The 57,171-nt window shown below is 42.6% G+C and carries 60 protein-coding genes, 4 tRNA genes and 4 pseudogenes (2 of these 68 only partly in view); 22 read left to right on the top strand and 46 right to left on the bottom strand.

Translation table 11 applies throughout. The annotated features are described in order from the left end of the window. Window positions 1–363 carry the 5' portion of a PTS glucose transporter subunit IIA gene (locus NYE20_RS21775; RefSeq protein WP_161621094.1) on the bottom strand. The gene continues 48 nt to the left of window position 1, outside the view, so the window shows 363 of its 411 coding nt (coding positions 1–363); it begins with the start codon at window positions 361–363; its stop codon lies beyond the left edge, outside the window. Between the two features lie 156 nt (window positions 364–519). Between NYE20_RS21775 and NYE20_RS21780 the strand changes: the two genes are divergently transcribed. Together NYE20_RS21780 and NYE20_RS21785 are read left to right on the top strand one after the other, a co-directional pair. Continuing rightward, a complete protein-coding gene (locus tag NYE20_RS21780; protein WP_161621093.1) occupies window positions 520–1,230 on the top strand; it encodes a GntR family transcriptional regulator in 711 nt (236 codons plus the stop codon). A 27-nt stretch (window positions 1,231–1,257) separates the two neighbouring features. Continuing rightward, window positions 1,258–1,416 (top strand): hypothetical protein, encoded by a 159-nt coding sequence (locus NYE20_RS21785; RefSeq protein ID WP_009968424.1) that lies wholly within the window; start codon window positions 1,258–1,260, stop codon window positions 1,414–1,416. Window positions 1,417–1,546: 130 nt separating this feature from the next. On the opposite strand, the gene NYE20_RS21790 is transcribed toward NYE20_RS21785, so the two are convergent. Then, complete coding sequence (locus NYE20_RS21790; RefSeq protein WP_014478516.1) at window positions 1,547–2,269, bottom strand: peptide ABC transporter permease; 723 nt, start codon at window positions 2,267–2,269, stop codon at window positions 1,547–1,549. Between the two features lie 20 nt (window positions 2,270–2,289). Continuing rightward, window positions 2,290–2,919 carry an ATP-binding cassette domain-containing protein gene (locus NYE20_RS21795; RefSeq protein WP_072173744.1) on the bottom strand — a complete coding sequence of 210 codons (630 nt, stop codon included), beginning with the start codon at window positions 2,917–2,919 and terminating at the stop codon, window positions 2,290–2,292. A 481-nt stretch (window positions 2,920–3,400) separates the two neighbouring features. On the opposite strand from NYE20_RS21795, the gene fbp reads away from it, so the two are divergent. Next, window positions 3,401–5,326 (top strand): fructose-1,6-bisphosphatase, encoded by a 1,926-nt coding sequence (fbp, locus tag NYE20_RS21800; RefSeq protein ID WP_161621092.1) that lies wholly within the window; start codon window positions 3,401–3,403, stop codon window positions 5,324–5,326. A 413-nt stretch (window positions 5,327–5,739) separates the two neighbouring features. Here fbp and NYE20_RS21805 read toward each other — a convergent pair whose 3' ends face one another. The 4 genes from NYE20_RS21805 to NYE20_RS21820 form a co-directional block, all read right to left on the bottom strand. Then, window positions 5,740–8,295 (bottom strand): Spaf_1101 family AAA-like ATPase, encoded by a 2,556-nt coding sequence (locus NYE20_RS21805; protein ID WP_032725000.1) that lies wholly within the window; start codon window positions 8,293–8,295, stop codon window positions 5,740–5,742. A 200-nt stretch (window positions 8,296–8,495) separates the two neighbouring features. Continuing rightward, on the bottom strand, window positions 8,496–10,310 hold the full coding sequence (locus tag NYE20_RS21810) for an AIPR family protein (RefSeq protein ID WP_032724998.1): 1,815 nt from the start codon (window positions 10,308–10,310) through the stop codon (window positions 8,496–8,498). A 75-nt stretch (window positions 10,311–10,385) separates the two neighbouring features. Then, window positions 10,386–10,865, bottom strand: coding sequence for a 23S rRNA (pseudouridine(1915)-N(3))-methyltransferase RlmH (rlmH, locus tag NYE20_RS21815; RefSeq protein WP_100739607.1), 480 nt, complete (start codon window positions 10,863–10,865; stop codon window positions 10,386–10,388). An 80-nt stretch (window positions 10,866–10,945) separates the two neighbouring features. After that, window positions 10,946–11,116, bottom strand: a complete 171-nt coding sequence (locus NYE20_RS21820) for a CxxH/CxxC protein (protein WP_003236479.1) — start codon at window positions 11,114–11,116, stop codon at window positions 10,946–10,948. Between the two features lie 183 nt (window positions 11,117–11,299). On the opposite strand from NYE20_RS21820, the pseudogene NYE20_RS21825 reads away from it, so the two are divergent. Continuing rightward, window positions 11,300–11,714, top strand: a pseudogene (locus NYE20_RS21825) (hypothetical protein). 33 nt (window positions 11,715–11,747) lie between these two features. On the opposite strand, the gene fdhA reads toward NYE20_RS21825, so the two are convergent. The 6 genes from fdhA to NYE20_RS21855 all read right to left on the bottom strand — a co-directional run bounded on the left by fdhA (window position 11,748) and on the right by NYE20_RS21855 (window position 16,097). After that, window positions 11,748–12,974 (bottom strand): formaldehyde dehydrogenase, glutathione-independent, encoded by a 1,227-nt coding sequence (gene fdhA / locus NYE20_RS21830; RefSeq protein WP_080287639.1) that lies wholly within the window; start codon window positions 12,972–12,974, stop codon window positions 11,748–11,750. Window positions 12,975–13,036: 62 nt separating this feature from the next. Next, window positions 13,037–13,207: a hypothetical protein gene (locus NYE20_RS21835; RefSeq protein WP_041850289.1), complete on the bottom strand. Its 171-nt coding sequence runs from the start codon at window positions 13,205–13,207 to the stop codon at window positions 13,037–13,039. 103 nt (window positions 13,208–13,310) lie between these two features. Next, complete coding sequence (locus tag NYE20_RS21840; RefSeq protein ID WP_041850288.1) at window positions 13,311–13,559, bottom strand: DUF2651 family protein; 249 nt, start codon at window positions 13,557–13,559, stop codon at window positions 13,311–13,313. Window positions 13,560–13,574: 15 nt separating this feature from the next. Continuing rightward, window positions 13,575–14,738: a hypothetical protein gene (locus NYE20_RS21845; protein WP_161621091.1), complete on the bottom strand. Its 1,164-nt coding sequence runs from the start codon at window positions 14,736–14,738 to the stop codon at window positions 13,575–13,577. A gap of 10 nt (window positions 14,739–14,748) precedes the next feature. Further along, complete coding sequence (locus NYE20_RS21850) at window positions 14,749–15,486, bottom strand: YiiX/YebB-like N1pC/P60 family cysteine hydrolase (RefSeq protein WP_003243470.1); 738 nt, start codon at window positions 15,484–15,486, stop codon at window positions 14,749–14,751. A gap of 140 nt (window positions 15,487–15,626) precedes the next feature. Next, window positions 15,627–16,097, bottom strand: coding sequence for a GNAT family N-acetyltransferase (locus tag NYE20_RS21855; RefSeq protein ID WP_038828994.1), 471 nt, complete (start codon window positions 16,095–16,097; stop codon window positions 15,627–15,629). 110 nt (window positions 16,098–16,207) lie between these two features. On the opposite strand from NYE20_RS21855, the gene rapG reads away from it, so the two are divergent. After that, a complete protein-coding gene (gene rapG / locus NYE20_RS21860; RefSeq protein WP_017695778.1) occupies window positions 16,208–17,305 on the top strand; it encodes a response regulator aspartate phosphatase RapG in 1,098 nt (365 codons plus the stop codon). Continuing rightward, window positions 17,306–17,422, top strand: a complete 117-nt coding sequence (locus NYE20_RS21865; RefSeq protein WP_003226961.1) for a Phr family secreted Rap phosphatase inhibitor — start codon at window positions 17,306–17,308, stop codon at window positions 17,420–17,422. Between the two features lie 34 nt (window positions 17,423–17,456). On the opposite strand, the gene rocF is transcribed toward NYE20_RS21865, so the two are convergent. From rocF to rocD, 3 genes are all read right to left on the bottom strand, one after another. Then, window positions 17,457–18,347 carry an arginase gene (gene rocF / locus NYE20_RS21870; protein ID WP_161621090.1) on the bottom strand — a complete coding sequence of 297 codons (891 nt, stop codon included), beginning with the start codon at window positions 18,345–18,347 and terminating at the stop codon, window positions 17,457–17,459. A gap of 72 nt (window positions 18,348–18,419) precedes the next feature. After that, the gene (locus NYE20_RS21875) at window positions 18,420–19,823 is read right to left on the bottom strand and encodes an amino acid permease (protein WP_032730280.1); all 1,404 of its coding nucleotides are present in this window, start codon (window positions 19,821–19,823) and stop codon (window positions 18,420–18,422) included. A gap of 222 nt (window positions 19,824–20,045) precedes the next feature. Further along, window positions 20,046–21,251 carry an ornithine aminotransferase gene (rocD, locus tag NYE20_RS21880; RefSeq protein ID WP_033882758.1) on the bottom strand — a complete coding sequence of 402 codons (1,206 nt, stop codon included), beginning with the start codon at window positions 21,249–21,251 and terminating at the stop codon, window positions 20,046–20,048. Between the two features lie 240 nt (window positions 21,252–21,491). Here rocD and rocR point away from each other — a divergent pair, with 240 nt between their 5' ends. Then, complete coding sequence (gene rocR, locus NYE20_RS21885) at window positions 21,492–22,877, top strand: arginine utilization regulatory protein RocR (protein WP_072173758.1); 1,386 nt, start codon at window positions 21,492–21,494, stop codon at window positions 22,875–22,877. Here the strand turns inward: rocR and NYE20_RS21890 are convergent. The 15 genes and pseudogenes from NYE20_RS21890 to dnaB all read right to left on the bottom strand — a co-directional run. Further along, window positions 22,859–23,020: pseudogene (locus NYE20_RS21890) on the bottom strand (ATP-binding protein); the annotation flags it as partial. The gene rocR and the pseudogene NYE20_RS21890 overlap by 19 nt on opposite strands. 18 nt (window positions 23,021–23,038) lie before the next feature. After that, window positions 23,039–23,167, bottom strand: a pseudogene (locus NYE20_RS21895) (hypothetical protein). Window positions 23,168–23,186: 19 nt separating this feature from the next. Beyond that, a complete protein-coding gene (htrC, locus tag NYE20_RS21900) occupies window positions 23,187–24,389 on the bottom strand; it encodes a serine protease HtrC (RefSeq protein ID WP_041850281.1) in 1,203 nt (400 codons plus the stop codon). 81 nt (window positions 24,390–24,470) lie between these two features. Further along, entirely contained in the window at window positions 24,471–25,265 is a 795-nt protein-coding gene (locus tag NYE20_RS21905) for an MBL fold metallo-hydrolase (RefSeq protein ID WP_003226939.1), read from the bottom strand. A gap of 21 nt (window positions 25,266–25,286) precedes the next feature. Next, window positions 25,287–26,129 (bottom strand): WalRK two-component regulatory system regulator WalI, encoded by an 843-nt coding sequence (gene walI, locus NYE20_RS21910; RefSeq protein ID WP_003244037.1) that lies wholly within the window; start codon window positions 26,127–26,129, stop codon window positions 25,287–25,289. After that, entirely contained in the window at window positions 26,116–27,483 is a 1,368-nt protein-coding gene (gene walH / locus NYE20_RS21915; RefSeq protein WP_072175742.1) for a WalRK two-component regulatory system regulator WalH, read from the bottom strand. Before walH ends, walI begins: the two co-directional genes overlap by 14 nt. Further along, entirely contained in the window at window positions 27,473–29,308 is a 1,836-nt protein-coding gene (gene walK, locus NYE20_RS21920; protein ID WP_009968432.1) for a cell wall metabolism sensor histidine kinase WalK, read from the bottom strand. The genes walH and walK overlap by 11 nt, the downstream gene beginning before the upstream one ends. Window positions 29,309–29,315: 7 nt before the next feature. Further along, complete coding sequence (gene walR / locus NYE20_RS21925; RefSeq protein WP_003244363.1) at window positions 29,316–30,023, bottom strand: cell wall metabolism DNA-binding response regulator WalR; 708 nt, start codon at window positions 30,021–30,023, stop codon at window positions 29,316–29,318. 383 nt (window positions 30,024–30,406) lie between these two features. Beyond that, window positions 30,407–30,479: transfer RNA gene (locus NYE20_RS21930), tRNA-Phe, on the bottom strand. Between the two features lie 35 nt (window positions 30,480–30,514). Next, window positions 30,515–30,591: transfer RNA gene (locus NYE20_RS21935), tRNA-Asp, on the bottom strand. Window positions 30,592–30,672: 81 nt separating this feature from the next. Then, a tRNA-Glu gene (locus tag NYE20_RS21940) sits at window positions 30,673–30,744 on the bottom strand. 9 nt (window positions 30,745–30,753) lie between these two features. Beyond that, window positions 30,754–30,829, bottom strand: a tRNA-Lys gene (locus tag NYE20_RS21945). Between the two features lie 224 nt (window positions 30,830–31,053). Continuing rightward, complete coding sequence (gene purA, locus NYE20_RS21950; protein WP_003226929.1) at window positions 31,054–32,346, bottom strand: adenylosuccinate synthase; 1,293 nt, start codon at window positions 32,344–32,346, stop codon at window positions 31,054–31,056. Between the two features lie 205 nt (window positions 32,347–32,551). Then, window positions 32,552–32,971 (bottom strand): VOC family protein, encoded by a 420-nt coding sequence (locus NYE20_RS21955; protein ID WP_021481080.1) that lies wholly within the window; start codon window positions 32,969–32,971, stop codon window positions 32,552–32,554. A 120-nt stretch (window positions 32,972–33,091) separates the two neighbouring features. Further along, on the bottom strand, window positions 33,092–34,456 hold the full coding sequence (dnaB, locus tag NYE20_RS21960) for a replicative DNA helicase (RefSeq protein WP_003226923.1): 1,365 nt from the start codon (window positions 34,454–34,456) through the stop codon (window positions 33,092–33,094). Window positions 34,457–34,625: 169 nt separating this feature from the next. Here dnaB and NYE20_RS21965 point away from each other — a divergent pair, with 169 nt between their 5' ends. Further along, window positions 34,626–34,826 (top strand): DUF2188 domain-containing protein, encoded by a 201-nt coding sequence (locus NYE20_RS21965; protein ID WP_003226922.1) that lies wholly within the window; start codon window positions 34,626–34,628, stop codon window positions 34,824–34,826. Window positions 34,827–34,873: 47 nt separating this feature from the next. Here NYE20_RS21965 and NYE20_RS21970 read toward each other — a convergent pair whose 3' ends face one another. Continuing rightward, window positions 34,874–35,077, bottom strand: coding sequence for a hypothetical protein (locus NYE20_RS21970; protein WP_003244312.1), 204 nt, complete (start codon window positions 35,075–35,077; stop codon window positions 34,874–34,876). Window positions 35,078–35,197: 120 nt separating this feature from the next. Here NYE20_RS21970 and NYE20_RS21975 point away from each other — a divergent pair, with 120 nt between their 5' ends. The 3 genes from NYE20_RS21975 (at window position 35,198) to NYE20_RS21985 (ending at window position 38,782) form a co-directional block, all read left to right on the top strand. After that, a complete protein-coding gene (locus NYE20_RS21975) occupies window positions 35,198–35,338 on the top strand; it encodes a YycC family protein (RefSeq protein ID WP_003242786.1) in 141 nt (46 codons plus the stop codon). 72 nt (window positions 35,339–35,410) lie between these two features. Further along, window positions 35,411–36,619, top strand: coding sequence for a CynX/NimT family MFS transporter (locus tag NYE20_RS21980; protein WP_003226917.1), 1,209 nt, complete (start codon window positions 35,411–35,413; stop codon window positions 36,617–36,619). 105 nt (window positions 36,620–36,724) lie between these two features. Continuing rightward, complete coding sequence (locus NYE20_RS21985) at window positions 36,725–38,782, top strand: glycosyltransferase family 39 protein (protein ID WP_339184123.1); 2,058 nt, start codon at window positions 36,725–36,727, stop codon at window positions 38,780–38,782. Between the two features lie 36 nt (window positions 38,783–38,818). On the opposite strand, the gene rplI is transcribed toward NYE20_RS21985, so the two are convergent. The 4 genes from rplI to NYE20_RS22005 all read right to left on the bottom strand — a co-directional run bounded on the left by rplI (window position 38,819) and on the right by NYE20_RS22005 (window position 42,586). Continuing rightward, window positions 38,819–39,268, bottom strand: coding sequence for a 50S ribosomal protein L9 (gene rplI / locus NYE20_RS21990; RefSeq protein WP_003226915.1), 450 nt, complete (start codon window positions 39,266–39,268; stop codon window positions 38,819–38,821). Further along, window positions 39,265–41,244 (bottom strand): cyclic-di-AMP phosphodiesterase GdpP, encoded by a 1,980-nt coding sequence (gene gdpP / locus NYE20_RS21995; RefSeq protein ID WP_003242517.1) that lies wholly within the window; start codon window positions 41,242–41,244, stop codon window positions 39,265–39,267. The genes rplI and gdpP overlap by 4 nt, the downstream gene beginning before the upstream one ends. 36 nt (window positions 41,245–41,280) lie before the next feature. After that, entirely contained in the window at window positions 41,281–42,210 is a 930-nt protein-coding gene (locus tag NYE20_RS22000; RefSeq protein WP_003243969.1) for a YybS family protein, read from the bottom strand. A gap of 226 nt (window positions 42,211–42,436) precedes the next feature. Then, window positions 42,437–42,586, bottom strand: coding sequence for a hypothetical protein (locus NYE20_RS22005; protein WP_003226909.1), 150 nt, complete (start codon window positions 42,584–42,586; stop codon window positions 42,437–42,439). A gap of 145 nt (window positions 42,587–42,731) precedes the next feature. On the opposite strand from NYE20_RS22005, the gene cotF reads away from it, so the two are divergent. After that, entirely contained in the window at window positions 42,732–43,214 is a 483-nt protein-coding gene (cotF, locus tag NYE20_RS22010) for a spore coat protein CotF (RefSeq protein ID WP_003243364.1), read from the top strand. Window positions 43,215–43,243: 29 nt separating this feature from the next. On the opposite strand, the gene hypR is transcribed toward cotF, so the two are convergent. Beyond that, window positions 43,244–43,621 (bottom strand): transcriptional regulator HypR, encoded by a 378-nt coding sequence (hypR, locus tag NYE20_RS22015; protein WP_003242487.1) that lies wholly within the window; start codon window positions 43,619–43,621, stop codon window positions 43,244–43,246. 204 nt (window positions 43,622–43,825) lie between these two features. Between hypR and NYE20_RS22020 the strand changes: the two genes are divergently transcribed. Beyond that, window positions 43,826–44,755, top strand: a complete 930-nt coding sequence (locus NYE20_RS22020; RefSeq protein ID WP_014481484.1) for a manganese-dependent inorganic pyrophosphatase — start codon at window positions 43,826–43,828, stop codon at window positions 44,753–44,755. 32 nt (window positions 44,756–44,787) lie between these two features. On the opposite strand, the gene NYE20_RS22025 is transcribed toward NYE20_RS22020, so the two are convergent. After that, window positions 44,788–45,234 (bottom strand): DUF6376 family protein, encoded by a 447-nt coding sequence (locus NYE20_RS22025; RefSeq protein ID WP_003226901.1) that lies wholly within the window; start codon window positions 45,232–45,234, stop codon window positions 44,788–44,790. Window positions 45,235–45,245: 11 nt separating this feature from the next. After that, window positions 45,246–45,566, bottom strand: coding sequence for a hypothetical protein (locus tag NYE20_RS22030; protein WP_003226899.1), 321 nt, complete (start codon window positions 45,564–45,566; stop codon window positions 45,246–45,248). A 100-nt stretch (window positions 45,567–45,666) separates the two neighbouring features. On the opposite strand from NYE20_RS22030, the gene NYE20_RS22035 reads away from it, so the two are divergent. Next, complete coding sequence (locus NYE20_RS22035; RefSeq protein WP_014478548.1) at window positions 45,667–46,977, top strand: MFS transporter; 1,311 nt, start codon at window positions 45,667–45,669, stop codon at window positions 46,975–46,977. A gap of 160 nt (window positions 46,978–47,137) precedes the next feature. Then, window positions 47,138–47,875 carry a MerR family transcriptional regulator gene (locus tag NYE20_RS22040; RefSeq protein ID WP_032676932.1) on the top strand — a complete coding sequence of 246 codons (738 nt, stop codon included), beginning with the start codon at window positions 47,138–47,140 and terminating at the stop codon, window positions 47,873–47,875. Window positions 47,876–47,912: 37 nt separating this feature from the next. Here the strand turns inward: NYE20_RS22040 and NYE20_RS22045 are convergent, their stop codons facing one another. Both NYE20_RS22045 and NYE20_RS22050 read right to left on the bottom strand, forming a co-directional pair. Continuing rightward, a complete protein-coding gene (locus NYE20_RS22045; RefSeq protein ID WP_212082642.1) occupies window positions 47,913–48,701 on the bottom strand; it encodes a hypothetical protein in 789 nt (262 codons plus the stop codon). A gap of 67 nt (window positions 48,702–48,768) precedes the next feature. After that, entirely contained in the window at window positions 48,769–49,158 is a 390-nt protein-coding gene (locus NYE20_RS22050) for a nuclear transport factor 2 family protein (RefSeq protein WP_003243451.1), read from the bottom strand. 145 nt (window positions 49,159–49,303) lie between these two features. Between NYE20_RS22050 and NYE20_RS22055 the strand changes: the two genes are divergently transcribed. Next, window positions 49,304–50,143: a pentapeptide repeat-containing protein gene (locus tag NYE20_RS22055; protein ID WP_038429955.1), complete on the top strand. Its 840-nt coding sequence runs from the start codon at window positions 49,304–49,306 to the stop codon at window positions 50,141–50,143. Between the two features lie 31 nt (window positions 50,144–50,174). Here the strand turns inward: NYE20_RS22055 and NYE20_RS22060 are convergent, their stop codons facing one another. Beyond that, window positions 50,175–51,389 carry an MFS transporter gene (locus NYE20_RS22060; protein ID WP_212082643.1) on the bottom strand — a complete coding sequence of 405 codons (1,215 nt, stop codon included), beginning with the start codon at window positions 51,387–51,389 and terminating at the stop codon, window positions 50,175–50,177. Between the two features lie 187 nt (window positions 51,390–51,576). Here NYE20_RS22060 and NYE20_RS22065 point away from each other — a divergent pair, with 187 nt between their 5' ends. The 3 genes from NYE20_RS22065 (at window position 51,577) to NYE20_RS22075 (ending at window position 53,474) form a co-directional block, all read left to right on the top strand. Continuing rightward, window positions 51,577–52,455 (top strand): LysR family transcriptional regulator, encoded by an 879-nt coding sequence (locus tag NYE20_RS22065; RefSeq protein ID WP_015715067.1) that lies wholly within the window; start codon window positions 51,577–51,579, stop codon window positions 52,453–52,455. 13 nt (window positions 52,456–52,468) lie between these two features. Next, the gene (locus tag NYE20_RS22070; RefSeq protein WP_049140526.1) at window positions 52,469–52,912 is read left to right on the top strand and encodes a GNAT family N-acetyltransferase; all 444 of its coding nucleotides are present in this window, start codon (window positions 52,469–52,471) and stop codon (window positions 52,910–52,912) included. Window positions 52,913–52,994: 82 nt separating this feature from the next. Then, on the top strand, window positions 52,995–53,474 hold the full coding sequence (locus NYE20_RS22075; protein WP_049140527.1) for a DUF2798 domain-containing protein: 480 nt from the start codon (window positions 52,995–52,997) through the stop codon (window positions 53,472–53,474). A gap of 24 nt (window positions 53,475–53,498) precedes the next feature. On the opposite strand, the pseudogene NYE20_RS22080 reads toward NYE20_RS22075, so the two are convergent. From NYE20_RS22080 to NYE20_RS22090, 3 genes and pseudogenes are all read right to left on the bottom strand, one after another. Continuing rightward, window positions 53,499–53,632, bottom strand: a pseudogene (locus tag NYE20_RS22080) (LysR family transcriptional regulator); the annotation flags it as partial. A 16-nt stretch (window positions 53,633–53,648) separates the two neighbouring features. After that, window positions 53,649–54,311, bottom strand: a complete 663-nt coding sequence (locus tag NYE20_RS22085) for an MBL fold metallo-hydrolase (RefSeq protein ID WP_015715070.1) — start codon at window positions 54,309–54,311, stop codon at window positions 53,649–53,651. 169 nt (window positions 54,312–54,480) lie between these two features. Next, the gene (locus NYE20_RS22090; protein ID WP_003226875.1) at window positions 54,481–54,933 is read right to left on the bottom strand and encodes a MarR family transcriptional regulator; all 453 of its coding nucleotides are present in this window, start codon (window positions 54,931–54,933) and stop codon (window positions 54,481–54,483) included. Window positions 54,934–55,052: 119 nt separating this feature from the next. Here NYE20_RS22090 and NYE20_RS22095 point away from each other — a divergent pair, with 119 nt between their 5' ends. Next, complete coding sequence (locus NYE20_RS22095) at window positions 55,053–55,499, top strand: GNAT family N-acetyltransferase (RefSeq protein WP_161621083.1); 447 nt, start codon at window positions 55,053–55,055, stop codon at window positions 55,497–55,499. Next, entirely contained in the window at window positions 55,496–56,098 is a 603-nt protein-coding gene (locus NYE20_RS22100; RefSeq protein WP_072173947.1) for a YitT family protein, read from the top strand. Before NYE20_RS22095 ends, NYE20_RS22100 begins: the two co-directional genes overlap by 4 nt. Before the next feature lie 67 nt (window positions 56,099–56,165). Here NYE20_RS22100 and satA read toward each other — a convergent pair whose 3' ends face one another. Next, window positions 56,166–56,687: a streptothricin N-acetyltransferase SatA gene (satA, locus tag NYE20_RS22105; RefSeq protein WP_077670822.1), complete on the bottom strand. Its 522-nt coding sequence runs from the start codon at window positions 56,685–56,687 to the stop codon at window positions 56,166–56,168. Window positions 56,688–57,083: 396 nt separating this feature from the next. On the opposite strand from satA, the gene NYE20_RS22110 reads away from it, so the two are divergent. Then, on the top strand, window positions 57,084–57,171 hold the beginning of the coding sequence (locus NYE20_RS22110) for an MmcQ/YjbR family DNA-binding protein (protein ID WP_021481096.1). Its footprint extends 269 nt past the window's final position; the window shows 88 of its 357 coding nt (coding positions 1–88); it begins with the start codon at window positions 57,084–57,086; its stop codon lies beyond the right edge, outside the window.

The raw sequence follows: 57,171 nt of genomic DNA on the forward strand, positions 1-57,171 counted from the left end.
CTCTTCAATGAAAGCTTTATCAAACTCAACAAGCACTTCGCCTTTTTTGACGGTATCGCCTTCTTTTACCTTCAAGGAAAAAGGCGTGCCGTCAAATGTCACCGTATCCAGCCCGATGTGCGCAAGCAATTCGACGCCAGACGCTGAACGCAGGCCAATCGCATGCTTTGTAGGCGCGACCATGACCATCGTAATGACGCCGGGCATCGATTTCACGATATCCTTCGCTTTAGGGGTAGACCGCTTCAGCACCAATCGAAGTCTGGTAGCGCAGCGAGAAGCCCCTATCACATTCTCTTCCCCGCCTACGGCCTCTAAAATGTCTTTTGCTAGTCTCGTATAATCTCTCACTTTCCCCGACATTTTCACCCACCCCTTTGTTTGGTTACGCTTTCATTATAATTGTACCGATATAATTCATCAATGCCGAAACAAAATATTTACGCACTAACTATAATTGTAAGCGGTTTATGCTATAATTTTGACAAGTGAAACTAAACGAATAAATGAGGAATGCGTATGTTAAAATACCAGCAAATCGCAGCGGAAATTGAAACATATATAGAAGAACACCAGCTTCAGCAGGGAGACAAACTGCCAGTCCTAGAAACCCTCATGGCCCAGTTTGAAGTCAGCAAAAGCACCATCACAAAGTCCCTCGAGCTATTAGAGCAAAAAGGCGCGATCTTTCAGGTCAGAGGAAGCGGCATTTTCGTCAGAAAACATAAACGAAAAGGCTATATCAGCCTTCTGTCGAATCAGGGATTTAAAAAAGACCTCGAGGATTTTAACGTCACCTCAAAAGTCATCGAACTGGACGTGAGAAAGCCAACGCCGGAAGCGGCGGAAAACCTGAACATCGAAATAAACGAGGACATCTACTATGTCAAAAGGGTCCGCTACATCAACGGCCACACCCTTTGCTACGAAGAGTCTTACTACAACAAATCGATCGTGACGTATTTAAACAACGAAATCGTCTCCCACTCCATCTTCCATTACATCCGCGAAGGACTGGGGTTGAAAATTGGTTTTTCTGATTTGTTTCTGCACGTGGGCCAGCTTAATGAGGAAGAAGCGGAATATTTGGGATTAGAGGCTGGACTGCCGAAGCTGTATATAGAAAGTATTTTTCACCTGACAAATGGGCAGCCGTTTGATTACTCGAAGATTTCGTATAATTATAAGCAGTCGCAGTTTGTGGTGCAGGCTAATAGTTTTTTATTATAGGGCTCTTCACTACGGAAGGTGGTCGACATGTACAAAATCATCATCCCTGCCATACTAGCCATCTTTGCGCTCTGGATACTCTTACAAATTTCACTAGAGATGAGTATCGTTAAGAATCCAATGAACTACTTTATCGTATTCATTATCTTTTTCCTCTTTGTAAAGATGGTGAAAGAAAAACAATAATAGTTTGGCCGATGCAAACAGAAAAACATCCTTCCATTAACAAACTCAGCCAGTCACATGCATTAATATTGATGTTAATGATATATAGTCGCACATAAAAAGCTACTTCACTGTGAAGTAGCTTCTTTTATTATATGCCCATTTTGATCCATCTAGTTTTTGAAAAGCGAAGGATAATCGCATTTATGATAATAATTGAAACTAAATACAAAATAATAAATAAAACATCATTACTCCCAAGTGTCATGTTATCAGATTGCAGCACTCTTTCTATTCGGGGATACATAGTGTTACCTGCCTCAAAAGGAGCAATGAAACCAAACGTTTTATTGCTTATAGCTACTAAGATAACAGAAGTCATCCAATAAACGATACTGACACCTATACTAATTAATATATTAGGACATAACATGCTTATAGTTCCAATAATTAGAATATACTGCAGTATAACTGCAGAAAATAAAAAAAGTAATAATGCAAAATGCGAAAAATCATGGTACATCAACGATATGATTAGCAGGCCTAGCGTTATAAATGCAAAACATTCTAAAAATAAAACAGCTATCTTTTTATAAAAGAAAGTATAGATGTTCTCTCCAATTAATTTGTAAAAGAGAATATTTTTGTTTGAATACTCTCTATTAATAAAGAAAGCTATAACAAATGAAAATAACATCAAACCAAACTGGGTCGCAACAGTATAGGAGCTAAAGAAAAACATTTCAGGTGTAACATTGCTGACTTTATCAATTCCAACAAGTAAAAAATAACCCAGCAAGAATAAAAATACAAACATTGCTCCTAAAATAATGATAACTTTGTTGCTAATACTCTTTTTAAACTCTAATTTCATCTCAAGCCCCCACTGTTTTATTACTCGTTTATATACACTTCAATTAATTTATCCACTGAATGATATTGTTGAATTTCTTGGTGATTAAATATATAATAATCCCCTTCTATCGCCTTTAAATCAGACAAATCATGTGTAATGTTGATGATAATCTTCTCGGGGTTCTCCTGAATATACTTGTTTAAGAAGCCATGAATCTCTATAACCGTTTTTTTGTCTAATGAATTCGTTATTTCATCTAAAACAATAATATTTTTATCCTCTAATAAGAAACTGAGCAATTTTAATTTTTGCTTTTGTCCATCACTCAAATTTTTGATCAGAACTTTTCCATCAATATTATCCAGATTAAGTAAATGTGCGATTTTATCTATCATTTCTGCATCAAATTTTTTACTCAAAAAGTGTAATAAAAAGTCCTTAGAAACATCATTAGGTATATTCGAAGAGCTGGATATTAAAGAAACATTTTGACGAATATCTCTGCCGATTCTTTTGCTATTATTCAACAAAAAGTCTTTAGCAAGCTGTGATTTACCGACTCCATTTTTTCCGACAACGTGATTAATTTTCCCGCTCGAAAAATGCAAGTCGGTGTCCTGAAGTAACGTTTTGCCATTCACTTTTAAAGTGTAATTCGCTATATTCATATACATACTCCTAGGAAATATTTGTATTTTCGCGGTACCTCTTTCGTTTCCGGTTTGGAACTGTAAGAAATGTTTTTTGATGATCAATCTGGATATCTTTTACTCTAGTTTACAATATATAACACTCAATGTACAACAACGGCAGTTTCCTCAAGGCAATTCCTTACAAGATAACTGACAAACAAGCTAAATAAATGGATCGTCAATACCATATCAATGCATATTGATAATAACAATAAGGAGGATACTGAACCTTTTAGCCTAAGCCCTTGACTAAATAACCTTCTCTGTAGGTTCTGCTGAAAGTTTTTTCAGCTCTAGCTGCCTTAATCTTTCACTCGTTTCAATTGTCTATAAAAGCAGTTATGCGGTACTATCGTATAAAGGTCCAATGATGAAAAACAATGACATACTTTTAAATTCACCTTATCATGCACATGCTCATAAATAGGGGTTTATTCTAAAAAGGGGATGGACGATTTTGGAAAGCAAGTACCTAGATCTACTCGCGCAAAAATACGATTGTGAAGAAAAAGTGGTAACAGAAATCATTAATTTGAAAGCGATATTGAACCTGCCGAAGGGCACTGAGCATTTTGTCAGTGATTTGCACGGGGAGTATCAGGCATTCCAGCACGTGCTGCGCAATGGTTCAGGACGAGTCAAAGAGAAGATACGCGACATCTTCAGCGGTGTCATTTACGATAGAGAAATCGATGAATTAGCAGCATTGGTCTATTATCCAGAAGACAAACTGAAGTTGATCAAACATGACTTTGATGCGAAAGCAGCATTAAACGAGTGGTATAAAGAAACCATTAACCGAATGATTAAGCTCGTTTCTTATTGCTCCTCCAAGTATACCCGCTCCAAACTGCGCAAAGCACTGCCTGCCCAGTTTGCTTATATTACGGAGGAGCTGTTATACAAAACAGAACAAGCTGGCAACAAGGAGCAATATTACTCCGAAATCATTGATCAGATCATTGAGCTTGGCCAAGCCGATAAGCTGATCACCGGCCTTGCATACAGCGTTCAGCGATTGGTGGTCGACCATCTGCATGTGGTCGGCGATATTTACGACCGCGGACCGCAGCCGGATAGGATTATGGAAGAACTGATCAACTATCATTCTGTCGATATTCAGTGGGGAAATCACGATGTCCTTTGGATCGGCGCCTATTCCGGTTCCAAAGTGTGCCTGGCCAATATTATCCGCATCTGTGCCCGCTACGACAACCTGGATATTATTGAAGACGTGTACGGCATCAACCTGAGACCGCTGCTGAACCTGGCCGAAAAATATTATGATGATAATCCAGCGTTCCGTCCAAAAGCAGACGACAACAGACCAGAGGATGAGATTAAGCAAATCACAAAAATCCATCAAGCGATTGCCATGATCCAATTCAAGCTTGAGAGCCCGATTATCAAGAGACGGCCGAACTTTAATATGGAAGAGCGGCTGTTATTAGAGAAAATAGATTATGACAAAAATGAAATCACGCTGAACGGTAAAACATATCAACTGGAAAACACCTGCTTTGCGACGATTAATCCGGAGCAGCCAGATCAGCTTTTAGAAGAAGAAGCAGAAGTCATAGACAAGCTGCTATTCTCTGTCCAGCATTCCGAAAAGCTGGGCCGCCATATGAATTTTATGATGAAAAAAGGCAGCCTTTATTTAAAATATAACGGCAACCTGCTAATTCACGGCTGTATTCCTGTCGATGAAAACGGCAATATGGAAACGATGATGATTGAGGATAAACCGTATGCGGGCCGTGAGCTGCTCGATGTATTTGAACGATTCTTGCGGGGAGCGTTTGCCCACCCGGAAGAAACCGATGACCTGGCGACAGATATGGCTTGGTATTTATGGACAGGAGAGTATTCCTCCCTCTTCGGAAAACGTGCCATGACGACATTTGAGCGGTATTTCATCAAAGAGAAGGAAACGCATAAAGAAAAGAAAAATCCGTATTATTATTTACGCGAAGACGAGGCAACCTGCCGAAACATCCTGGCAGAATTCGGCCTCAATCCAGATCACGGCCATATCATCAACGGCCATACACCCGTAAAAGAGATCGAAGGAGAAGACCCAATCAAAGCAAACGGAAAAATGATCGTCATCGACGGCGGCTTCTCCAAAGCTTACCAATCCACAACAGGCATCGCCGGCTACACGTTGCTATACAACTCCTACGGCATGCAGCTCGTCGCCCATAAACACTTCAACTCCAAGGCAGAAGTCCTAAGCACCGGAACCGACGTCTTGACGGTGAAGCGATTAGTGGACAAAGAGCTTGAGCGGAAGAAAGTAAAGGAAACGAATGTCGGTGAGGAATTGTTGCAGGAAGTTGCGATTTTGGAGAGTTTGCGGGAGTATCGGTATATGAAGTGAGGAATATTTAGGGTTCAGAGATGATGATATGCTTCCCTTAAAAGTAGACAGATGGAATAAAAAATCTGTTTGCCTTAGGGGAGTTTTTTCAAGGCTGGAAAATGGTACTCAAAGTAAGAATGTGATCTTGGGAATATTTCAATGAAAGAGGTTGCGAAAAAATATGACATTCGTACCGAATCAATTTGTGAATGGAGAGCGTTGCACGACATAGTCGGCGCTGAGAGCGAAACGTTAAAAACACCATACTAACTCCGGCTCTATCAACGCAACAATCGTCTGACAATGATGCATCTAAGTCTAGCACTTATCAATATTAGCTGAAAAAATGATGGTTATGATGGTATTAACCTTATGTTTGAAAAGACCAAGAATTTTTTCTTGGTCTTCTAAAAAATTATATTGTTTATAGTTCAAATATCAAGCACAGTCATATATGTTTCCTTTTTGTGAATAAATGATTCTCTCCCTCCTTCTAGAATAGAAACGATATGTTTTAAAACAACTTCGTCATCCGGGTATCCTTTTTTTGATAACCAACCTCTTTTATTGTCTGATTCTAATATTATAACTTGCTCGGCGTCTGCATTAGTTACTATCGTAGCAGAATGTGTAGCTATTATTACTTGTCTTTTATTTTTGATTTTTCTCAAGCTTTTTACTAGATTTTGATAAATATATAGGTTGTCTAAGTTATCTTCTGGTTGATCGATTACCAATGGTGTACTATCGACACTATGTTCTCCATAATTAAATATCAAAGTAAGTATGGCCACAACCTTTTGACCAAGAGATAGCTCATCAATATCTTTCATAACTACTTTTTCTGTACGTATCGTTTCTTTAGAATTAATATTAAATTTTAATGAGAATTCATCTATTATTTCAAATAGTAACTTAAAACTATTTGTCACTTTTTCAATGTTCCTAAAAATACGCTCCTCAATTTTATTATAAACACGAACCATATTCTTTATAGAAACATTTTCATACTCGCCTGTAATAGTTCCTGAAATGAAATTATTTAAAGACAACTCATTTTCAATTTGTTTGTGCTCTTTATTTAGAATAAGTTCTAAAAATTCTAAATAACCGAACTTTTTAGTTGCCTCATAAACAAATTCATCTATATCGTCCCAAGTCAAATACGTGTTTAAAACTCTTTTTCCTTTTTCTCTATCAAAAATTGGATCATATCTTAGTTCAAGTTCTTTTAGATAAAAGGTAGGATCTTTTAATTTCGGTGAATAAACTATTTGGATTAATTTATTATTCAAACGATTAAATTCCTCAATAGCCATTTTAACATTTTCTTCTCGTTTTTTTATATTAACCAGAACGCTTTGAATATTCTCTCGAAGATATTTTCTATAGTTATTTTTATGGAGCTTATTTAATTTACTTAATACTATTTTAGATCCATTAAGTCTTTCTCCATTTAAAACTATGTCTCTAATAAATTCGCTAATCCTTCCTGTATTACTTAATTCAACAATATTATTAATTGAATAGCTTTTTTTATAAACACTTTCTATTATCGTAGTTGTTTCATTATAATTTAACTCTTGAAATTTATAACCATTTGAAGATTCTACTTGACTAACACGATACAAATTAATCCAGTTTTGAGACAATCTCCTAGTGCCACTTTCTGTCTCAGTTGTTTCTGAAAATGCTTTTCTTAAAAAATAGTTATTGCCTGAATAACCCGATTCGGTGATTTGTGGTATAAAGTTTAAAATGTAATCCATGTTTTTATAATTAAAAACAATATATATAAGATTATGACGTGATATGTATTCAAGTTGATTAATATTCGTGACCTCTAAAGTGAACGCTGTCTCTAAAATACTTAAAATTGTACTTTTTCCGACTCCTCTTCCTCCTATTATGCAGTTTAAATCTCTAGAAAAGTCGACTATGAAAGGTTTTTCTGGTTGTTCTTTATCTCCTAGAAAACCTTTCTCTCCTGGCTCTATATATATGCCTTTTAGAAATCGGTCATTATAAATTGGTTTGTCTATATATATACAGAATTGATAATTTTTAAATGCTTTTTTTAACGACTTAAAGCTTAAATTATTAAATTTAATCCAAGTATTTTTTTTACCTAATTGATTAAGTTCATGCGAGTCCCCTTCATGTATAAAACAAAAATCGCCTTTTGAACTTTCTTGATATTTTTTTATCCTGTTGGAAATTCTCTCCTTAGAATCTATATTTGTTAAGCCTAATATTTTTAAACCACTAAAACCAAATAATGATCTCTTATATAAATTTGTCCCTAAAAAATCACTTGTATTTATATGAGCAATGTATGGAATACCCCCGTTTTCAGTTATCCTATTTACCATATCAAGACAAGATATATAGGTTCCTTCTTCCTCAGAATGTATATATTTACTAACAAAATTTTTCAAATCAGTGTATTTATGCTCATCAAAAATCCCCACTAAATGGTAATAGTCTGAACAACTAATTTCAATACCTAGGAATAACTTAATACTTTTTCTTTGAGTGTTTCCTTTAATCCTAGATTTATAGTAATCAACTAAAACTGCTTGTAACTTCTTAAACCCATTAATAGTATTATGATCAGAAATAACTGCTGCATGTATATTATTTTTATATAATGAATGTGCAATTAATTGATATCCTAATATCTCTTTAAAGTTTGAAAAACTCACATGGAAATCTCTATTTATATCTTCAATAACTTGTTTTTCAAATATAGCAAAATCCTCTTTTTGTATTCTTTCCAGAAACTCTTTAGAATACAATCCCTCATTCAGTGCAACATCAAAAACCTCCGTTAATTTCATGTTTTTGAATAATTTTCCCGGTAATAATCTATAGTCATGAGATGCTGGTGTATGAATATGAAACTCTACTTTTAATAACTTTCCATAAGATTCTTTCATTTGTTGGATACTTTTATAAACAATGTTAAGTTTATTACTATGTTCCAATTTAAAAGTAAACTCCAATCTATGGTAATTTTATATTCAGGTTACTTTTTAATTATCCTAAATTTGTTTTCATCTTTAATGACTAACCTAAAAAACATACTATATTAATATATCGCTATTTCTAATCAAGCAGAGAAGAGTCTCTGCTTGATCTTTTTTTATGCTTTTTAAATTGACTAAATAAATACCTTTCCTAACTTTTATGATAGAGTTTTAAGGCGGTTTTTTAACATTTCGATCAATCCAGTTGTAGTTTCTTTTCTTTCGAAAAATTTCCTATCCTCGCTAATGTCCAAAATTCCCTCATTTATAATAAATTCTTTTATTAAACTTAAAGCATTCTCTATTATTTCCAAGGACTTTGCATCATTTAACATAACCTTTTCAACTTTTTCAGATATTTTTTCCGCATTTTTATCAATAATTTTTGAAGGATTTTTAAGGTCTGATATTAGATACTTTATTACCATCATTATGTGCCAACGTGCTCTTCGATGTTTTTTTCCTTCTTCATTATTTCTAATAAAAGCTTCTACTCTATACCATGTAAGCCCACTCACATAATATGGATTTAACAAGCTGCTATCCGTAAATAATTTACCTCTAGTTTTTTGTTCAACTTTTCCATACTGACCTGATACTTCATGTGGTAAATCCAAAAACATAGCAGAAGTAGCTTTTATTTGAAATGGAATATTAATAATTTTTGTTTTTTGAATGTCTTCATTTCTGTATTGTTCGGTTCTTCGCTCATAATATAATAAAAATTTATTTTGATTTCTCTTTGCTCTATAATATTCCTCTAATGACTTCTGTTCATCTCTTAAAGCTAATAATTGCTCTGGTTTCAAAGCAGTTTGACTATTTGTTGCCTTAATTATTGCATTTTTAGTATCCTCATCCTCAGTCCCAATTAAACGAATTGGTATATAGATATTCTTCTCGATAATGTCTTTCAATGATTCAAATATTACATTACTTGTTTGACAACCATTTACAATTTGATAGTTTACTAGGCTTGCTTCAGTTGAAATAATATGTACTTGATCTGCAATTATTGTTATCCCGTTATTTAAAAGTCCAAATAAATGCGCATTGGTTCCCGTTAAACCATTTTTCATATCTAGATTTACATCAAATTTCTCGTTTGCACCTAAATAATCACGGATATTATCTTCAAAAATTCCTTTTCTAAGGATTCTTTCTCCATCTACGGCTTCTGATAAAATATCTAATAAATCCTCTAATTTAATTAGCCCAAAATAAGCAGACTTTATAATTCCAGTACTATCTTTAGGATATGGCACTGGTTGTTTATCTAAATTAAATTTTATTTCTGTTAGATTATTTTCTTTTTGATGTAATTCCCTTATTTCCTTCAAGCCAATAAAATTTAGTGATATATTGTCTTCATCAAATATATATCTTTGCTTTAATACTTCTAAACCTGTTAATATTTCAGACTTTAAATGAAGATCAATATCCTCATCTTTTACTGAAATTTTCTTCGGTGCTAAAGCAGTATAATACATTTTAAGAGCCGGGTCATTTTTAAATTTTGTGCTTAAATCATATATATATTTTGCCGTTTCCCAAGAGTTTTTGAGTTCAGTAATCTCACAAAATTCGAAGTTAAAAAACCTGTTTACTCCCTGTAAAAAATCCCTAACTTCGCTCCTATCAAATTTTTCAGAAGTCTTCGTTTGAGTAAATAAAAATTTCACTTCAATTTTTCGGGTAGAATTACAAATATAATCTACATCCTCTACGCCTTCGACCAATTTATCATTAATAAAAATAGCTACTCCATCAATCCCAAATGCTGTTCCTGTTTCCATATCCTCATAACTTGCATTAGGATCATTATTGTATGAACTTAAAATTAAATCATTTATAAACATCTCAAAAATATTATGTTCATTCTTTGCTTTTCTTCTTGAAATTTCGTATTTATCCACAAAACCTTTTACATATCCCGAAATCATAGGATGTTTAATAGTAGTGACTACCGCCATTTAATTACCTCCAGTAGTTTTAATGTTACAAAATACTTCTTTTTTATAAAAATAAATAGTAAGATAAAAATCTTTCTACTTATGATAAGGCTCCCCACGGTTAATCCGAAAAGCCCGATAAATCTGCTCCACCAAAATCAACCGCATCAACTGATGAGGAAACGTCATTTTTGAAAACGACAGCTTCTCATCCGCTCGCTTCATCACTGCGTCGCTCAATCCGAGTGATCCGCCGATGACGAAGGTGACTTTGCTTTTTCCATATGTAGCCAGCTTATCTATTGTATCGGCTAGTTCTTCGGATGTTTTCATTTTTCCTTCGATGGCGAGGGCGATGACGTGGGCGTCGGGGCTGATTTTGGATAGGATGCGTTCGCCTTCTTTGTCTTTTATGATTTTCATGTCCTGGTCGCTTAGGTTTTCCGGCGCTTTTTCGTCCGGGAGTTCGATGATGTCGATTTTTGCGTAGGCCGAAAGTCGTTTGGTGTATTCTTCAATGCCTTGCTTGAGGTATTTTTCTTTTAGTTTTCCGATTGTCACAATATTGATATTCACAGGTCATCCCCACTTTAAAAACAAGTTATTCATATATGTTGTCCACAATTGTGGATATCTTTTCTGTATTTTGTGTAAGATCATTCGTTCCCCACTATATATACTGCGGGGTCTCCACATAATTCACAGGCTGTGGATAAACTGTTAGTATGTTCGATTTTTCTGATTTCGGGCGGCAGCTCGTGGTCGTCTATGTACATATCCAGCACGGTTTCGATGTGTTCTTCACAGGAATAATAGGTTTGTTTCATGTTCTAATCCTCCGATGGTTTCTTGCGTTTTTGCAAATATTCTCTTCCCAATATAACCTATTTATTCACATGTTAGTAGTGCTTCGGGCTGAGTTTTATCCACAATTCGACAAACAAGCTGTTGATGACTCTATTTCGCCCGTATGTTAGTTTGGATGTAACCGATGTGTGGGGAGTCTGCTTTTGCAGCTCAAATGGGTTTGGCTTTTTGTGATCATGTTGCTGCTTGCTGGGTGTCAGCCGTCTTATTGGGTGTTGGAGAAGGATCGAATCGGTGAAGGCAGTCCAGACTTAGAAATATACGCTAATTACCTTCAAATGCATGATGACGTGAAAGGATATCAAGTCTTCACCATTTTAGAAGGGAGAAAAATGGTTATTGTGTCTCTCGGAAGCAGCGAGAAAAGATAAGAAGCTTGAAGTGTCAGACGTCAAATTCTCACCTAAAGAAACGATTGTAACTGTGAAACGAAAACCTGCTCCTACGGCAAATGAGAAAAACCCTTATATTTTGATTGGACTGGACAAAATCGCAGGGGATTTCATCGTACAGGATGAAACGGGAAACCGATTTGAAGAAACGGATTACCAGCAATAAAGCCGGCGTTCTGAGAACGTCCGGCTTTTTCTTTTACTTCAGTGTCCCATGCGGGTCGATGACGAATTTTTTGGCTGCGCCTTTGTCGAAGTCGCTGTAGCCTTTTGGCGCGTCGTCCAGAGAAATGACGGTGGCGTTGACTGCTTTTGCGATCTGCGCTCTACCGCTCAGGATCGCTTTCATCAAATTGCGGTTGTATGTCATGGCGGGCGTTTGTCCGGTGACGAAGGTGTGGGCTTTGGCCCAGCCGAGTCCGAAGCGGATTTTTAGTGAGCCTGTTTTGGCGTCCGCATCCTTTGCACCGGGATCTTCGGTCACGTATAAGCCTGGAATGCCAAGGCTGCCTCCGACCTGGGTGACGTCCATGATTGAGTTCAGCACGGCGGCAGGCGCTTCTCCTTGATTGCCGTGTCCGGATGCTTCAAAGCCGACACAGTCCACTGCGGCATCAACGGTTGGTTCACCTAGTATTTGTTCAATTTGTTCGCCAAGGCGGTCGTGTTTTTGCACGTTGACCGTTTCACAGCCGAAGCTTCTCGCCTGTGCCAGTCTGTCTTCGTTCAGATCGCCGACAATCACGGTGGAGGCGCCTAGGAGCTGAGCGGAGTGAGCGGCTGCTAAGCCGACAGGCCCCGCTCCCGCGATATAAACGGTTGAACCTGTTTGCACGCCCGCTGTGTAAGCTCCGTGGAAGCCGGTCGGGAATATGTCCGACAGCATGGTCAAATCGAGAATCTTTTCTAACGCCTGTTCTTTCTCAGGGAATACCAAAAGCTGAAAATCAGCGTATGGCACCATGACATATTCAGACTGGCCGCCGACCCAGCCGCCCATATCGACGTAGCCGTAAGCCGATCCCGGACGGTCCGGATTGACATTCAGGCACACATGCGTTTTCTGCGTTTTGCACATCACACAGCGTCCGCAGGCAATATTGAAAGGAACGGATACGATATCTCCTTTTTTGATAAATTCAACATCACGCCCCGTTTCAATGACTTCTCCCGTAATTTCATGCCCGAGCACCAAGCCTTCTGGCGCCGTTGTGCGGCCTCTGACCATATGCTGGTCGCTTCCGCAAATGTTGGTTGTAATGACTTTGAGAATAACCCCATGCTCACATTTTCGATTCACATTCGCCTTCGGAACGCCGGGCCCGTCCCTTAAGATTAACTCCGGATAACCGATATCCTCCACCGCTACAGTCCCTTTGCCTTTGTACACAACCGCTTTGTTTCCTGTCAACGCCATTCCTCCCATTCATGTGTTTGGACTCTTCGTCCTTGCACATGACTTCGGTTTGGCATGACCCTTTCCCTTTCTCACGACTGTTTTTTCTGTATTCTTACAACAACAAATATGCCAAGAAAGCAGCCAATAATGGTTCCGGCTATGTCTAAAAAGTCGACTTTACATCCATTTAACAGGAACACAGTAATGGCCGAAACCAGGCAGATCATAACTGCCAGAAGAATAACCCGTTTGGTGCGCATGTAATTCCTCCTTTGGATTCGTTTCTAAAACATACCCAAAATCTCTGCAAACTTCGGTTCAACAAAAAAAGAGACTTCATACCAGTCTCTTCATAATTTGAGATCACTCAAAAAATTTCCTGAGAAATAATGTGACAATACTGGTTACCAACGCAATCGCCGTATACATAACAACCCAAAACATGAATGAGCTATTGCCCGAAGCTAACGTAAATAACAATATCAAGCTCGCGATAAGGACGATGAGCGGTGCCACCCAAAACCTCTTAAATAAAAAATGACCCGCTATACCAAATACACCTGCGATGATCGGAAAACCAAAAACGATAAATAAAACGGCGATGGCTCCCATACTAACCTCCTTGCCTTAAAACCTCTTCATCACCTCAACATCATACAGCTTCAAATGACTCTTCGGCGTCACGACATCCTTTACCTTCCCAATCTCTTTTTCTTTCATTTTCTTTCCGGTTTTCAGATTGTACTGTTCAATGTAGGCAGGCTTGTGATACGTGTATGTGAAGAAATAGAGGCTGCTGCCTTTTTGGGTGATTTCTTTGAAATCGGCTTTCATTTTGTCCGGGGAAAGGGTGAAGGCGATGCTTGTTTTTCCTGTCTTGGCATCGATTTTGTGTACCTTTCCGAAGCCGTCAATGAAATACAGGTTCCCGTCATAAGGGAAAAAGCTGTTTTTAAAGCTGAAGGGCATGGAGCTGTATATCGTTTGTTCGTCGTTTTTGTATTCGGCGATATCGTGCAGCTCTACTTCGCCGCTTTTTTTGTTGATCTTGACCATTTGATAGAGATTGTGGGCTTTTTGGCCGCGAACCATAACATAAACAGCTTGGTCGTCCACAGCAAGCTGGGATTCGACTGAGGCTCCTTCCCGGTACTGCCATTCCGTTACTTTGTGATAAGTGAGCTTCTTTTGATCTGCTTGAATCTGAAGGAGCTGATAGCCTTTTCCGTCAGCTGTCGGGACGAGTGCGTAAATGGCGCCATCATGAAAACCGGAGGCTCGGATGTAGTAGGGGATGACGTCTTTTTTCCACTCTCCGTCCATTTGGCGGTACAGCTCTGAGCGGTATCCTTCTTTCTTTTTGTCGTAGCCGGAGTTGTATAAGGTGTAAAAGCCGTCCGTGTTTTGCAGAAAGCCTGCGCTGTCCCCTGTGTGCTGATAGGTTCTTTTATGAGATCTCAGGCCGTCTTTAATCGTATAAATCGTGTTTTTGTCCTCCAGCATCACGCTGTCGCCGTGAACCTTGGCTGATCCCAGCTCAAGGCCCTTCATCTGAAATGAAGACAGCGACCCATCCTGGCTGATAAACAGGGCGTAGCTTTTCCCGCCGCCAAATGCATCTTGATCCGCAGAGGATGAGAAATACAGCAGGACTTCTTTGTCATCCAGGAAATCGGGGTTTCTGAGATCCTGCTGACTCACGGTTTTATGGCTTTTGAGAGGAGAAATGAAGACAAATAGTGCGATTCCTGCGAGAATCAGCATGGCGATGGTAATCATCCACTTTTTCATATCCTTCTCCTTAGTAAATGGTCATGATGGTTGTCGTATACGAAGAACTTGTGATGTCGCGCGGATACACGCCTAAGCCTCCGTTGCTGTCTATATCAATGCCTGCTTTCAGCAAAAAGGCAGACCATAGGAGCTTTGAACAGTTTTTGGCGCCGTCATGGCCGGTATTTCTGTTATTGACGAAATTAAATGAGTATGGGTCGCCGACTTTTGATACCGCCCAGTCGGCAGCAGCTGTTTTTTGAGATGAGGATACGCTGACGGTTTGCACAATGGAGTTGTCTTCCACGTCTCTGGCATTATAAGCGATCTGCCTGACGCCGTCGCTCGGGACAGATTCAACAATTTTGTCAGCAGCGGAGTACATGCCGACGTGGCCGTGATTGTAGTAGGCTGTGTAGGAGTTCGTGTAATAGATATTGCCTTTCGCGCTTGTCGGGAGTTTTTTCGTGCCGGACGACCCGCCCATGATAGACATGCCGCTTTCCTTCGCGAGCCGGTCCCCCTCTGCTTTATCAGCCGTGATTTCCTTATAGAACTGTTTTAGGATAACGTCCTGCTTTACGTGCTGCTGTTTGGCAATCTGGCTGGCAGATTTCATGATTTCTTCCGGTGTCGTGCCTGGCTGCAGTGCGGCGATTTCTTCAGCATAATTTGTGGTCTTTACGGCTTTGGCGGGAGTAACAAACAGGCCGCCGCACATTGTAAGCGCTACCAAAAACATCGACACTCGTTTCTTCAACTTCATTACATCTCCTCTTTTCTTGTGAGTGTAGGAAAGGTAATTTCCTCACCCACATTATATTAGGAAAATAAGGAAAGTAACTAGGTTATTTACAGAATTTTTAGATATCATTTACAGAAAAAGGCCTTTATCGGCCCTTTTCGTTAAAGCTTCTTGCTCATCACTACGTCTGTTTCTTGAAATCCGGTTTGCTCATATAGCTTTCGCGCCGTCTGATTATGAGCAAAGACATGAAGGGACAGCTTGCGGATTCCCATACTGCGTGCCGTTTGATCTAATGCCGCCAATGCTTGCTTTGCGTAGCCCTTTCCCCGATACGGATCATATAACCCGAAATCATAAATAAACGCTTCCTGCTGCGGATGTTCCGGCTCAGCATGTATCCAGAGCCAGCCAACGATATCCTTTTCATTCAGCTTGAGGCTCCACAAATGGTGATGGGGTGTTTCCAGCCCTCTCGGAAGCAGATTAGAAAACGCCTGCTTAGACAAAAGCTGTGCATCTTCAGGCAGCCATGTTCCCGCTTTTACCTTTTCTTTCGCGTAATGCTTTGTTGTGTACGTGAGATAAGACCGAAATTCTTCTGTCTGCATAGGGCTCAGCATAATTGTCATATCATCTCTCCTTCATATATTGACTAGAGGATTTTACATAAAATAGAAAGAGGTGTTACTATCAGAATAAGCAACTGAGATTGATAAGTCACTAGAGAAAGGAGTTTCACATGAATAAGATCGCACCCGCAGAAATCGCTAGCATGCTCAACGATTGGTACCTTGCTATCAAGAAACATGAAGTGGAAGAGTCCTCCCGTTTATTTGAAGAAGTGAAGCCTTTATTGGATGACATGGAAGAGGATCAGGAGGTGCTGGCCTACTTCTCCTTATTGGAACTGCGCCACAAGGTTTTGCTTCACGAGGCGAGAGGACAGGGCTTTCAGCATGAGGAGCCTTCTCATATGAATGCTACGTCTGACATGCTGAAATATTACTTTTTTCTGTTTGAAGGCATGTATGAGGCCTATAAAAATAATTATGACATTGCCATTGGGCTGTATAAAGATGCAGAGCAGTATCTCGACAACATTCCCGATCCGATTGAAAAAGCCGAATTTCACCTGAAGGTCGGAAAGCTCTATTATAAGCTTGGACAAAATATTGTATCCCTCAATCATACACGGCAAGCAGTCAAAACATTCAGAGAAGAGACAGATTATAAAAAGAAGCTGGCTTCAGCGCTGATTACCATGTCAGGCAATTTTACAGAGATGAGCCAGTTTGAAGAAGCTGAGGCTTATTTGGACGAAGCAATTCGGATCACGAGTGAATTAGAGGATCATTTTTTTGAAGCCCAGCTTTTGCATAACTTCGGCCTTCTTCATGCGCAAAGCGGCAAATCAGAAGAAGCGGTTTCGAAATTAGAGGAGGCTCTACGGAACGATGAGTATGCCCGCTCCGCCTATTATTATCATTCTGCCTACTTGCTGATACGAGAACTGTTTAAGATCAAAAAGAAAGAACAGGCCTTATCTTATTACCAAGACGTGAAGGAAAAATTGACTGCTGAGCCGAATAGAATATGTGAGGCAAAAATAGACATTTTATATGCCATTTATGCAGAAGGGGGTCATGCGGAAACGTTTCACTTATGCAAACAACATATGGATGACTTGTTGTCCGAGAAAGAGTATGACAGTGTAAGAGAACTTTCCATTTTGGCTGGCGAACGGTATAGGGAACTTGAGCTTTACAAAGAAGCTGCCCACTTTTTTTATGAAGCATTACAGATTGAAGAACTGATTAAACGAACGGAGGTTATATAAATGAAAAGATTTCTGATTGGCGCAGGCGTCGCAGCGGTGATTTTATCAGGTTGGTTTATTGCAGACCATCAAACCCACTCACAGGAAATGAAAGTCGCTGAGAAAATGATTGGATAAATGAAAAACCCCCGCGGGTGCGGGGGTTTTCTTATTACAGCAGCTTCTTCCCTAGCAGAGATTCTACGAGCTCTACTGCTGTTTTACCCGTTTTGTTTTTGTGATCAAGGATCGGGTTAACCTCAACGAATTCGGCTGAGGTAATGATGCCTGCGTCATACAGCATTTCCATAGCCAAATGGCTCTCCCGGTAGCTGATGCCGCCGACGACAGGGGTTCCGACACCCGGTGCGTCGTTCGGATCAAGTCCGTCCAGATCAAGGCTCAGATGGACGCCATCACATGCTGATAAATAATTAAGGGTTTCTTCAATGACCTTTGTCATGCCAAGACGGTCGATTTCGTGCATTGTGTACACCTTCATGCCGCTTTCCTTAATGTACTTGCGCTCCCCTTCATCAAGTGACCGGGCGCCAATGATGACGACGTTTTCCGGTTTGATTTTAGGCGCGTAGCCTTCAAGGTTAACCAGTGACTCGTGGCCAATGCCGAGGCTGACCGCGAGCGGCATGCCGTGAATATTGCCCGATGGTGAAGTTTCAAGTGTATTCAAATCGCCGTGCGCGTCATACCAGATGACGCCGAGATTATCGTAATGCTTAGCTGTGCCTGCAAGCGTGCCGATCGCAATACTGTGGTCACCGCCCAGGACAAGCGGGAATTTTTTCTCTTCAATGACTTTGTTGACCTTTTGCGCGAGTTTTTCATTTCCCGCCAAAACGGAATTCAGGTTTTTCAGTTCCTCGTCATTTTTGATTTTTTCGCGGTTGATCGGAATGTCACCGAGATCTTCAACCGTATACCCCATGTCTGACAGCCGCTCGATCAGATGAGCGTACCGGATGGCACTCGGGCCCATATCTACTCCGCGTCGTGCTTGTCCTAAATCCATTGGCATTCCAATAACCGAAATCGTTTTATCCATCTGTGATTCCACCTCAACATTTAAGATAATGTCCTATGCGGGTTCTAACAAAGATGACTTACGGACAACGTTTTAAAGCTCTAGCTGACGATTCGCCTGCTGGCGTTTTTTAATGACAACATGATAAATGATGTAGCAAATGACCATAAATGGTACGCCGCAATACAGCGCGATACGCTGCTCCGGATCAAATGCAAGACTGATGAGCACGACCGTATTTAATGTTAGGCCGATCAGCGGAAGCACCGGGTACAGCGGTGTTTTAAATTTCAGATCTTCTATCTTCCCGCCCTCACGGATATATTTGCGTCTGAACATGATTTGGGAAAGCGAGATCGTAATCCAGCCGACCTGCGCGCTCATGCCCGCCAAAGATAACAGTACCATATATACAGTTTCAGCCTGCGCAAACTTTGTCAGAAGGGATAGGCAGGCCACAGCCATCGTTACGATTAACGAGTACATCGGCACACCGCGCTGATTTGTTTTGCCGAGCGCTTTGAAGGCTTGTCCTTCATTCGCCATCGCATACAGAATACGTGTCGATGCGTATAAACCTGAATTCGCAACAGATAACAGCGCGATTAAAATAACAAAGTTCATGATATCAGCTGCATATGGGATTCCGATTTGCTCAAATACGGCAACAAATGGACTTTCCACGACACCCGCCTGTTTCCACGGAATCATGCCGGCAATGACAATGATTGAAAGCACAAAGAAGACAAGCGTTCTCCATACTGTCTGTTTGATTGACCGTGGAATCGTTTTTTCAGGGTCTTCACTTTCTCCGGCTGCAACCCCGATCAGCTCAGTCCCCTGAAACGCAAAGTTCACGGTAATCATCGTAATCAGCATTGCCTTTATGCCGTTCGGAAATAACCCGTCTTCATAAAAATGTGTCAAAAACGGCGCATGCTCTCCACCCTTCAGATCAATCAGGCCAAACATGGCAGCTCCGCCGAGAATAATAAATAAAAGGATAATCAAAATTTTAATACCTGAGAACCAGAATTCAGATTCCGCAAAGGCTTTTGTGGTGATCGCATTTAAAATAAACATCAGTGCCGCAAAGACCAGACACCAGATCCACACGTCTATATGCGGAAACCAGCGTTGCATCAGCTGCCCCGCTGATAAAAATTCAATGGCGCATGTAACCGCCCAGCCGAGCCAGTACAGCCAGCCGAACGCAAACCCGAAGGCCGGGCTGATAAATTTCGTGGCATAGGTCTGGAAGGACCCCGACACAGGAAAGGCGACTGCCAGCTCTCCTAAGCAGAGCATGGTCAAAAACATGATAAAGCCGCCCACTAAATAGGACAGAACCGCGCCGAGCGGTCCCGCTTGGTTAATGGTAAACCCGGTTCCAAGGAAGAAACCGGTTCCGATCACTCCGCCCAATGAAATCATGAACAAGTGGCGCGATTTCATTGTCCGCTGGAGCTGATTTCCGTTATCTTGGTTTGTATTCACATTCTGCACCCCTTCAGCAACTTGTATTGGATCTAAGCTGGAACATCTGCATGGTGCTATCCCAGTTTGCTGTCCAAAGAGCCTCTATCTATTTAATATAAAATTCACTTCTTCTCATAAAGATACATTATACTAAAATACTGTAGCTGAGCAAATAGGGAGTGCTGATTTTTCTGTTGTAAATTTATACAAACGAAGTGAATATCCCGCCATGGTGCGGATTTATGCGTTTTGCAGCACGTGCTTAATTTTCTCTATCGCCCAATCCAAATCCTCTTTGGAAATGATTAATGGCGGTGCAAAACGAATGACTGTATCATGCGTTTCCTTGCATAAAAGCCCTTCTTCCTTCAAACGCTCACAATACGGACGTGCGGCTTCAGTCAATTCCACACCGATAAACAGCCCTCTGCCACGAACTTCTTTAATAACCGGGTTGTCAATGCTCTCAAGCTCGCTTTTAAAGTATTCGCCAAGCTCAAGAGAACGATCCGCCAGCTTTTCATCCTCCAGCACTTCTAATGAAGCGATAGACACTGCACATGCAAGCGGGTTTCCGCCAAATGTTGAGCCGTGTGAGCCAGGGTTAAACACGCCTAGGATCTCGCGGTCCGCCGCAATGCATGAGATCGGGAACACACCGCCGCCAAGCGCTTTGCCCAAGATATACATATCCGGAACGATGCCGTCCCAGTCACAGGCAAATGTCTTGCCTGTACGTCCGAGACCCGTTTGAATTTCATCCGCAATAAACAAGACATTCTCTTCCTTACAAATCGCCGCCGCTTCCTGTAAAAATCCTTCCGGCGGAATCACAATGCCCGCTTCGCCTTGAATCGGTTCAAACAAGAATGCCGCTGTATTCGGCGTAATGGCCTGTCGAAGCGCTTCCACATCGCCGTAAGGAATGAGTTTGATTCCCGGAAGCATCGGGCCGAATCCTCGTTTATATTCCTCTTCAGAAGAGAGAGATACCGCCAGCATCGTGCGGCCGTGGAAGTTCCCGACACATGCGATAATTTCCGCTTGATTGTCAGCTACGCCCTTCACTTCATACGCCCAGCGTCTCGCCGCTTTCACCGCGGATTCAACCGCTTCGGCTCCTGTATTCATCGGCAGAATCATCTCTTTGCCTGTCAGTTTAGCTGTTTTTTCGTAAAACGGCCCAAGCTGATCGTTATGAAACGCGCGTGACGTGAGGGTGATTTTATCAGCCTGATCCTTTAATGCCTGAATGATTTTCGGGTGTCTGTGCCCCTGGTTTACCGCAGAGTAAGCACTCAGCATATCCATATATTCATTGCCTTCCGGGTCCTTTACCCAAGCACCCAGCGCTTCAGAAATAACAATCGGGAGCGGATGATAATTGTTGGCTCCGTAATGAGACGTCTGATCAATAATTTCTTTGGATTTAGATAAAGCTGGCATATTTGAATTCCCCCTTGTTTTCTGTTTCAACATGTTATCCTGCTTTCCCTTTATATAAATGCAAGTTCTGTGCCAAATCAAGAATTCGTGTGTTTTCTACAATTTTCGAGGACAAGGTGCAAAAACATTCTGATATTTCGAGCAAAAATTCCAGCAAGTGCAAAATTCTTTTGCATATCCTCTCCATTTTTTTATAAAATAGAAGCAATATTAAGAAAATAATTGAGGGAGGTTCATACAGTGGTCAAAGACAGCGAATTCCTCACATTGGTTTTTCAGAGTATTTTAGATGAAATCGATGTTGGCCTGCACGTGGTAGACGAGCATGGAAACACAATCGTTTATAACAATAAAATGATGCAGATTGAAGATATGGAGAAGCATGACGTCTTGAATAAAAACCTGATGGATGTGTTTATGTTTTCAAAGCAGCAGGACAGCACACTGGTACAGGCTCTTCAGGAAGGCAAGACGATTAAAAATGTGAAGCAGAGCTACTTCAATAATAAGGGCCAGGAAATCACGACGATCAATCATACATATCCCATCGTCCAAGACGGCAAAATCAAGGGCGCCGTTGAAATTGCCAAGGATGTGACAAAGCTTGAACGGCTGATCAGGGAGAATATGAACAAAAAAGGCAGCACAACCTATACGTTTGACAGTATTCTCGGCACCAGTCCGGCCATTCGAGACGTCATCGAAAACGCCAAGCGGGCAACCCGTACGTCATCATCTGTCCTTCTCGCAGGCGAAACCGGCACGGGAAAAGAACTGTTCGCGCAAAGTATCCATAATGGAAGCGATCGTTCTGGCGGCCCGTTTATTTCGCAAAACTGTGCGGCACTGCCAGACAGCCTTGTGGAAAGCATCTTGTTCGGAACGAAAAAAGGCGCGTTTACCGGCGCTGTCGACCAGCCCGGCCTGTTTGAACAAGCCCACGGCGGCACGCTGCTGTTAGATGAAATCAACTCGCTGAATCTCAGCCTTCAGGCGAAGCTGCTGCGCGCCCTTCAAGAGCGGAAAATCAGGCGCATCGGTTCAACAAAGGATACACCGATTGACGTACGTATTATTGCCACGATGAATGAAGATCCAATTGATGCAATTGCAGGCGAACGAATGCGGAAGGACTTGTATTACAGACTGAGTGTCGTGACGCTGATCATCCCGCCGCTTCGGGAACGAAAAGAAGACATTTTGCTTCTCGCGTCGGAGTTCATGCAGAAAAACAACCATCTGTTCCAAATGAATGTTGAACACATCAGCGATGACGTGAAGCAATTTTTCCTTTCTTATGACTGGCCGGGAAATATTCGCGAGCTCGAGCATATGATCGAAGGCGCAATGAATTTCATGACGGACGAGCAAACGATTACGGCTTCCCATCTGCCCTATCAATACCGAATGAAAATCAAGCCGGCTGACATCCCAGAGCCTGAAACACCAAGACACCAGCCGGCCGCGGACTTAAAAGAAAAAATGGAAAGCTTCGAAAAATATGTGATAGAGAACGTGTTAAGAAAACACGGCCATAACATCTCGAAAGCTGCTCAGGAGCTTGGCATCAGCAGACAAAGCCTCCAATATCGGCTGAAGAAATTTTCTCACTCGTCTAACGAATAATCCGGAGCAGGAAGCCTGATCAGAAAAACAGTGCCTCTGCCTATTTTACTTTTCACGTCAATCGACCCATTGTGGCTGTCGATAATCGATTTCGTTATGGCAAGACCCAATCCCGAACCTCCATATTTCCGGGAGAATGCTGAAAATGAAGGTATTTGCAGCTAACTGCCATTTGCTGTTTCACGTGTAACATCCATCTTGTATTTTTCTTCATATTCGATATATCCTTTTCAACTGAACGGGCGTGACCCCTGTTCAGTTTTTTTTTGCATATCAAAACAGCCTGGCAACGATGCCAGACTGCTATGATTAACTGCCTAATTGGTCTGCAGAGGACAGCTTGATGTCTACAGATTTTTCTTTTCCGCCGCGGTAAAACTTCACCTTCACCCGGTCACCGACTTTTTTCTGATAAAGCCGTTTTCGCAGGTCAACAATATCATTTACTTTGTATCCGTCAAATTCCGTGATGACATCCAGTTCCTTCAGCCCCGCTTTTCCAGCAGGTGAAAAGGCGTCTACACCCATCACAACCGCTCCATTGGTAACATTCTTAGGAAGCTTTAATGTTTCATCCCAATGATAGCTTGCGATGTCACTTAGCGATTTCATCTCAATGCCAAGGAACGGGCGTTTGACCTTTCCGTATCTCTCTAAATCCTCTATCACAGGGATCACGAGCTTAGAGGGAATCGACAGGCCAATCCCTTCAACCGCCGACTCGGCAATTTTCATTGAATTGATGCCGATGACCTTCCCATCCATATTTAACAAAGCACCGCCGCTGTTCCCAGGGTTAATGGCCGCATCTGTTTGCAGGACTTCTGCGTTCCAGTCAGGCTGTCCATCACCGTTTGAATCCACTGGGATCGCCCTCTCCGTACCTGAGATGACGCCTTGTGTGACAGAACCTGCAAACTCAAGGCCTAACGGATTCCCGATCGCAATAACCGGCTCGCCAGACTTCACTTTATCTGAATTTCCGAAATCGGCGACTGCTTTAATTTTATTGCTTTTCACCCGTAAAACGGCAAGGTCCATCAGCTGGTCGCTGCCGACAAGTTCAGCTGATATGCGTGAGCCGTCTTTCAAGCTGATTTCAATTTGGGAAGCGCCTTCGATGACATGATGGTTGGTCACGACATAAGCGGAGTTGTCATTTTTCTTATAGATGACGCCTGAGCCGCTTCCAGCCTCGCCGCTCTCTCCCCAAATATCTGATTTTTGGATGTTCACAACACCGACAACGGCGGGCGACACATTGCTGACAATCTTGGTGACGGCATTGTTGACACTGACATTTACCGTCCTGATTGATTCCCGGCCATTGTTGTTTTGCTGCTGATCTAAGGCGCCTGTATCCAGCCCTTCATTTGAAAGGTACGGCATGATAAACGCCATTAATACGGCACCGACAATCACGCCAATCAGACTCGAAAGAAAATATCCTTTTTTGCTTCTCTTTGGCTGTTCAGGAGTAGTATGTTCTTCCTCACGTTCGTAATCCACCATATTCCATCCTTTCCAAGAACGTTAATATGGTTATATTGTGGGTTAGAAACTCCTAGAATAGTCATGATTTACATAGAAAAATTATACAGCGCAAAGCGGAGTGGCCTTCTTCGGATCGGTGTCGTATAAGTCAAATGTCTCACCCGTCACAAATCCTTTAGAAGCCAATGTCTGCTGCACAGACATTCTTGCCAGCTCCTTCATGTTGTTGTCCTGGCTCAAATGCGCCAGGTAAATACGAGACGTCTCATCGCCAATGACATCCGTCATCGCCAAAGCAGCATCTTCATTTGACACGTGCCCGACGTCACTTAAAATCCGCCGCTTAATGCTCCATGGGTATCTCCCCATTTGCAGCATACCGACATCGTGATTGCTTTCAAACACAAATACATTCGCTGAACGGATAATGCCTTTCATCCGGTCGCTGACATATCCCGTATCTGTCATTAACGCGAGCTTTCGGCCGTTATAATGGAACACATAAAACATCGGTTCCGCCGCATCGTGGGAGACGCCAAACGATTCAACATCAAGTCCGCCAAACGACTTCACCGTCTCCATTGGAAATACAAACTTTTGATCGGTGTCAATTTTGCCGATTTGATTCTCCATCGCTTTCCAAGTCTTCTCATTCGCATAGATCGGCAGCTTGTACTTTCTGGCGACGACACCAAGGCCCTTAATATGGTCACTATGCTCATGCGTCACAAAAATGCCGTCTACATCATCCAGCTTACGCCCGATCTGCGCCATCAGCCCATCCATGGCTTTTCCGCTCAAACCGGCGTCCACTAAAAATGCGTGATCCTCTGTTTCGAGGTAAAACGCATTTCCCGTACTCCCGCTCGCAAGTACGCTAAATTGCAAGCTCATGTTTGTCTCACTCCATTATTTTCATTGATCTGTATCTAAAATCGTACTCTCCAAAGCATTCACAGTAAAATACTCTTGTACTGTCTTTTTCTCACCGTTCACTTTTTTCTCGTACTCGACCGTAATTCTCCATACCGGCGCCAGCACCTGCGTACTTGTCAGCGGATATTGTGCTACATAGCCGAATTTACAGCTCTTCACAGTGCTGTATTCTTTTAATTGATTTTGATAGTACAATAGCTCAACCGCATCCATTTCAGTAATTAAGCTTTCTTTCTGGATTTGCTTGAAGGTCTCAAGCGTAGTCTGGTCGTATGACACAACCTCGTTTTTACCGTTTAAGTGCAGCACCACTTGCCCGATCATATTAGAGGGATTGTCGGTCTTTTGGTAAATATAATGACCTTCGTACGTTTGGAAGAAAATAATTTCTTTCTTCGATTTATCAACCTTCCAAAGCTTATATTTTTCGCCATCTTGAATTTTCGAAGAAACAAGTGCCTGAGCATCGTCCTCGATATCCTTCTTTGATAGTGCGATTGGATTTGCAAACTTCATTTTCAGGCTCGTTACTTTATGATCATCACTAGGCATGTCCATCAAAGGCTTTTGATCCTTCAGCGCCTCAATTTCCTCCTTGGAGAAAGACTTTTGATTTGCCGTGATCCGATAGCCTTCTGTCGCTTCCTTATTCAAACCTTCATACGTGATATGATCGGCCTTCATGTCATGCTCGACATCATTTTTAATGACTTCATATTCTTTGCCGGTAGCCTGCCATTTTTGAAAAAACTGATAGCCTAAGAAAATATCTAAAATGAGGAAGGCAACGATGAAGATTGATTTTGTCTTATTCCACTCCACTGTTAGCCCCCTCCTTCCTCAATAAATCCTTTGTAATCGGCACAATTTTTCCATTTACTTTCATCGCCCAAACCGGTTCCAGTTCAACGAGAGGATCGTCGTTGGTTGATGTTGATACCAATTGATAAGCAAGGAAGATCTGATCAATTTTGTCCGTATCATAAGCGGTTTGTTTCGAAAGCAGCATCCTCACTTCGCTGCCGCTCATGAGCTCTGTTTCACTTGTTTTAATCGGATTCGTTCCGAGACTGTAATTCGGCCGCTTATAGCTGAGAATATCATCATTCGCCCATTGCACCGAAATCGCCGATGTCGCCCCGAAAGGTTTGGCGGTGCTGTTAATGACCGGGATCTGATCCATAAAGATATAGAAGCTCAACTGCTGGCTGTCATTGATATTGAAAAATTGATAGTGATCCGTCCAGCTTCCGGTATCCTCAAGGTATTTTTGGCTCTTTTTGATTAATTCACCTGTTTGATAGGATGTGCTCTGCACCAAATTGCGCTGCTGAAATTGCACCTGTCTCTGGCTTAGATTCACATCTAAACGGCTGATCCCATCTGTCAGCACATTTCTGTTGTTGTAATTCGAATCTTCTCTTACAATGCTCGGATCACTAAACAAAGCCTGCTTAAAGGTATTTGTTTTAATCGATTCTGTGACAAATTCTTTTTTGTCCATCGTAAGCGGTTTGTTCGGCAGCAAGAACTCTTTCTTTGAGCCAATGGAGAACAAACTGAACGCCGGCATATTTGATTGCCTGTTTTTCAAGTCGTTCATAATGTTCCTGTAGTTTGCTGATTCAACGGTCACTTCAAGAATGAGCTGCTTGCTGTATGACACCAAATAGATTTTCTTGTTCGCTTTTGTTTCATTGAACGGGATCAGAATATGGTCAAACGAACTGTATTCAAACGACTGATTAGACCATTTAAACAGCGTTTGGAAAATATCAATCGGAATCGTATCGCTGAATTGCAAGTCAAGCTTGGCTTCAGAACCGCCTATTCCATAAAACCAGCTTTTGAATCCAGCCTTGTCATACTGATCCGAAATATCTTTAATTCCTTTTACATCCCAATGTGGCAAATCAGACCAGATTTCTTCATAGAGGGCATTGTCATCCACTTTGTAATGAGCGCCGTCATCATGGATAAACATGTCCCTTGGCCTTACCGTTTCAGACAGCTTTTGGGTGGTTTTTTCGATTTTATGTTTCACACGAACAGTAGACTCTGTTGAGGATGAGCCTTCAGAAAAGTTTGGCTGGAACGTCCATATCCCCCATGTAAAAACAAGACTGATGACGACGAGTACCGTAAGTAATATCGTTTTTATATTTTCACGCTTCATCCCAATCATCCTCTTGTTCCTCTTTATATGGAAGAGTAAATGTAATCGTCGTGCCTTTTCCTTCTATGCTGTCCGCCCAAATATCTCCACCGTGCGCCTGTACCATTTCCTTGGCAATCGCCAATCCCAGACCGGTGCCGCCAAGCTTTCTCGTTCTCGCTTTATCCACCCTGTAGAAGCGGTCAAAGACTTTTTCGACATCTTTTTTCGGAATGCCGATCCCTTCATCCTTCACGCTGATATAGAGAAGTTCTTCCTCTTCATTGACATCAATCGAGAACGTGACATGTCCGCCTTCCGGTGAATATTTTAAAGCGTTAGAAATAATATTATCGAGCACCTGCGTTATTTTATCCTGGTCAATCTCGACATACAGATCTCTGTCCGGCAGATTGCGGATAAACTCCACATGCTGCTCTTTTGTCATTTCAAAACGGTCAATAATAAGCGACATAAACCGGACAATCTGAATCCATTCCCGGTTAAATTGATAATCCTTACTGTCAAATTTCGACAGCTGAAGCAGATCATTGACAAGCCGGATCATACGCTCTGTTTCATTTTGCGTCACCATTAAGAAGCGCGGAGCAATGTCTTTATTTTCCCACGCGCCTTCAGCTAACGCTTCTAAATAGCTGCGCATTGTCGTAAGCGGCGTCCGCAGCTCATGTGATACATTCGCAACGAATTCTCTGCGTTCCTGATCCATTTTCTCTTGTTCGGTTACATCGTAAATGACAGCGATTAAACCATCAATTTTGCCGTGTTCCCTTTGAATCACAGAGAAATTCACGCGAAGCACCGTTAATTCATCATCGCGCTCAATTTCAAGCAGCATAGAATCCTGCTGTTCCACTAAGTCTTCAAAAGTATAATTCTCTTGAAGCCCCAGCAAACTCGTAATCGGCATTTCTAAGGCTGTTTCACGTGAAACGTTCAACAGCTCCAGCGCCGGGCTGTTTAAGAGAATAATCGCTCCGTTTCGGTTTGTGGCGATTACGCCGTCTGTCATATAGGCAATGACAGAGGCTAGCTTTCTGCGTTCTCCTTCAGTCATCGCCTGGGCATCTTCAAGCTCTCTCGTTAAGTGGTTAAACGTTGTGGCCAGCTGCCCAATTTCATCATGTCCATACTTTTTAACCTTCCTCGAGAAATTCCCTTTCGCAAGCTCCATCGCCTGCTTTCGCATATCTGAAAGCGGGTGGGTAATGGTTCTTGCCAGAAAAATACCGAGAAGAGCCGTCAAAACAAGTGCCAAACCTGTGCCGGACGCCAATATCGTGTTGATCGTCTTCATTTGATTAAAGACATCTTCCATACTCGCGACAACATAGATCGCGCCGACAACCTCTTGGTTTTCAGTCATGACGGGCTTCGCGGAAATAAGAACTCTGATTTTGCTTTTCGGGTCATAATATTTTCTTAAATACGACTGTTTGGTAGAAAAAATTCTTTTGAAAATCAGATCGGTCGTTTGTTTCCCAGCCACTTCCTCACCGTACGGCTTTGAAGAACCGACCACTTCATAGCTTTTATCTACAAAGCTAATTTCCCGAACCTCATCACTTTTCGTGAAGTCATTCAAAATACGGCTGACGTCATCCTTTATGACGGTACTGTCGTTATCGCTCTTATATTCTTGTTCGATATAATAAGAAAGGTTGTCGATTCGCTGATTCAGCGATTGTTCATAAGAGCTGATCAGCGACTTCTCTACCTGATTGACAAAATACACACCAATGATTTGCATGGCAATGATAATCAAAAGCACATAAATCAAGGTAATCTTAAATTGGATCGACCGAAAAAAACCAACCTTATTCATATGGGCATTAGTCCTGTTCTGGGTTTCTCAAGTAATAACCTACACCGCGGCGTGTGACGATCCAATTTGGATGGCTCGGGTTGTCCTCGATTTTTTCACGAAGCCGGCGGACTGTTACGTCAACCGTTCTGACATCGCCGAAGTAATCATAGCCCCAAACGGTTTGAAGCAAATGTTCACGGGTCATCACTTGTCCGATATGTTTTGCTAAATAATGAAGCAATTCGAACTCACGATGAGTCAATTCGATTGTTTCGTCTCGTTTTGATACAACGTACGCGTCAGGGAAGATGACGAGAGAGCCGATATGAATCTCGTTAGAGGAAGGCTCTTCCTCCGCAGGCGCTGTTGTCAGCTGGCGGCGCAGGTTCGCTTTTACACGCGCCAAGAGTTCGCGTGTGCTGAATGGTTTTGTGACATAGTCATCAGCACCGATTTCAAGCCCGATAACCTTGTCAATTTCTGAATCCTTAGCCGTCAGCATAATGATTGGCATATCGTATTTCTTTCTGACTTCTCGGCATACTTCAACGCCGTCTTTATTCGGGAGCATAATATCTAAAAGAATTAAATCAGGCTGAAGCTCTTCTACCATTTCAACGGCTTCGTTTCCGTCGTGGGCACAGTGCACTTCATAGCCTTCTTTTCTTAAGTTAAATTCCAATATATCTGCAATCGGTTTTTCATCATCTACTACAAGGATCTTTTTATCCATCATTTTGATTTTCCTCCTGCCGAATGACTTCATTTCATCTATATAACATTCGTTTCATCACTTATGGCCCATGTAAAGAATGGGTCCTTGTCTATTATAACGGTTTAAGGTCAAAAGATAAAAAAAATAAAGGTTTAGAAAAAAAACACAAGTTTCACCTTTATCGCCAGTTGTTTATCTATTGTCATGCTGGTCAACTTTTTTTAAAAAAGATAACTTTATTGAAACCTCCCCTCACCGGAGTGCGTCTTTATCAATGACGTCTTCTTCTTTGAACCGGCCGCAGGGCCGGTTCTCCCTTTTTCTTCTATTATAACACTCCTCATGTTTGCCTTTTTCCTAAAAGAAAAAACGCACCTACGATTGCAGATGCGTTTGGTAAGTGGCTCGGGACGGAATCGAACCGCCGACACACGGATTTTCAGTCCGTTGCTCTACCAACTGAGCTACCGAGCCAAATAATTTATTTTTCTCTACTAAGTAAAGTAAAATGGCGGTCCGGACGGGACTCGAACCCGCGACCTCCTGCGTGACAGGCAGGCATTCTAACCAACTGAACTACCGGACCTTACAGTAATTGCCCGGAGAGCTGTCGTGTCAGCTCTCACAGACAAATAAGGAATTTAGCAATAACGCTAAAGTAAATCAATGACCCGTACGGGATTCGAACCCGTGTTACCGCCGTGAAAGGGCGGTGTCTTAACCGCTTGACCAACGGGCCTTCACGAAATGGTGAGCCATGAAGGACTCGAACCTTCGACCCTCTGATTAAAAGTCAGATGCTCTACCAACTGAGCTAATGGCTCTTAAAGATGTCGGAATTTCTATAGAGCAAACGACTTAAATCTAGTTCTCATCTTGTACTCTATTGAAGCAGTTTCCGTAACAACGAGATTTATAATATCACGAACAAATAGAAGTGGCAATAACTTTTTTGGTTTTTTTTCATATTTTTTTCTCAGACCAACTTATATGCGGCTTTCAAACAAAAAACAAGCCCCTTAAATAGGGGCTTGCAGACATATTCTATTTAGTTCGCACGGTACACACTGCGAAGGACATTTGTTTGTGAGCGGTCTGGACCGACAGAGAAAATAGAAAGCGGAATGCCTGTCAGCTGAGACACACGCTCAAGATAATGGCGCGCATTTTCCGGAAGCTCGCTCAAGCTCTTCGCACCTGTAATATCCTCAGTCCAGCCCGGCATTTCTTCATATACCGGCTCACATTCAGCAAGTGCCTTAAGACTTGCTGGGAATTCTTCAATGATTTCGCCTTTGTAGCGGTACGCCACACAGATTTTCAACGTTTCAATTCCTGTTAGGACGTCAATTGAGTTCAGAGAAAGATCTGTAATTCCGCTCACACGGCGGGCGTGGCGGACAACAACGCTGTCAAACCAGCCGACACGGCGCGGGCGGCCTGTTGTTGTTCCATATTCGCGTCCGACTTCACGGATTTGATCGCCGATTTCATCTTTCAGCTCAGTCGGGAAAGGACCGTCGCCGACACGAGTCGTATATGCTTTTGATACACCGACAACGTGCTTGATTTTGGTCGGGCCGACACCAGAACCGATCGTGACACCGCCGGCAACCGGGTTAGATGACGTAACAAACGGGTATGTTCCTTGGTCGATATCGAGCATAACCCCTTGTGCGCCTTCAAATAATACACGGCGCCCTTCATCAAGAGCATCGTTCAAGACAACAGATGTATCGCAAACATATTTTTTAATCTGCTGGCCGTACTCATAATATTCGTCTAAGATATCCTCAAGTTTAAACCCTTCTGTCTCGTACATTTTCTCGAGAAGACGGTTTTTTTCTTCAAGATTGCGCTCAAGCTTTTCCGCAAACGCGTCACGGTCTAACAGATCCGCGATGCGAATTCCGATGCGGGCTGCTTTATCCATGTAAGCAGGACCGATTCCTTTTTTCGTTGTGCCGATCTTGTTAGCCCCTTTACGCTCTTCTTCCACTTCATCCAATTTCAAATGATACGGCAGAATGACGTGAGCTCTGTTGCTGATTCTCAGGTTATCTGTACTCACGTTGCGCTCATGAAGATACGCAAGCTCTGTGACTAATGCTTTCGGATCTACAACCATTCCGTTTCCGATTACACACGTTTTATCCTTATAGAAAATTCCAGACGGGATTAAGTGAAGCTTATATGTGATTCCGTCAAACTTGATTGTATGCCCTGCGTTATTTCCGCCTTGATAACGGGCGATCACTTCTGCATTTTCTGATAGGAAATCTGTAATTTTACCTTTTCCTTCATCGCCCCATTGCGTACCTACTACAACTACTGAAGACATGTCCGTGCACCTCCGTTAACCTTTCAAAACGATTCTATTCAAACAAATCAAGTTTATCAGTGAAGAAACAGAAAGTCAATTGTAAATCCGAACATTAAATTATTGTAAATCTATATTCGTTCGCTTCCATTCGTTTTATAAGCGTTTTCTCACTGCTTTGTCATAAAAAGCTTGTGAAACTTTCATCCTTTAGCACAAGAAAGAATCATTTGTCTGATATCCCTTTTGAATTCATAAAAACGACCCGCCAGCCGTCCGGGTCCTCTATCGTCACGCCGCCATTGCTCCAGTACGGGTTCTCTGATTCGACCTCTTGATAGCCCATGTGTTTTAGCTTTGAAGTGATCGCTGCCAGTTCATCTGCATTCGGCACATAAAAAACAAGAAGGCTGTCGGGATGGGGAACGGGGGCAGCGCTTCCCCCTTCATACTGGGTGAATTCTAAATGATAATCGGCATGAGGAAGGCCGAACATGACACCGTCATACCCGTTATGCTTTGAAAATTCTCCTATTCGTTTCAAACACAGTCCCTCTTCGTAAAAACGAATAATCTCATCAAGCTGGCCCGTAGGACGCGCAATTCGGATTTGTGCTGCTTGAAAAGACGAAAAACGTTTTCCCATATTGTTACCATCTCCTTTTTGCACCATTTTATTAAAACGCTTTCAATTTTTCATCCGCTGAGCGAACGGTATTTCTTCCATCTTTCGAATGAAAAAAACCCCAAGAGCAGCTCTTGGGGCTTATGCGCCGGGCGGAACGCCTGCGTCGTCAAAACGCCGTTCCAGGTTGACGAATTTGTTGTATTCTTTTACGAACGCAAGAGACACGGTTCCTACCGGGCCGTTACGCTGTTTGGCGATAATAATTTCGATAATATTTTTATTCTCGGTTTCTTTGTCATAGTAGTCATCACGATAAAGGAACGCGACAATATCCGCGTCCTGCTCGATACTTCCTGATTCCCGGATATCAGACATCATCGGACGTTTATCCTGACGCTGCTCAACACCCCTGGAAAGCTGAGAAAGCGCGATAACAGGGACTTGCAGCTCCCTGGCAATCGACTTCAGTTCACGGGAAATTTCAGATACTTCCTGCTGACGGTTGTCCTTTGAACGACCGCTTCCCTGAATCAATTGCAGGTAATCGATCAAAATCATGCCCAGCCCGCTTTCCTGCTTCAAGCGGCGGCACTTGGCACGGATTTCACTCACTCGAATACCCGGTGTATCGTCGATGTAAATCCCGCTGTTCGACAGGCTTCCCATTGCCATCGTCAGCTTACCCCAATCCTCTTCGGTCAGGTTACCTGTACGGAGATTCTGGGCATTGATATTTCCCTCGGCACAGAGCATACGCATAACGAGCTGCTCTGCACCCATCTCAAGACTGAAAATCGCTACGCTCTCATCGGTCTTTGTCGCCACGTTTTGTGCGATGTTCAGGGCAAAGGCTGTTTTCCCTACTGAAGGACGGGCAGCCACAATGATCAAGTCGTTGCGCTGGAAACCCGCAGTCATCCGGTCAAGCTCCGTAAACCCTGTTGGAATTCCCGTGATATCACCTTTTCGATTGTGAAGCTGTTCGATATTATCATAGGTCTGGACAAGGACGTCCTTAATATTTTGGAAGGCACTCGTGTTTTTGCGCTGTGCCACTTCCATAATCGTTTTTTCCGCTTCACTGAGTAAATCCTCGACCTCATCCTCACGGGTATACCCGTCTTGAGCAATCGTTGTCGCAGTTCTGATTAATCGGCGAAGAATCGATTTTTCCTCAACGATTTTCGCGTAATATTCTATGTTAGCCGCTGTCGGCACCGAGTTTGCGATATCTGTCAAATATGAAATGCCGCCTACTTCTTCCAGCAGGTCTGTGTTCGCAAGCTCTGATGTTACTGTCACCAGATCAACCGGTTCACCTCGGTCACCGAGCACCAGCATCGCATTATAGATTTTTTGGTGGGACATTCTATAGAAATCATCTGGAATCAATACTTCTGAAGCCAGTGTTAAAGCAGACGGCTGTAAAAAAATAGCGCCTAACACGGCTTGTTCGGCTTCTATATTTTGCGGAGGAAGCCGGTCATTCAGAAGGTCTGTCATGCTAAGCACCGTCCTCTCATTAAAAAATCTCCAACCTCCATTCTACCATTTCTACAGAAAAAAAATAGAAAAATTGTCTGTTTCCTGTTTTTTTCAGTTAGCAGATTGGATCGTTTCGGACAGTAACAAGGCGGGAAAAATGCAATAAAACATGAGGGAGGAATGAAAGATGATAAAGAAATATGCGATTACGCCTAATGTTGATGCGGACGGCTGGTTTATTGAGGTGGAGAATGTAGCGCCGACAGCTTTGTATACGTCTAAAGACGCCGCTATTGAAAAGGCCAAACAGGTGGCTAAGGAAAACAGTCCGTCTAAGCTTGTAATTTATGACCAGTTTAAAAATGTGGAAGAAGAACACTCATTTTAATGAATGAAAGCCTTCGCTGCAGCGAGGGTTTTTTAGCGGTTATCGGTTTATTTCATCCATTGGATGCCTATGTGCATCATCAAATCTGCCGCTTTTTGATACAGATCCCACTCCCCGATCGAAGCAAATTTCCCCATCAGCTCCTGAAGCTTTAACCTCATTGCTATATATTCTTCGAAAGTGACAGCTTTTTCAGTGTCTATTTGGTGTTCCTTCAGCATTTGTTTTAATAAGGATAACGGTGCGTGCATAAGAACCCTCCTTACCTCTTTTATAACGGTCATTTTCCGATTGCTCTATTCCTTTGTGACATCTTCTTACATTTCACATCTGATTCTTGTACAATGGACAGAAGAGAGGAGGGATCTTTTGTGAGACCTTTGCAAATTTCTGCCGAAACTGCACAAAAGCTTGCAGAGTCCTTGAATCTGCCGCTTGAACAGATCATGCATATGCCTCAGCATATTCTGCTTGCCAAAATGGCTGAACTGCAAAAAGAGGACAAATCATAGCCTTCATTCACATACTTGCTTACCTGTTTCGGGATAATATCATGTATATGTTAGAAAAGAGGAGTAACTGCTTTGCCACATCCACATAATAAAAAAATCCAATCATTTTGGCTGATCACCGGCATTATCTTTATCGCCTTTAACTTACGGCCCGCGATCACTTCAGTCGGTCCGGTCATTAGCTCTATCCGGGCAGAGCTGCACATGTCCAATGGGGCAGCCGGTTTTTTGACCGCACTGCCGCTGCTTTCGTTTGCAGTTCTTTCTCCACTTGCACCTAAGCTTGGACAGCGCCTCGGTAATGAGCGAACTTTATGGCTAGGTCTCGTGATACTGCTGATCGGTGTTCTGACTCGTTCTACCGGCTATACTGCCGCTTTGTTTTTCGGAACGGCACTTATCGGCGTCGGGATTGCGATTGGTAACGTACTTTTGCCAAGCTTAATCAAACATAAATACCCTGAAAAGCCAGGGATCATGATCAGCCTGTATACGACATCAATGAATATATTCGCAGCTTTAGCATCGGGTGTCAGCGTTCCTTTAGCGACCCAGATGAATGGCGGATGGAAACAAGCCTTTCTCTTATGGGGCGGGCTGGCTTTGCTTGCATTGCTGATCTGGATACCTCAGCTGCGCCATCGAGATACGGCAAACCAGACAATGAAGCTGCAATCCAGTTCCATTTGGGCTTCCAAAATGGCATGGTATGTCACCATCTTTATGGGCCTGCAATCGTTTTTATTTTACAGCAGCATCGCTTGGTTTCCTGAAATTCTCCGTTCACACGGGATTGATACGGCAACAGCCGGATGGATGGTATCACTCATGCAATTTGCGAGTCTGCCTTCCACTTTTCTGACGCCAGTTTTAGCTGACCGTGTGAAACAGCAGCGCGGTATCGTTGCGGCGCTGGCCTCAGTTTATCTGATCGGCCTCTGCGGATTATTAGCGGGCGGAAGCCATACATTGCTTGCCATCTGGATGATCATTATCGGTATCGGGCAAGGCTCCAGCATTAGTCTGGCCCTTACTTTGATTGGTCTCCGCAGTGAAAATGCCCAACAGGCCGCTGCGCTGTCAGGCATGTCTCAGTCATTCGGCTACCTGCTGGCAGCAGTCGGGCCAATCTTTGTCGGCTATCTCTTTGACCAGACGCATTCTTGGACGATGCCGATTGTGCTTCTCATTGCTGCCCTGATCGTAATGGGAGCAGCCGGACAGGGAGCCGGACGAGATCGATACATTTTTCAGTCAGAAAAACAAAGAAATTCAGCATAAAAGCGGGGAAAATATCTCCGCTTTTTTCTTTGAATATTTATGGTTTATTCATAAGTTTTTCATATTTGTTTTTTACAATTAGACACCATAAAGAGGTGAAAAACGATGAAAACCAAACGATTCGACGCAGCCCTTATTCTTATTTTGCTGGGAGCAGCTTCTTTGAATACGTATCACATTTGGCAGGAGGACACAGCGAACCAGTACTATTTGGCGGCTGTAAAAAGCATGACGCAAAGCTTCCATAATTTCTTTTATGCGTCATTTGACCCTTCTGGATTTGTGACAGTAGATAAGCCTCCTGTCGTGTTATGGATTCAAACGATTTCCGCACTGATTTTCGGTGTTCACACGTGGAGTGTCATCATTCCCCAGGCTCTTGCCGGAGTTGGGTCTGTCTTTCTACTCTACAGAATGGTTAAGCCGACTTTTGGAGTTGGAACGGCCCGCATTGCCGCACTTGTCATGGCACTGACCCCTATCGCAGTAGCTGTCAGCCGGACAAACAATATCGACAGCATGCTTGTTTTTACCTTATTGCTCGGTTCAGCTTGCCTGTTTCGGGCAGTAAAACAAGGCAAGCTGGTTTGGCTGCTGATGGCATTTTCCCTAATTGGGCTCGCCTTTAATATGAAGATGATGCAAGCGTTTATGGTATTGCCTGCATTTGTGTTATTCTACCTAGTTGCATCTCGGGTTTCTCTAAAGAAAAAAATCGGGCCCCTGCTTCTGTCTCTTGTCCTTCTGACAGGCCTTTCACTCTCATGGGCGATTGCAGTGGATTCAGCCTCTTCCTCAAGCCGGCCTTATGTAGGAAGCAGTCAGACTAACTCAGTGCTAGAACTGGCCTTTGGCTACAACGGCACAGAGCGTCTGCTTGGGCAAACTACGGGCCTTGCAAAGGGTGATATGAATGCTGCTGGCGGAGGGAACATGCAGAATCAAGACAACATGCAAGCGCCAAATGGCAACGGTTCATCTTTTTCTCAGAACGGAAATCAATCATTCGGAAACCATTCACAGGCGCCTCAGCCGCCTAACGGACAAACCGGCGCTCTCAATGGAGGCGGAGGCACACCTCCCACAGGTGGCAACGGACCTGGAAATGGAGGGCCTGGTGGTGGAGGCGGAAAAAGCGTGAATATGTTCGGCACCGGTGATCCTGGACCGCTTCGTCTTTTCCAATCAGCACTTTCCGGCCAAATCAGCTGGATGCTTCCATTCTCATTGATCGGATTACTGGGCTCACTCGTCAGCTGGTACCGTGATCGCCGCGGACATGCTGCTGAAAAAAAAGAAACGCTATTCTGGGCGGCTTGGCTTGTTCCCGTGGCTGGTTTCTTCAGCATCGCAGGATTCTTCCACCAGTATTATTTGATTATGCTGGCACCGCCGATTGCCGCCCTTTCTGGTATCGGATGGTATACGATGCACCGCTTATACAAAAATAATAATGACTGGTCCAGCTATCTTCTGCCGGCAGCCGTTCTGATCACAACCGCGTTCCAGGTGTATATTCTGAGTGCTTATACAAGCCAAATCGGCAGTGTATGGATGTATGTCCTGGGGCTCTTAGGACTGGGCATCACCCTTGCACTTCTGATGCTTAAACGCAGCCATCCGTTCAGTAAGCTGCTGACCATCATCAGCTTGTGCGTTCTGCTTCTCACACCAGTTTACTGGTCAGCAACGCCGCTTCTATACGGTGGCAACAGCGTCCTTCCTGAATCCGGCCCGCAGCTCAAAGGCTCAGCAAACGGCGGGAACATGTTCTCTTCAGAGGTCGACAGCGGGCTCCTGTCCTATCTGAGAAAACACAATACCGGCGAAGAATATTTATTTGCTACTTTGACAACCGTAACAGCTGCGCCATACATCATTTACGAAAATGAATCTGTTATGGCAATGGGCGGATTTAACGGCACGGATCCCATTCTGACTGTGTCGGAACTGAAAAAACTGATCAAAGAAGGCAAAGTGAAATACTTCCTTCTGGCAGAAAACAACTCAGGCAACAGCGAACTTGTTTCCTGGATTAAGAAAAACGGAAAAGAAATAACATCTGACGAGTACAGCGGTTCCTCCAGCAGCACAAACAGCGTGCAGGGAATGCGAGGAGGACCTGGCGGAGAAAGCCAGCAAACTCTTTATCTCGTGGAATAAAAAAAGAGGCTTGGATGATTCCAAGCCTCTTTTCTATTAAGCTTCTTCTTTTACATGTACCTTTAACACAGCCTGCACTTCAGGATGCAGCTTCACAGGCACGTTTGTATATCCTAATGCACGAATGCCGTCCGGCAGTTCAAGCTTCCGCTTATCTACTTTAATGTTATGGTCTTTTTGGAGCTGTTCAGTAATTTGCTTGCTTGTCACTGAACCAAATAAACGGCCGCCCTCACCTGATTTTGCGCTAAGCTCAACAGTCAGTTTTTCTAATGTCTCTTTCAAGCTCTTAGCCTGCTCAAGCTCAGCAATGGCTTCTTTTTTCTCTTTCTGCTTTTGTCCGTTTAGCGCGCTGATGTTTGACGCGTTCGCTTCAACCGCGAGGCCTTTTTTAATTAGAAAGTTATGCGCATAACCGTCTGCTACGTTTTTGACTTCGCCTTTTTTTCCTTTTCCTTTTACATCTTGTAAGAAAATAACCTTCATCTCTGTACGCCTCCCTCAAAATACTCATCTATGGCGTGCTTCAGCCGTTCCAGCGCTTCAGAAACTGAAATGCCGGACAACTGAGTCGCCGCATTTGTTAAATGCCCTCCGCCTTCCAGGGCCTCCATGATGATCTGAACATTTACCTCGCCAAGCGACCGCGCACTGATACAAACCGTTTGTTCATCCCGTCTCGCCACCGCAAATGAAGCCTCAACCTCACTCATCGACAGCAGCGAATCGGCAGCCTGCGCAATCAGCACTTGATCGAAGTATTCCTCTTCATTTTCAGGAAGAGAAGCAATCGCAATGTTATCTTTATAGAGGACCGTATGCTGGATCAGCTTCGCCCGTTTAATATAGGAATCAACGGTTTCTTTCAGGAACTTCTGCACCAGCACCGTGTCGGCGCCTTTTGCCCTTAAATAAGAAGCCGCATCAAAAGTCCGCGAGCCCGTGCGGAGAGAAAAGCTCTTTGTATCCACTATTATACCAGCTAATAGGGCTGTTGCTTCAATCATATTGATTTTTAAGCGCTTCGGCTGATATTCAAGCAGCTCTGTCACCAATTCCGCTGTGGAAGAAGCGTATGGTTCCATATAAACAAGCAGCGGATCTCTGATAAACTCCTCACCTCTTCGGTGATGGTCGATGACCACGATATGTTCAATTTTATTGACCAGCCGTTCCTCCATGACGAGTGACGGCTTATGTGTATCAACGATCACAAGCAGTGTGTCATCATTGGAAATCTCCATTGCTTCTTCAGGCGTAATAAATCTTGACCACAGTTCTTCATATTTTTTGATTTCCCCAATCAAACGCTGCACACTTGATCCGATTTGGTTTGGGTCAATCACGATAAAACCATCTTTGTTATTTGCCTGAGCCACCTTTAAAATCCCGATCGCTGCGCCGATAGAATCCATGTCGGGGAATTTATGCCCCATGATAATCACATTGCTGCTTTCGGTGACGATTTCCTTTAAGGCGTGAGAAATCACGCGGGCCCGCACCCTTGTTCGTTTCTCCATTGGGTTTGTTTTACCGCCGTAAAACTTCACCTTGCCGTTTGGCAGCTTAATGGCTACCTGGTCTCCGCCGCGTCCCAGTGCTAAGTCCAAGCTGGATTGCGCCAAATCGCCAAGTTCTTTCAGGGAAGAGACTGAAGCCCCGACACCGACGCTTAACGTCAGCGCTACACCGTCAAACGAGGTTTTTTCCCGCACTTCATCAAGAATCGAAAACTTCGAATTTTCGAGTTCAGTTAAGATATGTTCATTAAGTACAGCAATAAAGCGTTCTGAAGACGTCCTTTTCAAGAAGATCCCGTACTCCTGCGCCCAAGCGTTCAGCAAAGATGTCACCTGGCTGTTCATCGTGCTTCTCGTCTGGTCATCCAATCCTTGTGTCACATCATCATAGTTATCAAGGAAAATATATGCCAGGACGGTTCTTTCGTTTTCATATAGCTTTTCAATCTGGATTTGTTCTGTTACATCAAAGAAATATAAGAGACGCTCATCCCGTTTGATGACAACCCTAAACTTGCGGTCATTCAATGTAACCGTTTCCGATTCCACCTCTTGTTTGATAAGCGGCACTACCGATTCACAAGTATCGTAAAGTGATCTCCCCACTAAAGTGCTTTCATTAAAACAAGAGGAAAGAAACGGATTTGCCCATTCTATATAATATTGGTCATTAAAAAGCATGATTCCAATCGGCATTTCCATCAATGCCTCTTCACCGACTTTTTTCAACCTGTAGGACAACGTAGAAATATAAGCATCAATCTCTTGTCGAATAAGAGAATCAGCACGCTTAATAAAAAACAAAATAACTGCCAGCAGCAGCACTTCGACGGTTCCTAATATCCAGTTAAAATAAAAGCTGATGAGGATTGTAATAATTGACAGAGCAATCAATGCATAGATGGGATACCGAAACAGCGGTTTTTCATAAAAGCTTGGCATTTCTATCACTCCCCACCATGTGAGTAAAACTCATGTTCACTTCACCTTATTCCTTATATGAAAGCCCATATCTAAAACGCCTAAAATGCGAATGGCCGCCATGAAGACCGGATGCACAAACCCAAGTATGACAGCAATCACAGCCGCAGCCTTTGGATATTGTTTCTTATGGCAATAGAAAAAGATAAATGATAAACCTTGGATGAAAATCAGAAACCCGAGTATAAACTCCCCATTTAAAGCGATAGAGTACAGCATTTGGCCTTTTTCTAAAGGCAAAAATGAAAGCATGACAATAATCAAATACAGTACTACAACACTTTGCGGAAACTTCAACTCTCTAAAAGGCTTTAGATTAGGAATATCGGGGGAGAATCGCCTTAAGAGCGGCTTAGCGATAAGGTAACTGAGGAAAGAAAAAATAACTCCTACCATCACAATAGCTGTTGGAAAAAGATATTGAACGATACCCAATTGTTCTTCCATCAGTTTTAATTGCTTCTCAAACTGCCCAGCATTGCCCGACTGCTTCGCTACAGTTTCTACAATATCAAGAGATTGCCGGTATTGTGTCATTGCCTCATCAATGATATTGATACCCAAAAACTGAATGCTTATCACAAAATAGAAGACAATACTAAGCATATAAATAAGAGCGCCCGAAATAATGGCGTGCCCGGGCTCTTTCCTTTTGAAAAAATGTCCCATGGCAATGCCGGCGCAAGCTGACATAAAAGCTACAATAAGCCCGTTAAAGGACCCGACAATAAAAACAACCGGAAGACTGACAGCGCCCATCCATATCCCTAGCTTCAATCCATGTCTGATCGTATACAAGATCATTGGCAGCGGCAGTGCAAATAACAGAATTGTTCCAATCACAGGAACATAAACGACCAGAAGCGTAATGATCGCAAACAGACTGATTAAAATAGCACCTTCCATTAAAGCTCTCGTTTGTTTCACTTAGTCACCTCGTATCATCCTGAACATACGAATAGAAAAGAGCAGCATAAACGACTGCTCTTTTTTTCATCGCTGCAACATGCTTTGCACCGAATGTTTTTATATCATCTCTAAATTTTACTTTTATATTTTAACATAAGTCCAAATCGCAAGTAAAATGACGCTAATGTTTCATGTGAAACATGAAAAAGGAAAAGACATTCTTTGAAAAGAATGCCCATCACAATTAATGTTTATCATCCATAAAGCCAGAAGATTCCTTGTTTTTCTTTTTCGTTTTTCTGACATACATAAAAATTAAGATCACCAGTAAAAGGGTTGTTGCTTGCAGAACGCCGCTGCTAAACAAGAAAAAGTTCTTTATCATGTCCCACATTGTGTTTCACCTCTTTGTGCATGTTCTCAACCCGTATCCTATATAAGGTGAATTTCCCTTTTTAAAAACTTCAAAACATCATGAACAACATTGAGCGTTGGGCATATGCTGATATGGAATCTGATCGATAAAGGAGAATTTTCACATGGATGAACGCAGAACATTGGCTTGGCATGAAACATTAGAAATGCACGAGCTGGTTGCTTTTCAATCAAACGGACTCATTAAACTGAAGAAAATGATAAGAGAAGTAAAAGACCCTCAGCTCAGACAGCTTTATAACGTGTCTATTCAGGGTGTTGAGCAAAATTTGAGAGAGCTTCTTCCGTTCTTTCCACAGGCTCCGCACAGAGAGGATGAGGAAGAAGAACGCGCAGATAACCCATTTTACAGCGGTGACCTGCTCGGTTTTGCCAAAACATCTGTCCGCAGCTATGCCATCGCAATTACAGAAACAGCAACACCTCAATTAAGAAACGTACTGGTCAAACAGCTGAATGCTGCCATCCAGCTGCACGCCCAAGTTTATCGATACATGTATCAGCATGGATATTATCCGTCTTACAACCTTTCTGAACTATTGAAAAACGATGTCAGAAACGCCAACAGAGCCATTTCAATGAAATAAAACAAGCAGCAAAGGAGTTCCCTTTGCTGCTATTTCTGCTGATCCTTCACTAAGCCGTTCGAACGATAAGATTCCAGCACGTCTCTGTTGGATTCTCCCCATTCTTTCATTTGCAAAACAATCGGTTCAAGCGTGCGCCCAAATTCCGTCAGAGAGTACTCTACCTTGGGCGGCACCTGGTGATAAACCTCACGGTGCACGATGCCGTCCGCTTCCAGCTCCCTCAGCTGGAGAGTAAGCATTCTTTGAGTAATACTCGGGCAGATTCGCCGAAACTCATTAAATCGTTTCTTGCCATCTATCATGTGATAAAAAAGAATTCCTTTCCACTTTCCGCCAATGACATCTAGAGTGAATTCAACTGGACAGCCTTCTTTGTTCGGATATATATTCTTTTTTTCACTCATTCTTGACCCTCCAATAGTACCTTTTTTGATACTACATTACATTTTGCAACTAAGCTACCCAGTATTTTACACACCTTTTCTCCTTAGCTCAAAGAAAATGCTTCTTATTCACATCAATTTTTAAGGGTTTGCATGATTACACCTGCAGCAAGACGTGTTAAACTATATAAAGATTACACTACTTAAAAAAGGATAGGAGCTATCATGGAAAAGATACTTATTTTCGGACACCAAAACCCAGATACAGATACGATTTGTTCTGCGATTGCTTATGCTGATTTGAAAAACAAACTCGGCTTCAATGCTGAGCCTGTCCGCCTCGGACAAGTCAACGGCGAAACACAATACGCGCTTGACTATTTCAAACAAGAAAGCCCGCGTCTTGTTGAAACAGCTGCAAACGAAGTAAACGGCGTTATCCTGGTTGACCATAACGAACGCCAGCAAAGCATCAAAGACATTGAAGAGGTTCAGGTTTTAGAGGTTATCGACCATCACCGCATCGCTAACTTTGAAACAGCTGAGCCGCTTTACTATCGTGCTGAGCCTGTAGGCTGTACGGCTACCATCTTAAACAAAATGTACAAAGAGAATAACGTGAAAATCGAGAAAGAAATTGCCGGCCTTATGCTGTCTGCGATCATTTCTGATTCCCTGTTATTTAAATCTCCAACTTGCACGGACCAAGACGTAGCAGCAGCAAAAGAGCTTGCGGAGATCGCTGGAGTAAATGCTGAAGAATACGGCTTGAACATGTTGAAAGCAGGCGCTGATCTAAGCAAAAAAACAGTGGAAGAGCTCATTTCTCTTGATGCGAAAGAATTTACACTCGGCAGCAAGAAAGTCGAAATCGCACAAGTAAACACAGTGGACATTGAAGATGTAAAAAAACGCCAAGCTGAATTAGAAGCTGTGATCTCAAAAGTTGTGGCTGAGAAGAATCTTGATCTGTTCCTTCTCGTTATCACAGATATCTTAGAAAATGATTCACTTGCTCTTGCAATCGGTAACGAAGCAGCGAAAGTGGAAAAAGCGTTCAACGTTACATTAGAAAACAACACAGCCCTCTTAAAAGGCGTTGTTTCCCGTAAAAAACAAGTCGTTCCTGTCTTAACAGACGCAATGGCTGAATAAGCAAAAAGCATCCCGCGTCGGGATGCTTTTTCTTATTCACCCAGCTTCTCAATTTGTCCCATCACATCAGTAATTTGCTTTGCGTTTTGGACCAGGTCTGACTGCTCCAATTCTTTAAGCGATACCTTGCCTTCCTCGGCTTGTTTCAACACATCTTCAGCGCTTTTCTGCAAGGTTTTGTTATGTTCCTGAATGGTTTGATGAATCTCCGCTGCGGCATCAGGCGGCGTTAATTCATTAAAATCAGCGGCAGCCTTCTGAATCGACTCAAGCTGCGCTTCAAGTTTTTCTTTCGCCTCGGTGTCATTTACAGCTTTCTCAGCCAATTCAGGCGCTTCCTCTGCAAATGTCTTCACCTTCTCCACATACCCCGCTGCTTCACTCGTATAGTTCAATCCGTCGTTCACCTGATCAAGCATGCCGCATCCGCCTGCACTCAAAAGTCCCACTCCGGCAAGTACTGTCAAAATGATCTTCATCTTCAGCCCCCTCATCGTTTCTTTTTCATTTTTTCTTTTAAGATCGGAATCAATTTCTCTTTCGCTAACGGCAGCCCTTTCCTCACCAATTCACGCTTTAGCCACTTTTTCAGCTTAGACATTCTGATGCTCCTCTCCCTTTTTGATAAAAATGAAAAAACTCCACCAATTTGGTGAAGTTCCTGAAACAAAAAGACCTTCACCAAATCAGATTTGGCAAAGGTCTCGCTAACAATGAGATTGCCAGCAAAGCCGAGGACACCTTGTCCCGTAATGACGACTTTACTGTGAAAGCTACTCCCCTTTGGAGTGTTCATTTTTATTACTTTCATTCTAAAGCACCGATCTGTTCCAGTCAAATTCCTGCCGTTTATATAAAAGCGCGCTGTGGTATTTAAAATTTGAATGGTTTTTCTATCAGGAGATCATGCTATGACAGAGGAGGTTTTCATCATGAGTCAAGAGCGCGTGAAACGGCCTGGGCATACCAGATGGTACATATCTTCGTTACTTAGCGGCATTATTATTCTTAATTATTTTGACCGAGTGGCCATCTCGGTAGCGGCCCCTGCGATACAAGATTCGTTTCACCTTACTGCAACTGAACTCGGCATCGTGTTTTCCATTTACACCTATTCCTATACACTGATGCAGCTGCCTGTCGGAAGTTTGCTGGACCGTTTTGGGGTCGCATGGGTCACGAGGGTTGGAATGACAATATGGAGCTTTTTAACGATCCTTCTTGCTTTTTTGCAAGGAAAATTGCTGTTGTATCTGTTCCGGTTTCTCATTGGGCTGACGAGCGCCTCTGCGTTCCCCGCTGCCTCTAAAGCAACCGCTCTCTGGTTTCCTCCAAGTGAGCGGGGATTGGCAAACTCACTGTTCGATTCGGCCGCCAAGTTTTCAAATGTAATCGGCGCGCCATTGGTCGCCTTTCTTGTCACAACATTTGACTGGCGTGTCGCTTTTTTGACGATTGGATGCATCAATGTGCTGTTTACGATCTTTTTCTGGCAGTATTATGAACAGCCTGAACGGCACAAACGCATTTCTAAAAGTGAACTAAACTATATTCAAAAACACAATGCCATTACAACAGAGCAAATCCCTTACAAAACGGGCCCGCTTTTAAAAAAGCTTTTCACCAATCGAAAAGTATGGGGCTTAATGATCGGATTTACAGGGTACGGGTATACATTCAACCTGCTGCTCACCTGGCTTCCGACTTTCTTTAAACATACATACGGTATGGATCTCATGTCGTCCGGTTTATTTACAGCAGTGCCGTGGCTGATCTCAACCATTTCCGGAATTGCCGTCGGCGGCTGGCTCGTCGATTATTTTATTAAGAAAGGCTATCCTAACACCAAGGTGTACCGAACCGTCATCATAGTCGGAATGAGCTTTGGCTTTTTCTTTTTAGGATCCATTCTGACGAACAATATTACCGTAGCCATTATTTGCATTTCCATCGGACTCGCTGGAATTTCCGCAACCGCTCCGGTCGGCTGGTCCATCTCCGCAGAACTCGCGCCGATCGGTTCCGTATCCATGCTGAGCTCCATGGTGAATCTCGCAAACAACCTGTTCGGAGGCATTATTGCTGCGTCACTGACAGGGTATTTGTTTGATGTGACAGGCTCCTTTACCCTCAGCTTTCTGGTAGCTGGTTTTGTGCTGTTGCTGGGATTGGTTTTTTATGTGTTTGTATTAGGGGATGTAAAACGAATTAAACTGGAATGAAGAGTGCTTACTGAAAAGCACTCTTTTCTTTGAATCCGCCAGGTGTTATTTTCTTTCTCCCAACATTCACTAGGCTGTTCTCAGACGAAAACACCACCATTTTATCCTTGACTCCAACCAAAGGTAAGGCCTCATAGTGAAAGAAGAAAGGAGGAGTCAGATGGTGAAATTAACAGTAAAAGAACTATCCAATATTGCGAATGTCACAATCAAAACGCTTTATCATTACCACAAAATCGGCTTGCTAGCCCCAAAGGAAATAAGCGAAGCCGGATATCGGTACTATGGTGCTGACGAACTAAAAAGACTGCAGGAAATCCTTTTTTACAAAGAATTAGATATTCCTTTGTCAGAAATCAAAAGATTATTAAATGAGGATGCTGAAAGAACAAGTACATTAGAAAAACAAAAAAAGCTGTTTGAAAAGAAAATTGAAAAGTATCAGCGTCTCATTCAAACAGTCAACACATCTTTAGAATACACGAGAAAAGGTGAAAACATGGATCATAAGGTAATGTTTAAAGGATTTGAAAGCGCTGAAGAATGGAAACAATCTTTAGCAGAACAAAATGGGTATTTAAAAGAGCGTTACGATTTTGAATTGGATACACATACAATCAATGTCGATGAAATGAACAAAATGGCAATAGAGGCTAAACATTTTCTTGATAGGATGGCTGATTTTTTAAGAAATGGTGTAACGTATCATGACCCTTCCGTGCAAGAGCATGTCATGAATCATCTTAAGTTCCTAAATCAGAACGGGCATCCGACAAGTAAAGAAGATTACGTAAAACAAACACGTTTTTTTATGCAAGATGATTTCCATAGAGGAATGTTAGAAGAGCAGCAAGCCGGTTTATCTTATTATTTGGTTGTCGTTGCAGAACACCTGTAATGTTTTGTCACCCTATAAAGGGTGACAGCCATCAGGATTACGAGACAGCACCGCCAACAATCGAAACATTCTGCCGGTCAACGGCAAAACGCCGTCCGTTCCATTTCAATACGGTTTGAACATATCCCAATGAGTCGGCGTTATACCTTCCCGCTATCCGCTGGTACGCCAATAATTCGTATACGCCGTCTCTGTCAAAATCAACCGGATACAAGCCAGATAAAGGATTCACCCATCCTTCAATCGGCATTTTTAACACACCTTGGCTGTTATAAATCTCATTCAAATATTCCCTGCCCTTGTAAGTAAGGTCGAGGATATACATTTCGTTTTGCTGATGACTGATGACGCTCGCTTTATATTGATTTTGATACCTCACACTGTACTTTAATTCATCATTCAATACATCTGAATTGAAAATTCGCCGAAACTGCCTGTTTAGATAGGCAAACACGTATGCATAAATAGCACCGCCGCTTCCCCCTGTATCTATTACCACTGCCACATCCTCAATCTTGTCGCCTGTCATATCCCCCAGAAAAAGTGACGGATTGTATCCCATATTGTTTTGAAGCTGAATCTGCTGCTCCTGATGGGTTCTGCCATCACGGATCACCAATGTGATATTTCTCCATAACGGGCTGCCGGGCATTTGATTTCCAGTTAGAAAGACCTCGTCAATAATGCCGTCTCCCGTTACATCGCCGCGGGTAGATACAATGATTGCACGTGAGGAGACAGGCTGCCGAAATACGTATGGATGTTGAACAAGTCCTCTGCCTTCATAAAACCAATAAGGAGCCATTCTGATGTCATACACATTCAATTGTGTCACCTTCCCTAATCAGCTGAATGAATCATTATATGCAGGAATGGCACATCAAAGACATATCTTACACACCAATTAAATCCGTACCATATGAATTATCAATTACACAAAGCCACTCGCCTTGCGCATTCTTTTTAAATACATAGGTCGCCCTTCTTTCCATCGCATACTCGGAGTCCTTTTTATCCGAATCAAGCAGTGTCTGAGAAAGAACGAGTACCGTGTCACCTGCTTCCAACAGGATCATTTTCCCTTGTGTCGGGACAATATGATGATTGAAATAGTTCGCAATCGTGATAAACGCTTTTTTGATTTCTTCCTTGCCTCGCGCGATCATGCCCGGCTTCACAACTAAAACGGCATCTTCCGAATAATAATTCATCAGTGTATCAAAATCTTCATTTTGGATTGCCAAATCACACGCAGAGATGATGTCTTTCAATTGCTGTTCCAAATGAATTCCCCCAATCATCATGATTGGATATATTATACATCGCTAGACCACTGAAACCTTGAAAACAAAATGAAAAGTATCCTTTTTTCCTATATAATCAAATAGATATATTTAACAAAGTACCCAAGTGAAGGGGTGAACATTATTGTCTGCGGAAGTAACGTTACATGACAATATACATCATGATTTAAGTGCGGATTGCCAGCACTGTTTTGGCCTGTGCTGTGTCGCCTTGCCTTATGCGAAGTCGGCAGATTTTGCTTTTGATAAAGACGGGGGCACGCCTTGCCGCAACTTACAATCAAACTATCAATGTTCTATACATAAAGATCTCAGAGAAAAAGGATTTCGAGGCTGCTCTGCATATGAATGCTTTGGCGCCGGCCAAAAAGTATCCCAAATCACTTATGAGGGAAAGGATTGGCGAAACAGCCCCGAAACGGCCAACCAGATGTTTGACGTTTTTCCTATCATGCAGCAGCTGCACGAAATGCTCTGGTATTTACATGAAGCTCTTTCTATAGATATAGCCAAGCCGATTCATCCTGAACTGAGAACCAGTTTCGAAAAAATAGAAAGGCTCACCAGACTCAGCAAAGAACGCTTGCTGACACTGCAGGTGGACGAGCATCGAGCTGAGGTCAATGAATGGCTGTTAAAAACAAGTGAGCTGGTGCGTGCCCAAGCCCGCCATCCAAAACTCCCGAAAAAGGTCAGCCGGGGAAGTGTCCTGATCGGCGCGAAACTGAAAGGGCTTGATCTGCGAGGAGCAAATCTAAGAGGGGCGCTGCTCATAGCCGCCGATCTGAGAAATGCCGATTTGAGAATGACAGACTTTATCGGTGCAGATATGAGAGACGCTGATCTCAGCGGCGCCGACCTGACCGGGAGCATCTTTCTGACACAGGCACAGGTGAACGCCGCCAACGGCGATTCGAACACAAAGCTGCCGCTGTCTTTACGAATCCCTGCCCATTGGAAATAAAAAAGGACCGCTAACGGTCCTTTTTTACTGATCAATTCAATCCTTTTTCGTTCCTTTTATCCGGCACTTTCGCACTTCTTGCCAAGTATCCCGACAGCCATAACGCAACCAGCAGCATGAAGGTGATCATACCGACAACGCCCAGCCAGTGAAAACCAGACCAGAATAGCCCTCCGATTGTTCCGAAAACACTTGAACCGGCGTAATAAAAGAACAAATACAGCGATGAAGCCTGTGCTTTGTTGTGAAGGGCTCTCCTGCCCACCCAGCTGCTGGCAACTGAATGCCCTCCGAAAAAACCGAATGTAAAGAGGGCAATTCCCAGAACTTTCACTGCCAGCATATTGTTTATCGTAAATAACGCACCTGCAATGACGATGAAAATATTCATCACCAGTATTTTTGGATAGCCATATTGATCAACCATTCTTCCAATGAAAGACGAGCTGAAAATGCCTACAATCATCACAATAAATATCCAGCTGGCAAATGCTTTATTAAGCGAATACGGCGGGCCCAACAGCACATACACAATGTAATTAAACAATGCAACATTGCTTCCGAGCAGCAAAAAACCAATGAGAAACAAGCTGAATAGTTTACGGTCCCTCAAGTGGCCGATCAGAGACATTCCCAATTTCCCGAGCTTCAATTTTCTTGGCGTAAAATGCCTGGATGGCGGCAAATTCATAAAAAATATAATACTAGCAATCAAACTAATGACACCAATTGCCCCCATCGCCATATGCCAATTCAAGTACTCGCTCAGGAGCCCGGAAACGATCCTTCCGAAAACGGCGCCGATTGCATTTCCGCTGATATACAGCCCCATCGCCGACCCAAGACTTCCGGGTTCAATTTCTTCCCCGAGATAAGCCATCGCAATCGACGGAAGGCCTGCGAGCGCAACGCCTTGAATGGTTCTCAATACGAGCAGCGTATGAAAGTTCGGACTAAAGGCCGATGCCAGACAGAGAACCGATGCGGCCAGCATGGAAACACCCATAATCGGCTTGCGCCCCCACACCTCGGATAATGAACCAAAGACAAGCATGCTCACAGCTAACAGCATTGTGGTAACAGATAAAGAAAGACTCGCCGCAGTAGGCGTTACATCAAATTCCCGCGTGAATTCCTCCATGAGCGGCTGTACGCAATATAGAATCGCAAATGTATTGAAACCCGCAGCGAAGAAAGCAAACGTAATTTTTCGAAAAACCGGTGTGCCTTTTTGAATGTATGTCATCGGGACTTTATCGGTCCCTCATCATGTTGTGGAGCACTGCCATTCATAAACAACCATCCTTTATTTCTTCCGAATTCAAACATCCTCGAGTCTGTTTATATTACTATCTTAGCACCGTTGATATATGTTGTATAATGCATATAAAATATCATTTTCATGCTTATATGTAATAAAGGAGGGATGATAATTGGAATGGGAACAACTTGAATATTTTCAAACACTGGCCCGAATGCAGCACGTCACGAAAGCCGCAAAAAGCCTCTCCATCACACAGCCTGCGCTTTCACGCTCTATCGCCAGGCTGGAAAATCATTTGGGTGTGCCGCTATTTGACAGGCAAGGACGATCCATTAGCTTAAATCAATACGGACACATTTTTTTGCGGCGGGTTCAGGCGATGATGAAGGAGTACACCGAAGGAAAAGAAGAAATCCAAGCCTTATTAAAGCCAGACCAAGGCGTAGTCTCTCTCGGTTTTTTACATACATTAGGCACCACGCTCGTGCCCGATCTCATCGGCTCCTTTCAGCAGGAATACCCCAACATTGCCTTCCAGCTGAAGCAAAACCACTCTTATTGGCTGCTTGAACGATTAAAATCCGGGGATCTGGACCTCTGTCTCCTCGCTTCGATTAAGCCTGAAGATCCGATCCAATGGATCAAGCTGTGGAGTGAAGAACTCTTTGTATTTGTGCCAAATGATCACCCATTAGCCAGTCGCGAAAGCATTACCCTGAATGAGATTGCCGGGGAGCGTTTTATTTTATTGAAAAAAGGCTACGCGCTTCGGATGACGGTCGATGAGCTGTTTGAGAAGGCCAATATACAGCCGAACATTATGTTTGAAGGAGAAGAAGCAGCTACTGCCGCAGGTTTTGTGGCAGCCGGTCTGGGCATATCTATTCTCCCAGACCTGAAAGGCTTAGACCAAAGCAAAATCACCAAAATCCGCGTCAGCTGGCCGGAATGTCAGCGTGTCATAGGAATTGCCTGGATAAAAGGCAGGTTTTTATCACCGGTTGCTGAGACCTTTAAACAATATGTGATCAGCCATTTTTCTGAGTAGGGAGGATTCAAGCATGAATATCAAAAAAATCACGTCAGAACAGGATTTACATACAGCGTTTGAAATCAGAAAGGCAGTATTTGTAGAGGAACAAGGCTGTCCCATTTCGGATGAATTCGATGAGTTCGATACACTCCACGGTGACTGCCAGCACATCCTGGCTTATCATCAGAATGTACCTGTGGGCACTGCACGTGTCCGTATCGTTGGCCACACGGGGAAACTGGAACGAATCTGCATTCTGAAGCCTTACCGCAAATTCGGTTTGGGAAAAGTGATCGTCGATGCATTAGAACGTATTGTGAAAGAACAAAGCATTTCTGCCTTCAAACTGCACGGCCAGACACAGGCGACAGGCTTTTATGAAAAGCTCGGCTATCAGACTGCATCAGAAGAATTTATGCTGGACGGCATTCCGCATGTGCTGATGACAAAACAAGACGATTCTGCTTTATAGATTGTTCACAAATTTGTCACTTATGAGCATGAACGGTTCATTGGTATACTAATCACCGATTATGGAGAGAAGGAATGATTGTATGCCAGCAAATAAAAAAGAGAGTCTTATATTTGGCGTGATGATGTGTTTTGGAATGGTCTGCGTCATGTCGATTTACAATGCCATCATCAACGGAGCCATTCAGGATTTTTCACTGATGACCGTTTTTGAAATGGTCATCGGTTTTATGGTCGCCCTCCTGTTAGATTTACTGTTAGTGGGCCCCCTCGCCAAGAAGATTGCATTCCGCATGCCGTTCGACAAGACTAAAAAAATTTATGTCATCCTTGCCATGTCAACTTGTATGGTGATTGGCATGGTACTTTGTATGTCTGTGTTCGGTTTAGTGACAGCGGTTCTAGCAAATGGGCTGAACGAGGACAGCCTCTTCAGTGCTTATCTTATGATTGTGTTGAAAAATTTCATCCTGGCCTATCCATTGCAATTACTGATTATGGGCCCATTAGTCAGAGGGATTTTCATGAAATTTGTAAAACCAAAGCTCACAGCCGCAATTTAAATAGAAAAGGAGTGAGCCTGACACTCACTCCTTTTGCTCATGAATCGGATGTATAACAAGCTCCGCAAAAGCCTCTGCGGCAGGCAGCTGCCATTTTTTCTTTTTGGGTGTGAGTAAATCGGATCGAGGGCTTCAACATGCTGGAGATTTTTCAGCTTATGTTTTTCACTTCCATTAATCCCTATACCTTACCACATAGTTTTTATACAATTCTTCGTTATAAAGAATTTCTTCGCCATGTGAAGAGCAAATGAGCGTTGGTTTGATTTGATCTATGATTGAGCCGCTATCGATGTTCTCATTTATATCAACACTGAATCTTCTTATAGGTGGGTGTAAATCCTCCTTACTTGTGATAAAAAGGTCGCCCGTTAATAGCGTACGATCGATTTTATGATCATACACGACATGCCCCGGCGAATGGCCAGGTGTTAAATAGTATTTCAGAGGCAGGTGAGCAAGCGTTTGCTCCGTCAGCGGCTGGACAATATGGGCTACCCCTGTGTTCTCCACTTCATTTTTGTTCGGATATGGCTCTTCCCCATTGATGTACTTTAGTTCTTTCTGGTGCGCAAAAATCGGAATATCAAATCTCTCTAACCATTTTGATGCACCTCCGATATGATCACTGTGGCCATGGGTAAGCAAAATGGCTTTTGGATTGCCGATCGCTAACGCTGCCCTAATTTGAGCATCAGCAAAACGTTCTATTCCCGTATCAACAATATAAACATCATCACCATCTTTGATAAACCAGGTATGAACCGGAATACGAAGAGGCACATCAAGCTCAAATTCACATTGATAGACATGTTCTGATAGTTGTCTCAAGTTCACGCAAACCACTCCCTTTGGAGATTTTTGATAGTTCAAAAGAAAACAGAAGTGAACGGACTATTTTCAAGACAGATTATCTTGAAAATGGTCCCACACTCCAGCGGACTGGATTCTTGAGAAGGAGACGCCGATTTTCGCCAGCATCAGCTCGACTTGTTAACGTTGTCCATTAATAATCCCTTTTGTTCCCCTTCTTCACATATTCCCAATCACGTTCTATATTCTTCCTCACTCTATGAAGGAGTGCAGAAATGGTTTCCTTTTCCTCTGAAGTAAAACCGGACAAGGCCACTTCCGTGGAATGTTCTCCTTCTCTTCTTAACAATGGATATACCTTTTTCCCTTTCTCAGTCGGGAACAGTTTTTTTATTTTTTTATTTTGCTCATCCGGCAGTTTTTGAATAAATCCCTGCATTTCCAGCTTCTTAATGGCCCGCGCGGCCGTTGTCCGATCCACTTTTATCATTTCCGCCAATTTTTCTTGAATAATTCCCGGATTTTCGTATATACGTACGAGATAGAGATACTGCCCTCTTGTTAAGTCTAAATCTTTAAATTCGATGTTGCTTATGGAATCCAACGCTCTTGCTATCATGCCGATCTCACGCAAAATATCATTCATTCCTAAAACTCCTCACGTATTTTTGTTGTATTTACAACAAAAATGTTTTAACCTTACTATTATAAGACCACATGCATGCTGTACAGTCCAGACTAATATCAGAAAAGGATTGATTCATAATGAATATAAAAAGAATAACAACTGAAGCTGATTTACATGCAGCTTTGAATATTAGAAAGACGGTTTTCATTGAGGAGCAACATGTATCTGAATCCGAAGAGTTTGATGAATTTGATACGCTCCAGGAACAATGCCAGCATGTCTTGGTATATCATGAGAATCAGCCTGTCGGCACGGGCCGTGTGCGCATCGTTGACCATACAGCAAAGCTGGAAAGAATCTGCATCCTAAAACCTTACCGTAAGTATGGATTGGGGAAAGTCATCGTAAGCGGGTTAGAAGAAATCATAAAAGAAAAAGGACTGACTGCATGTAAGCTGCATGGTCAAACACAAGCAGCAGGCTTTTATCAAAAACTGGGCTACCAGATTTCTTCACAGGTATTTATGGAAGACGGCATCCCTCACGTCCTGATGACAAAAGAAATATCGCGGAATATAACATGAAATATATTTTTTACGGATTAGGCATACTCATATTAAGTTTGGGCATTTCCTTAACCATACAATCAGGGCTGGGCACATCCCCCTTCGATGCCCTTTTGGTTGGTCTGTCAAAAGAAGTCGGACTTACCGTAGGAAGCTGGGAGGTCCTTATTTCTGTGATCCTCTTAATCTGCAACGCTATATTAACGAGAAAAAAACCTATTTTGCTGGGCTTGATTACAGCATTCATTACTGGAATAGGCATTGACCTATGGTTGTTTGTTGTAAAAAACACCCTCTATCTAAACGCGTTGTTAAGCAAACTGATTTGTTTCGGAATTGGTTTGGTGCTCATCGGTCTTGGAACAGCCATCTATCTTCAGACGAAATTCGCATCAACACCAATCGATCATTTAACACTCATTATCCGAGATCTCTCCAAAAGAACAATCTTGTTTTCAAGAACATTGGTATACGCTCTTTTCTTAGTATTAGCCATCGTCTTTAAAGGCCCTATCGGCATCGGAACCCTATTAACCGTCTGTTTGGGAGGAATGCTCCTTCACGTTTTTATGCCTATTGTGGAAAAACAATTCTTATCAAAGAATAGAAGGGGTTAAAAAACCTCTTCTTTGAAAAAACGAAACGCAAAACAAGCTACGTTTCGTTCAATAATTTTATGATAAATTAAAATTTATAGTACCAAAAAATCGCAATTTCATTTGCTGTTGGAAGATTGGAATAAAGCATCGTATCAACTGCACCTATTATAAATTGATGTTTGGCATAAAAATGACAAGCTGAAACATTAATATCTTGTGTTTCAAGCATAAGACCACAAAAGCGATTCTCCTTTGCCCACTCAATCGCTTTATGTAATAATGCTGTTCCAACGCCTTTTTGTCTATAGTCTTTTGCAACGGCAATGTCCTCTATTAGTGCATACCCATTCCAGTTAGAACGAATCTTAATCCGGCCGATGCAGTTGTTTTCAACATAATATAAAAAAACCGCTTTTCCCTCTTCTTCAACATAACTAACAGCCATTTCATCATCTTCATATTGTTTAAAATAAGGTTTAGAAAATCGTTCCTCAGTATATGTCCAAACACCGTTTTCAAAAGCAGGTATCATTCTCCCAAAAACAACGAGAGGTTCATTAGGTTTATTGAAATCTTTCATATTCAATTTAGTCATTTTAATGATCATATCAATCCCCGCCAATCGAGATAATATTTAGTAAACTCGTTTCGATACTATTCAATAACAGCTTCCAAAAGAGAACAGCACTAGGTAAGGCATCCATTACCTTATATATTTCACTATCTTAATGAGGTATTTCAACAGAGGCTTGTGGTACAGTAAAAAGGAATAGAAACAAGAGAAAAGAAGATGAACCTATGCCCACTAACAATAAACTCAATGAGAAATATCATACTTCCTTCAACTCGCCCACAACCCTGTTGACTAGTATCCGTGGAGAGAGGAAGCTTTGACACAGCTTCTGCCATTGATGACATCTCTATTGAAGTATCCAAAGGACAACCAAGGATCGCTCTTTGACTTTTTCAAGAAGAAAGTAGAGTGAATAAAGGAGTGATTGAGATGTTAACAAGAGAAGATATCTTTAAACACGTCAAAGAAAAATACGGTACATCGCCTGATTACCCGTGGGAGAAATACCCAAACTATG

Origin of the sequence: Bacillus sp. FSL R5-0416, assembly GCF_037975425.1 — a bacterium.
GTDB lineage: Bacteria > Bacillota > Bacilli > Bacillales > Bacillaceae > Bacillus > Bacillus subtilis.

Excerpts from the sequence above, each read along its gene's own strand:
- NYE20_RS21780 (WP_161621093.1), top strand. The coding sequence starts at position 520 with ATGTTAAAATACCAGCAAATCGCAGCGGAAATTGAAACATATATAGAA.
- NYE20_RS21785 (WP_009968424.1), top strand. The coding sequence starts at position 1,258 with ATGTACAAAATCATCATCCCTGCCATACTAGCCATCTTTGCGCTCTGG.
- NYE20_RS21790 (WP_014478516.1), bottom strand. The coding sequence starts at position 2,269 with ATGAAATTAGAGTTTAAAAAGAGTATTAGCAACAAAGTTATCATTATT.
- NYE20_RS21795 (WP_072173744.1), bottom strand. The coding sequence starts at position 2,919 with ATGAATATAGCGAATTACACTTTAAAAGTGAATGGCAAAACGTTACTT.
- NYE20_RS21810 (WP_032724998.1), bottom strand. The coding sequence starts at position 10,310 with ATGGCGGTAGTCACTACTATTAAACATCCTATGATTTCGGGATATGTA.
- NYE20_RS21820 (WP_003236479.1), bottom strand. The coding sequence starts at position 11,116 with ATGAAACAAACCTATTATTCCTGTGAAGAACACATCGAAACCGTGCTG.
- fdhA (WP_080287639.1), bottom strand. The coding sequence starts at position 12,974 with ATGGGAGGAATGGCGTTGACAGGAAACAAAGCGGTTGTGTACAAAGGC.
- NYE20_RS21835 (WP_041850289.1), bottom strand. The coding sequence starts at position 13,207 with ATGCGCACCAAACGGGTTATTCTTCTGGCAGTTATGATCTGCCTGGTT.
- NYE20_RS21840 (WP_041850288.1), bottom strand. The coding sequence starts at position 13,559 with ATGGGAGCCATCGCCGTTTTATTTATCGTTTTTGGTTTTCCGATCATC.
- NYE20_RS21845 (WP_161621091.1), bottom strand. The coding sequence starts at position 14,738 with ATGAAAAAGTGGATGATTACCATCGCCATGCTGATTCTCGCAGGAATC.
- NYE20_RS21850 (WP_003243470.1), bottom strand. The coding sequence starts at position 15,486 with ATGAAGTTGAAGAAACGAGTGTCGATGTTTTTGGTAGCGCTTACAATG.
- NYE20_RS21855 (WP_038828994.1), bottom strand. The coding sequence starts at position 16,097 with ATGACAATTATGCTGAGCCCTATGCAGACAGAAGAATTTCGGTCTTAT.
- rapG (WP_017695778.1), top strand. The coding sequence starts at position 16,208 with ATGAATAAGATCGCACCCGCAGAAATCGCTAGCATGCTCAACGATTGG.
- NYE20_RS21865 (WP_003226961.1), top strand. The coding sequence starts at position 17,306 with ATGAAAAGATTTCTGATTGGCGCAGGCGTCGCAGCGGTGATTTTATCA.
- rocF (WP_161621090.1), bottom strand. The coding sequence starts at position 18,347 with ATGGATAAAACGATTTCGGTTATTGGAATGCCAATGGATTTAGGACAA.
- rocD (WP_033882758.1), bottom strand. The coding sequence starts at position 21,251 with ATGCCAGCTTTATCTAAATCCAAAGAAATTATTGATCAGACGTCTCAT.
- htrC (WP_041850281.1), bottom strand. The coding sequence starts at position 24,389 with ATGGTGGATTACGAACGTGAGGAAGAACATACTACTCCTGAACAGCCA.
- NYE20_RS21905 (WP_003226939.1), bottom strand. The coding sequence starts at position 25,265 with ATGAGCTTGCAATTTAGCGTACTTGCGAGCGGGAGTACGGGAAATGCG.
- walH (WP_072175742.1), bottom strand. The coding sequence starts at position 27,483 with ATGAAGCGTGAAAATATAAAAACGATATTACTTACGGTACTCGTCGTC.
- walK (WP_009968432.1), bottom strand. The coding sequence starts at position 29,308 with ATGAATAAGGTTGGTTTTTTTCGGTCGATCCAATTTAAGATTACCTTG.
- walR (WP_003244363.1), bottom strand. The coding sequence starts at position 30,023 with ATGGATAAAAAGATCCTTGTAGTAGATGATGAAAAACCGATTGCAGAT.
- purA (WP_003226929.1), bottom strand. The coding sequence starts at position 32,346 with ATGTCTTCAGTAGTTGTAGTAGGTACGCAATGGGGCGATGAAGGAAAA.
- NYE20_RS21955 (WP_021481080.1), bottom strand. The coding sequence starts at position 32,971 with ATGGGAAAACGTTTTTCGTCTTTTCAAGCAGCACAAATCCGAATTGCG.
- dnaB (WP_003226923.1), bottom strand. The coding sequence starts at position 34,456 with ATGACAGACCTTCTGAATGACCGGCTTCCTCCGCAAAATATAGAAGCC.
- NYE20_RS21965 (WP_003226922.1), top strand. The coding sequence starts at position 34,626 with ATGATAAAGAAATATGCGATTACGCCTAATGTTGATGCGGACGGCTGG.
- NYE20_RS21970 (WP_003244312.1), bottom strand. The coding sequence starts at position 35,077 with ATGCACGCACCGTTATCCTTATTAAAACAAATGCTGAAGGAACACCAA.
- NYE20_RS21985 (WP_339184123.1), top strand. The coding sequence starts at position 36,725 with ATGAAAACCAAACGATTCGACGCAGCCCTTATTCTTATTTTGCTGGGA.
- rplI (WP_003226915.1), bottom strand. The coding sequence starts at position 39,268 with ATGAAGGTTATTTTCTTACAAGATGTAAAAGGAAAAGGAAAAAAAGGC.
- gdpP (WP_003242517.1), bottom strand. The coding sequence starts at position 41,244 with ATGCCAAGCTTTTATGAAAAACCGCTGTTTCGGTATCCCATCTATGCA.
- NYE20_RS22005 (WP_003226909.1), bottom strand. The coding sequence starts at position 42,586 with ATGTGGGACATGATAAAGAACTTTTTCTTGTTTAGCAGCGGCGTTCTG.
- cotF (WP_003243364.1), top strand. The coding sequence starts at position 42,732 with ATGGATGAACGCAGAACATTGGCTTGGCATGAAACATTAGAAATGCAC.
- hypR (WP_003242487.1), bottom strand. The coding sequence starts at position 43,621 with ATGAGTGAAAAAAAGAATATATATCCGAACAAAGAAGGCTGTCCAGTT.
- NYE20_RS22020 (WP_014481484.1), top strand. The coding sequence starts at position 43,826 with ATGGAAAAGATACTTATTTTCGGACACCAAAACCCAGATACAGATACG.
- NYE20_RS22025 (WP_003226901.1), bottom strand. The coding sequence starts at position 45,234 with ATGAAGATCATTTTGACAGTACTTGCCGGAGTGGGACTTTTGAGTGCA.
- NYE20_RS22030 (WP_003226899.1), bottom strand. The coding sequence starts at position 45,566 with ATGAAAGTAATAAAAATGAACACTCCAAAGGGGAGTAGCTTTCACAGT.
- NYE20_RS22035 (WP_014478548.1), top strand. The coding sequence starts at position 45,667 with ATGACAGAGGAGGTTTTCATCATGAGTCAAGAGCGCGTGAAACGGCCT.
- NYE20_RS22040 (WP_032676932.1), top strand. The coding sequence starts at position 47,138 with ATGGTGAAATTAACAGTAAAAGAACTATCCAATATTGCGAATGTCACA.
- NYE20_RS22060 (WP_212082643.1), bottom strand. The coding sequence starts at position 51,389 with ATGACATACATTCAAAAAGGCACACCGGTTTTTCGAAAAATTACGTTT.
- NYE20_RS22070 (WP_049140526.1), top strand. The coding sequence starts at position 52,469 with ATGAATATCAAAAAAATCACGTCAGAACAGGATTTACATACAGCGTTT.
- NYE20_RS22075 (WP_049140527.1), top strand. The coding sequence starts at position 52,995 with ATGCCAGCAAATAAAAAAGAGAGTCTTATATTTGGCGTGATGATGTGT.
- NYE20_RS22090 (WP_003226875.1), bottom strand. The coding sequence starts at position 54,933 with ATGAATGATATTTTGCGTGAGATCGGCATGATAGCAAGAGCGTTGGAT.
- NYE20_RS22095 (WP_161621083.1), top strand. The coding sequence starts at position 55,053 with ATGAATATAAAAAGAATAACAACTGAAGCTGATTTACATGCAGCTTTG.
- NYE20_RS22100 (WP_072173947.1), top strand. The coding sequence starts at position 55,496 with ATGAAATATATTTTTTACGGATTAGGCATACTCATATTAAGTTTGGGC.
- satA (WP_077670822.1), bottom strand. The coding sequence starts at position 56,687 with ATGATCATTAAAATGACTAAATTGAATATGAAAGATTTCAATAAACCT.